The sequence below is a fragment of the Streptomyces sp. NPDC059255 genome (genome assembly GCF_042752355.1).
Taxonomy (GTDB): Bacteria; Actinomycetota; Actinomycetes; order Streptomycetales; family Streptomycetaceae; genus Streptomyces.
Window position 1 is genome coordinate 57672 of record NZ_JBHYZP010000035.1, and the last position, 49219, is coordinate 106890.

The 49219-nt window shown below is 72.1% G+C and carries 40 protein-coding genes and 1 pseudogene; 22 read left to right on the top strand and 19 right to left on the bottom strand.

The window, feature by feature from the left end:
• Positions 1 to 182 precede the first annotated feature (182 nt).
• Entirely contained in the window at positions 183 to 1082 is a 900-nt protein-coding gene (locus ACFXKG_RS31850; protein WP_384846414.1) for a S1 family peptidase, read from the top strand.
• A gap of 143 nt (positions 1083 to 1225) precedes the next feature.
• Positions 1226 to 1705, top strand: coding sequence for a hypothetical protein (locus ACFXKG_RS31855; protein WP_384846416.1), 480 nt, complete (start codon positions 1226 to 1228; stop codon positions 1703 to 1705).
• A gap of 61 nt (positions 1706 to 1766) precedes the next feature.
• Here ACFXKG_RS31855 and ACFXKG_RS31860 read toward each other — a convergent pair whose 3' ends face one another.
• A complete protein-coding gene (locus ACFXKG_RS31860) occupies positions 1767 to 2687 on the bottom strand; it encodes a DUF4231 domain-containing protein (RefSeq protein WP_384846494.1) in 921 nt (306 codons plus the stop codon).
• Positions 2688 to 2918: 231 nt separating this feature from the next.
• Between ACFXKG_RS31860 and fxsA the strand changes: the two genes are divergently transcribed.
• From fxsA to fxsT, 5 genes are read left to right on the top strand one after another with little or no spacing between them, the layout of a single operon-like run.
• Positions 2919 to 3083, top strand: a complete 165-nt coding sequence (gene fxsA / locus ACFXKG_RS31865) for an FxSxx-COOH cyclophane-containing RiPP peptide (protein ID WP_382887163.1) — start codon at positions 2919 to 2921, stop codon at positions 3081 to 3083.
• 53 nt (positions 3084 to 3136) lie between these two features.
• Positions 3137 to 5383, top strand: a complete 2247-nt coding sequence (fxsBH, locus tag ACFXKG_RS31870; protein ID WP_384846418.1) for a radical SAM/SPASM protein FxsBH, inactivated beta-hydroxylase extension form — start codon at positions 3137 to 3139, stop codon at positions 5381 to 5383.
• Positions 5367 to 6158, top strand: a complete 792-nt coding sequence (locus tag ACFXKG_RS31875) for an aminoglycoside N(3)-acetyltransferase (protein WP_384846420.1) — start codon at positions 5367 to 5369, stop codon at positions 6156 to 6158. The genes fxsBH and ACFXKG_RS31875 overlap by 17 nt, the downstream gene beginning before the upstream one ends.
• A 34-nt stretch (positions 6159 to 6192) precedes the next feature.
• The gene (gene fsxC / locus ACFXKG_RS31880; RefSeq protein ID WP_384846422.1) at positions 6193 to 7524 is read left to right on the top strand and encodes an FxsC protein; all 1332 of its coding nucleotides are present in this window, start codon (positions 6193 to 6195) and stop codon (positions 7522 to 7524) included.
• On the top strand, positions 7508 to 11464 hold the full coding sequence (gene fxsT / locus ACFXKG_RS31885) for an FxSxx-COOH system tetratricopeptide repeat protein (protein WP_384846424.1): 3957 nt from the start codon (positions 7508 to 7510) through the stop codon (positions 11462 to 11464). The genes fsxC and fxsT overlap by 17 nt, the downstream gene beginning before the upstream one ends.
• Positions 11465 to 11541: 77 nt before the next feature.
• Here the strand turns inward: fxsT and ACFXKG_RS31890 are convergent, their stop codons facing one another.
• Complete coding sequence (locus ACFXKG_RS31890; RefSeq protein ID WP_384846426.1) at positions 11542 to 12408, bottom strand: alpha/beta fold hydrolase; 867 nt, start codon at positions 12406 to 12408, stop codon at positions 11542 to 11544.
• Between the two features lie 359 nt (positions 12409 to 12767).
• Between ACFXKG_RS31890 and ACFXKG_RS31895 the strand changes: the two genes are divergently transcribed.
• Complete coding sequence (locus ACFXKG_RS31895; RefSeq protein ID WP_384846428.1) at positions 12768 to 13883, top strand: S1 family peptidase; 1116 nt, start codon at positions 12768 to 12770, stop codon at positions 13881 to 13883.
• Between the two features lie 115 nt (positions 13884 to 13998).
• Here ACFXKG_RS31895 and ACFXKG_RS31900 read toward each other — a convergent pair whose 3' ends face one another.
• Entirely contained in the window at positions 13999 to 15186 is a 1188-nt protein-coding gene (locus tag ACFXKG_RS31900; protein ID WP_384846430.1) for a DUF3533 domain-containing protein, read from the bottom strand.
• A gap of 224 nt (positions 15187 to 15410) precedes the next feature.
• Between ACFXKG_RS31900 and ACFXKG_RS31905 the strand changes: the two genes are divergently transcribed.
• Positions 15411 to 16289 (top strand): esterase/lipase family protein, encoded by an 879-nt coding sequence (locus ACFXKG_RS31905; protein ID WP_384846432.1) that lies wholly within the window; start codon positions 15411 to 15413, stop codon positions 16287 to 16289.
• 46 nt (positions 16290 to 16335) lie between these two features.
• Here ACFXKG_RS31905 and ACFXKG_RS31910 read toward each other — a convergent pair whose 3' ends face one another.
• Positions 16336 to 17415, bottom strand: a complete 1080-nt coding sequence (locus ACFXKG_RS31910) for a lytic polysaccharide monooxygenase (protein WP_384846435.1) — start codon at positions 17413 to 17415, stop codon at positions 16336 to 16338.
• Positions 17416 to 17801: 386 nt separating this feature from the next.
• Between ACFXKG_RS31910 and ACFXKG_RS31915 the strand changes: the two genes are divergently transcribed.
• A complete protein-coding gene (locus ACFXKG_RS31915; RefSeq protein WP_384846437.1) occupies positions 17802 to 18626 on the top strand; it encodes a putative protein N(5)-glutamine methyltransferase in 825 nt (274 codons plus the stop codon).
• A 61-nt stretch (positions 18627 to 18687) separates the two neighbouring features.
• Here the strand turns inward: ACFXKG_RS31915 and ACFXKG_RS31920 are convergent, their stop codons facing one another.
• The 11 genes from ACFXKG_RS31920 to ACFXKG_RS31970 form a co-directional block, all read right to left on the bottom strand.
• On the bottom strand, positions 18688 to 20043 hold the full coding sequence (locus tag ACFXKG_RS31920) for a polysaccharide lyase family 1 protein (protein WP_384846439.1): 1356 nt from the start codon (positions 20041 to 20043) through the stop codon (positions 18688 to 18690).
• Between the two features lie 25 nt (positions 20044 to 20068).
• Positions 20069 to 20977 (bottom strand): rhamnogalacturonan acetylesterase, encoded by a 909-nt coding sequence (locus tag ACFXKG_RS31925; RefSeq protein WP_384846441.1) that lies wholly within the window; start codon positions 20975 to 20977, stop codon positions 20069 to 20071.
• A 136-nt stretch (positions 20978 to 21113) separates the two neighbouring features.
• Positions 21114 to 22451, bottom strand: a complete 1338-nt coding sequence (locus tag ACFXKG_RS31930) for an ABC transporter substrate-binding protein (protein ID WP_384846443.1) — start codon at positions 22449 to 22451, stop codon at positions 21114 to 21116.
• On the bottom strand, positions 22448 to 24115 hold the full coding sequence (locus tag ACFXKG_RS31935; protein ID WP_384846445.1) for a family 43 glycosylhydrolase: 1668 nt from the start codon (positions 24113 to 24115) through the stop codon (positions 22448 to 22450). Before ACFXKG_RS31935 ends, ACFXKG_RS31930 begins: the two co-directional genes overlap by 4 nt.
• Complete coding sequence (locus tag ACFXKG_RS31940) at positions 24112 to 25002, bottom strand: PmoA family protein (RefSeq protein WP_384846447.1); 891 nt, start codon at positions 25000 to 25002, stop codon at positions 24112 to 24114. The genes ACFXKG_RS31935 and ACFXKG_RS31940 overlap by 4 nt, the downstream gene beginning before the upstream one ends.
• Positions 24999 to 26276 (bottom strand): Gfo/Idh/MocA family protein, encoded by a 1278-nt coding sequence (locus ACFXKG_RS31945; protein ID WP_384846449.1) that lies wholly within the window; start codon positions 26274 to 26276, stop codon positions 24999 to 25001. The genes ACFXKG_RS31940 and ACFXKG_RS31945 overlap by 4 nt, the downstream gene beginning before the upstream one ends.
• 14 nt (positions 26277 to 26290) lie before the next feature.
• Positions 26291 to 27196, bottom strand: a complete 906-nt coding sequence (locus ACFXKG_RS31950; protein ID WP_384846451.1) for a carbohydrate ABC transporter permease — start codon at positions 27194 to 27196, stop codon at positions 26291 to 26293.
• Positions 27193 to 28146 (bottom strand): carbohydrate ABC transporter permease, encoded by a 954-nt coding sequence (locus tag ACFXKG_RS31955; protein ID WP_384846452.1) that lies wholly within the window; start codon positions 28144 to 28146, stop codon positions 27193 to 27195. The genes ACFXKG_RS31950 and ACFXKG_RS31955 overlap by 4 nt, the downstream gene beginning before the upstream one ends.
• Before the next feature lie 250 nt (positions 28147 to 28396).
• Positions 28397 to 30184, bottom strand: a complete 1788-nt coding sequence (araD, locus tag ACFXKG_RS31960; RefSeq protein WP_384846454.1) for an L-arabinonate dehydratase — start codon at positions 30182 to 30184, stop codon at positions 28397 to 28399.
• Positions 30181 to 31092, bottom strand: coding sequence for a dihydrodipicolinate synthase family protein (locus ACFXKG_RS31965; protein ID WP_384846456.1), 912 nt, complete (start codon positions 31090 to 31092; stop codon positions 30181 to 30183). The genes araD and ACFXKG_RS31965 overlap by 4 nt, the downstream gene beginning before the upstream one ends.
• Positions 31079 to 31735 carry a GntR family transcriptional regulator gene (locus tag ACFXKG_RS31970; protein ID WP_382887128.1) on the bottom strand — a complete coding sequence of 219 codons (657 nt, stop codon included), beginning with the start codon at positions 31733 to 31735 and terminating at the stop codon, positions 31079 to 31081. The genes ACFXKG_RS31965 and ACFXKG_RS31970 overlap by 14 nt, the downstream gene beginning before the upstream one ends.
• A 214-nt stretch (positions 31736 to 31949) precedes the next feature.
• Between ACFXKG_RS31970 and ACFXKG_RS31975 the strand changes: the two genes are divergently transcribed.
• The 7 genes from ACFXKG_RS31975 to ACFXKG_RS32005 all read left to right on the top strand — a co-directional run bounded on the left by ACFXKG_RS31975 (position 31950) and on the right by ACFXKG_RS32005 (position 40919).
• A complete protein-coding gene (locus tag ACFXKG_RS31975; RefSeq protein WP_384846458.1) occupies positions 31950 to 33239 on the top strand; it encodes an ABC transporter substrate-binding protein in 1290 nt (429 codons plus the stop codon).
• Positions 33239 to 34237, top strand: coding sequence for a carbohydrate ABC transporter permease (locus tag ACFXKG_RS31980; RefSeq protein ID WP_384846460.1), 999 nt, complete (start codon positions 33239 to 33241; stop codon positions 34235 to 34237). The genes ACFXKG_RS31975 and ACFXKG_RS31980 overlap by 1 nt, the downstream gene beginning before the upstream one ends.
• A complete protein-coding gene (locus tag ACFXKG_RS31985) occupies positions 34234 to 35175 on the top strand; it encodes a carbohydrate ABC transporter permease (protein WP_384846462.1) in 942 nt (313 codons plus the stop codon). Before ACFXKG_RS31980 ends, ACFXKG_RS31985 begins: the two co-directional genes overlap by 4 nt.
• A 9-nt stretch (positions 35176 to 35184) precedes the next feature.
• On the top strand, positions 35185 to 35808 hold the full coding sequence (locus ACFXKG_RS31990) for a hypothetical protein (RefSeq protein WP_384846464.1): 624 nt from the start codon (positions 35185 to 35187) through the stop codon (positions 35806 to 35808).
• Positions 35809 to 35926: 118 nt separating this feature from the next.
• On the top strand, positions 35927 to 38683 hold the full coding sequence (locus ACFXKG_RS31995) for a Tat pathway signal sequence domain protein (protein WP_384846466.1): 2757 nt from the start codon (positions 35927 to 35929) through the stop codon (positions 38681 to 38683).
• A 71-nt stretch (positions 38684 to 38754) separates the two neighbouring features.
• Positions 38755 to 39849, top strand: a complete 1095-nt coding sequence (locus ACFXKG_RS32000; RefSeq protein ID WP_384846468.1) for a rhamnogalacturonan acetylesterase — start codon at positions 38755 to 38757, stop codon at positions 39847 to 39849.
• 155 nt (positions 39850 to 40004) lie between these two features.
• The gene (locus tag ACFXKG_RS32005; RefSeq protein ID WP_384846470.1) at positions 40005 to 40919 is read left to right on the top strand and encodes an SDR family oxidoreductase; all 915 of its coding nucleotides are present in this window, start codon (positions 40005 to 40007) and stop codon (positions 40917 to 40919) included.
• 111 nt (positions 40920 to 41030) lie between these two features.
• Here ACFXKG_RS32005 and ACFXKG_RS32010 read toward each other — a convergent pair whose 3' ends face one another.
• On the bottom strand, positions 41031 to 41714 hold the full coding sequence (locus ACFXKG_RS32010; protein WP_384846495.1) for a response regulator: 684 nt from the start codon (positions 41712 to 41714) through the stop codon (positions 41031 to 41033).
• Positions 41715 to 41839: 125 nt separating this feature from the next.
• Here ACFXKG_RS32010 and ACFXKG_RS32015 point away from each other — a divergent pair, with 125 nt between their 5' ends.
• The 4 genes and pseudogenes from ACFXKG_RS32015 to ACFXKG_RS32030 all read left to right on the top strand — a co-directional run.
• Positions 41840 to 42823: a Bug family tripartite tricarboxylate transporter substrate binding protein gene (locus ACFXKG_RS32015; RefSeq protein WP_384846472.1), complete on the top strand. Its 984-nt coding sequence runs from the start codon at positions 41840 to 41842 to the stop codon at positions 42821 to 42823.
• Positions 42820 to 43395, top strand: a complete 576-nt coding sequence (locus tag ACFXKG_RS32020) for a tripartite tricarboxylate transporter TctB family protein (protein WP_384846474.1) — start codon at positions 42820 to 42822, stop codon at positions 43393 to 43395. Before ACFXKG_RS32015 ends, ACFXKG_RS32020 begins: the two co-directional genes overlap by 4 nt.
• Before the next feature lie 3 nt (positions 43396 to 43398).
• A complete protein-coding gene (locus ACFXKG_RS32025; protein ID WP_384846476.1) occupies positions 43399 to 44895 on the top strand; it encodes a tripartite tricarboxylate transporter permease in 1497 nt (498 codons plus the stop codon).
• 96 nt (positions 44896 to 44991) lie between these two features.
• Positions 44992 to 45510 (top strand): annotated as a pseudogene (locus tag ACFXKG_RS32030) (NUDIX domain-containing protein); the annotation flags it as partial.
• Between the two features lie 15 nt (positions 45511 to 45525).
• Here ACFXKG_RS32030 and ACFXKG_RS32035 read toward each other — a convergent pair.
• Complete coding sequence (locus ACFXKG_RS32035) at positions 45526 to 46449, bottom strand: GNAT family N-acetyltransferase (protein WP_384846478.1); 924 nt, start codon at positions 46447 to 46449, stop codon at positions 45526 to 45528.
• 116 nt (positions 46450 to 46565) lie between these two features.
• On the opposite strand from ACFXKG_RS32035, the gene ACFXKG_RS32040 reads away from it, so the two are divergent.
• The gene (locus ACFXKG_RS32040) at positions 46566 to 46940 is read left to right on the top strand and encodes a GntR family transcriptional regulator (protein WP_365810329.1); all 375 of its coding nucleotides are present in this window, start codon (positions 46566 to 46568) and stop codon (positions 46938 to 46940) included.
• A 119-nt stretch (positions 46941 to 47059) separates the two neighbouring features.
• Here ACFXKG_RS32040 and ACFXKG_RS32045 read toward each other — a convergent pair whose 3' ends face one another.
• Together ACFXKG_RS32045 and ACFXKG_RS32050 are read right to left on the bottom strand one after the other, a co-directional pair.
• Entirely contained in the window at positions 47060 to 48172 is a 1113-nt protein-coding gene (locus tag ACFXKG_RS32045) for a DUF5925 domain-containing protein (protein WP_384846481.1), read from the bottom strand.
• Between the two features lie 161 nt (positions 48173 to 48333).
• A complete protein-coding gene (locus ACFXKG_RS32050) occupies positions 48334 to 49158 on the bottom strand; it encodes a polysaccharide deacetylase family protein (protein ID WP_384846497.1) in 825 nt (274 codons plus the stop codon).
• Between the last annotated feature and the right edge of the window lie 61 nt (positions 49159 to 49219).

Below are 49219 nucleotides of genomic sequence, written 5' to 3' on the forward strand. Positions count from 1 at the left end.
TGTCGCGGACGGCCAAAAGACGCCCTTGCGGGGGCAGTTGAGGCCGCCAATACTCCCGTGCAGCGCCGGTCGGGGCGCGCCGCGGTCCGGGAGACCCCCGCACCGTGCCGAGTCCCCGGCTGCGCCTCACGGGCCCAGGAACCCCACGAACGGGCCCCCGATCCCCCTCGGGAGGAACGACAGTGAGGACCAAGCGCACCAACCCCCTCAGCGGTGTCGCCAGACGCGTGCGTCTGATCGCCGTCACCACCGGTATAGCCGCCGCGGCGGCCCTCGCCATACCCACCGCGAGCGCCGCACCGGCCACCACGTTCAGCGCGAGCCAGCTCACCGCGGCGAGCGAAGCCGTCATGGAAGCCGATGTCGCGGGCACCGCCTGGGCCGTCGACCCGGCGACCGGGACGGTGGTCGTCCAGGCCGACTCCACGGTCACGCAGGACGGGATCGACTCGATCGAGCGGGCCGCGGGCGCCGGCGCGGGCGCGCTCCGCGTCGAGCGGACCGAGGGCAAGCTCTCCAAGCTCATCTCGGGCGGCGACGCCGTCTACGCCACGAGCTGGCGCTGCTCGGCCGGGTTCAACGTCCGCAGCGGCTCCACGTACTACTTCCTGACGGCGGGCCACTGCACCGAGGGCCTGCCGCCCTGGTACACCAGCTCCGCGCACACCACCAGCATCGGCCCCTCGGCCGGCACCAGCTTCCCCGGCAACGACTACGGCCTCGTGCGGTACTCGAACACCTCGCTGGCCCACCCGGGCACCGTCGGCAGCGTCACCATCACGGGCGCGGCCAACGCCACCAACGGGATGTCCGTCACGCGCCGCGGCTCCACGACCGGCATCCACAGCGGTTCGGTCACGGGCCTCAACTACACGGTGAACTACGGGAGCGGTGACGTCGTCAGCGGTCTGATCCGCACCAACGTCTGCGCCGAGCCGGGCGACAGCGGCGGGCCGCTCTACTCCGGCTCCACCGCCATCGGTCTGACCTCGGGCGGCAGCGGGAACTGCTCCTCGGGCGGTACGACGTACTTCCAGCCGGTGACGGAGGCCCTGAGCGCCTACGGGGTCACGCTCGTCTAGAAGGACGCGACGAACAGACGAAGAAGAGCGCTCCTGACCGGGCGCGGGGCGAGTCTCCGTCCGTACGACGGGCGGGGACTCGCCGCCGTTCTCTGAGAAGATGTCAGGGTGTGCGCCGCAGAGGGAACGGGGGCCGTGGAACAGTGAAACGCATCGGAGTGACCGGTCACCGGAACATCCCGGCAGAGGCGTACGCGCACATCAGAGCCGCCATCGCGGCCGTGCTCCACGGCCAGGGCGGGTCGATGGAGGCGCTCTCCAGCCTCGCCGTGGGCGCGGACCAGCTCTTCGCCGTCCTCGCCCTGGACCACGGCGCGGAGCTGACCGTGGTCATCCCCAGCGGCGACTACGAGGACGACTTCGAGGGCCAGGACGAACTCGACGGCTACCGGCGGCTCAAGGAGCGGGCCACCCTGGAGGTGCGGATGGCCTATCCGCACTCCACCGACGAGGCGTACTACGCCGCGGGCACCTACATCGCCGACAACTGCGACCGGCTGCTCGCGGTCTGGGACGGCCGGCCGGCCCGCGGTCTCGGCGGTACGGGCGACATCGTGCGCTACGCGCGCGAGCGCGGGAAGCCGGTCACGGTGATCTGGTGCGAGGGCGTCGAGCGCGCCTGAGGCGGCGCGCCCCACGCCCGCGCCCGGCCTCCGTTCCTGGGGCGGGACGGTGGCAGGCGGCTCAACTGCGGTGCCGTACCAGCCAGTCGGTGTGCTGCGGCGAGACGATGCGCTCGGTCTCGTACACCGCGTTCGCCCACTGCTGCTCGGTGACCATCGTCTCCATCGCCGTGTGCATCGCCGCCAGGTCCTCCTCCACCAACGAGTGGGCGGATATGAGGGGTTGGTGCCGTCGTATCTCGCTCCACGCCAGACAGGCCGCCGCCGACGCCGACAACAGCCCCAGCACCGCACCCGAGTCGGTGAACGAGAACGTCCGCAGCACGGCGAGGAGCAGCGCCAGGAGGGTGAGCAGCGCGATGGTGGCCGACCAGAGGGTGGTGGCCCGGCGGGAGACGACCGTCCTGCGGTGGTACCAGTTCCGCTGCTCGATCAGCCGGTCCCTGACATACGTCTCCTTCCGGGCGCTGAACGGCTTGTCCCGCAGCACCCGCATCGCGGGCGTGATCAGCTCACCGGCGTCGCCCTGCCCCGGATCCGCGCCCTCCTCGGGGTTCTCCCGGGGGTCCTCCCACCCCACCTTCCGCAACTCCGCGAGCCCCGCCTCCATCCGGGCGGTGAAGAGATCGGTGGCCCCGGCCACCCCGGAGTCGAAGGGCGCGCCGTGCACCGCGTAACGCCAGGAGAGCGATTTGATGAACTCCGCGGCGGAGCGGTTGAGTTGCCAGTGTGACTTCGCTCGCTGGCCCGCCGAGCGGAAGGTGACCAGAAGCACACCCGCGTACGCCAACGCCCCCAGGGCGCTGATGATTTGGAACGAATCGCCCACCGTCCCGTGCCAGGGCAGCGAGGTCAGCAGCGCGCCCAGCACCAGCAGCAGGAGCTGGCGGCGTGTGGCGTTGACCGCCTGGCGCTGCCGGCGGATGGCGACCCCGTCCGCGTGATGGAAGAGAACCGGCAGATCAGCGTTTCGGAAGACCATGCTGTGCAGTGGTCCGCGTAAGTCGGCCATGCGCGCCCCCGTCTGCTGTTTTGTTGTCACTCGATCAGCGGAACGATCAGTCCCGCACCCGGTCGTGTGGTCCCCGGCAACGCTTTCGTCTCGTCCCCACGTGCCGAGTTGCCGCACGGGTTCATGAGAGTAAAGTCGAGCCGCTGACACTGCAACGGTGCGGTGTCTCCTGTACGACCGACATGATCAAGGACGGCCGCCGTGACCTCTCAGACCTCTGCCGCCTTCGCCACCGCGAAGAAGAACCGTGTCCCCCTCGCGGAGATCGACGTACGCGACGCCGGTGTCGCCAGGAAGCTCGGTCGTGTACTGCCCATGCCCAGTGGCCGTGTCGCGCGGGTTTCGAGCTTCAACTCGGCGCTCTAGAAGGGCTAAACGTCGTTGCTCACCACTGGCGGAACGAGCTCTAGACTGTCGGAATGACAGGACCCCTGGTCCCCTTCCGCGAGATCGTTCTGAAGGTCCACAGCAGGTGCGATCTTGCGTGCGACCACTGCTACATCTATGAACACGCCGATCAGAGCTGGCGTACCCGCCCCAAAGCGATCTCTGACGAAGCGATTTCCCGGACAGCCCGGCGACTGGCCGAGCATGCCGCCACCCACGCCCTGCCCTCCGTGTCAGTGATCCTGCACGGAGGGGAGCCACTGCTCGCCGGCCCCGCCCGGCTCCGGCGCGTGTGCGAGGAACTGACCGTCGCCCTCGACGGCGTCGCCGATCTGGATTTACGCGTCCACACCAACGGGCTCCAGCTCTCCCCCCGCTACCTCGACCTCTTCGACGAGTTCGGCGTCCGGGTGGGCATCTCCCTCGACGGCGACCGCGCGGCCAACGACCGGCACCGCCGCTTCGCGGACGGCCGCAGCAGCCACCCCCTGGTCCTCAAGGCCGTCGAACTCCTCCGGCAGGACCGCTACCGCCATCTCGACCTCGGGCTGCTCTGCACGGTCGACGCCGCCAACGACCCGGTCGACGTCTACGACGCGCTCGACGCGCTCGACCCGCCGCGCATCGACTTCCTGCTGCCGCACGCCACCTGGGACGAGCCGCCGCCGCGCCCCGACGGCTCGCCCACCGCGTACGCCGACTGGCTGCTCGCCGTCTTCGACCGCTGGGACGCCCGGGGCAGGCCGATGCCCGTACGCCTCTTCGACTCGGTGCTCTCCACCCTCGCCGGCGGCCCGAGCCTCACCGAATCGCTCGGCCTCGCCCCCACCGATCTCGTCGTCGTGGAGACCGACGGCACCCTGGAGCAGGTCGACTCCCTCAAGAGCGCCTACGAGGGCGCCGCGGCCACCGGGTTCGACGTCTTCGCGCACGCCTTCGACGAGGTCGCCGCGCACCCCGGCGTACGGAGCCGGCAGCTCGGGCTCGCGGGAGTGAGCGAGGAGTGCCGGCGGTGCCCGGTCGTGCGCTCCTGCGGCGGCGGGCTCTACACCCACCGCTACCGGTCTGCGTCGGAGCCGTCGCCGGGCGCCCCCGGCGCTCCCGGCGGCTTCGACCACCCCTCGGTGTACTGCGCCGACCTGGCGGCCCTCATCCGCGGCATCGAGGACCGGACCCGCGCCGAGAGCGCCCCGTCCGCAGTCGGCCACCCCGGCGAACTCCTCGTCGCCCAGCACGAACTGACCCGCTCGATGCTGGCCGAGCTGCACGCCGCGCTCGACGGCCGGGGCGGCGAGCCCTGGCAGGAGGCGTGGGAGCTGGCGGCCGCCGTGGAAAGGGGCTCCGACGGGCTCGACACCGTCTTCGCCCACCCCTACACCCGTACCTGGCTCGCCGAGGCGATCGCCGCCGCCCGCGCGGACCGCCCGGACGCGCCGGACCTCGCGGAGCGGGTGGGGGCGTATCTCGCCGCCGCCGTCCTGCGCGGGGGGCTCGACACGCCCGTACGCGTCCGCCACCGGGGCGGGGTGCTGGTACTGCCCACACTCGGCGCGCTGCGGCTCGGCGAGCCCGGCGAGGCCGAGGTGCGCCTCGCCGAGAAGGGGTTCGTGGTGCGTACCGGCGCCACGGAGCTGCGGGTCGTCCGCGCCGACGAGGCCACCGGGGTATGGCGCCCCGTGCGCCGCCTCGGCCGCGACGGCGCCCCCGACTTCGCCCTGGACGACATCGACCCGTACCGCGACCGCTTCGACGCCCCGGCCCACCCCGGGCTCGGCCGGGACGAGGCCGCCGACTGGAGCGGCCGGCTCGCGGCGGCCTGGGCGCTGCTCCGCGAGGCCGTCCCCGAGCAGGCCGCCGAGGCCGCCGCCACACTCTCCACACTGACACCGCTGGACGAGCCGTTCCGGAGCCCCGTGGCGGCCCCGTACGGATACGGGGCGCTCGGCATCCCCGTACGCGGCACCCCCGAGGCCCTGGCGCCCGCGCTGCTGCGCGGCTACCGCCGGGCCACCCTGCGGGCGCTCACCGAGGTCACCGACCTCTACGCCCTGGACGGCGCGTGGCACCACCCCGCGCCCTGGCGGGAGAGACCGGTGCCGTTCTCCGAACTGCTGGCGGGGGCCCACGAGCGGGTGGGCCTCGCCGCGTACGACCGCCGCCACCTGGACCACGCCCTGCGGGCGCTGGACACCCTGGAGGACGCGGCCGAACTCACCGTCGGCGGGAAGAGCCTGCTGACCACCCTGCGCGCGGAGGCCGACCGTGTCCGACACCCCTGACCCCCCGGCTCCCACCACCGCGGAACTCGCCCGCGAGCTGACCGCACTGGGCGTCACCCCCGGGTCGGTCCTGCTCGTCCACGCCGCCCTGCGCGGCACCGGACTCGACGCCGACACCCTGCGCACCGCCCTGCTGACGGCGCTGGGGGAGGACGGCACCCTCGTCGTGCCGGCCTTCACCGAGGAGAACTCCGACACCTCCGCCGCCCACCGCGCCAGGATCTCCGGGCTGACCCGCCGCCAGGCCGCCGCGTACCGCTCCCACATGCCCGCCTTCGACGCGCGGACCACGCCCTGCCTCGCGATGGGCCGGCTGGCCGAGTCCGTACGCACCGCCGAGGGCGCCGTACGGAGCGGCCATCCGCAGACCTCGTTCGCCGCGCTCGGCGCGCGCGCCGCCGAACTGATGGCGGACCATCCGCTGCACAGCCATCTCGGCCCGGACTCCCCGCTCGGCGCGCTGGCCGAGGCCGACGCGCGGGTGCTGCTGGTCAATGTGGGACACGGCGTGTGCAGCGCGTTCCATCTCGCCGAGTACCGGCCCGGCGCGACCACACGTTCTTATCACTGTGTGGTCAAAGCGCCGGACGGATCACCGCGCTGGGTGGAATATGAGGATGTGAACCTCGACGACAGTGATTTCGCGGCGATTGGAGCCGCGTTTCCTTGGGGACTTGAGCAGAGGGGGCAACTGGGAGGGGCGGTCGGGCGGCTGTTCCCGATCAAGGACGCGGTGGCACACGCCACGGTGTGGATGGCCGAGAAACGGCGTTGAACAACGTGGATGTCCACCACAGGACGGGGGTCGTGTGCACGCGTCACCGCAGCAGCGAGCGGCCGACCATCGGCCGTACTTCTTCCTGAGCTACGCGCACACACCCCGGGACGGCGCCTCCGGGGCCGACCCGGACATGTGGGTGCAGAAGCTCTTCCGGGATCTGTCCGAGCACGTGATGGCGATGACGGATCTGCCGGCCGGCGCCCAGGCCGGCTTCATCGACCGGGAGATGCGCTCGGGCGAGGGCTGGTCGGAGCGGCTCGCCGACGTGCTCGCCACCTGCCGGGTGTTCGTACCGCTGTTCTCACCGCGCTACTTCGCCAGCGAGATGTGCGGCAAGGAGTGGTACGCCTTCGCCCAGCGGGTCATCTACGAGCAGGCCAAGAACAACACCACGGCCGAGGCGATCGTCCCGGCCCTGTGGGTGCCCGTACCGGCGCGGCAACTGCCGGGCCCCGCCGAGCGGTTGCAGTTCAACCACCGGGACTTCGGGGACCGCTACGTCACCGACGGCCTCTACGGGCTGATCAAACTCCGGATCTTCGAGGACGAGTACCAGCGGGCCGTCTACGAACTCGCCAAACGCATCGTCAGCGTCGCCGACACCGCCGCGATAGGCCCCGGGCGCCCCGTCGACTACCGCAGCGCGCCCAGCGCCTTCGGCACCAGCGGCGGACCCCGCCCCATGCAGGTCACCGTGGCCGCGCCCACCCGGCACGGGCTCCCGGAGGGCCGCCGGGCCGACTACTACGGGGGCATGGCCCAGGACTGGAACCCGTACCACCCGGACTCGGCCCGGCCGTTGGCGTACGTCGCCCGGGATCTGGTCCGCTCCCTCAACTACCAGGCGGACATCGTCTCCTTCGACGAGGTGTCCGTGCCCCACGAAGGCAAACAGGCCCCCGTCCGGCCGGAGATACTGCTGGTCGACCGGTGGGCCCTCAACGACGAGGAACAGCGCGAGCGGCTCGCCGCGTTCGACGCCGAACACCGCCCCTGGGTGAGTGTCGTCGTCCCGTGGAACCGCGAGGACGAGCAGAGCCGGGCGGCCCAGGCCGAGTTGAGCGAGAAACTCGAACAGACCATGCCCAAGAAGATGGGGCAGGGCCGCGCCGCCTGCCGGGCCGCCGCCAAGGGCGTGCCCAGCATGGAGGCGTTCGGCCAGATCCTGCCCCAGGTCGTCGAAGCGGCGGCCCAGCAGTACCTGAGACACGCGGAGGTCTATCCGCCGGCCGGCGGCAGCCACACCGAACGGCCGCGGCTGCGCGGCCCGATGGCCGCCGAGTACGCCACGACGCACTACGTTCCCCAGACGCACGACCTGGCGCCCGATGCGGAGGACACGGATGACAGCACGTCGTGACGGACGCATCGTCACCTTCTACTCGTACAAAGGCGGCACCGGCCGCACCATGGCCCTCGCCAACACGGCCTGGATACTGGCCGCCAACGGAAAACGCGTCCTCGCGGTCGACTGGGACCTGGAGGCGCCCGGCCTGCACCGCTTCTTCCACCCCTTCCTCGACCCCTCGACCCTCGGCGCGACCACCGGTGTGATCGACGTGATCACCGAGTACGCGTGGGCCGCGACCAGCCCCGTGGAGCGCCCCGACGACTGGCACCGCGACTACGCGCGGATCCAGCCGCACGCCGTCTCCCTCACCCCGGAACTCCTCGGCTGGGAGTTCCCCGACGGCGGCACCCTCGACTTCGTCTCCGCGGGACGGCAGAACCGCGAGTACTCCGCGACCGTCTCCACCTTCGACTGGGACAACTTCTACGACCGGCTCGGCGGCGGCCACTTCTTCGACGCGCTGCGCGAGGACATGAAGGCCCACTACGACTACGTCCTCATCGACAGCCGCACCGGACTCAGCGACATCGCCGACATCTGCACCGTCCACCTGCCCGACGTCCTCGTCGACTGCTTCACCCTCAGCGACCAGTCCATCGACGGCGCCGCCGCCGTGGCCCGCCAGATCGACGAGCGGTACGGCGGCCGGGGCATCAAGATCTTCCCCGTGCCGATGCGCATCGACGAGGGCGAGAAGGAGAAGGCCGACGCCGGACGGGCCCTCGCCCGGCTGAAGTTCGACCGGTTCCCCGCCGGGCTCACCGGGGAGCGCCTCACCGCCTACTGGGGCGCCGTGGAGATCCCGTACCGCCCCTACTACGCGTACGAGGAGACCCTGGCGACCTTCGGCGACGAGGCGGGGCTCTCCAACTCCCTGCTCTCCGCCTTCGAACGGCTCACCACCTACGTCACCGAGGGCGCCATCACCGCGATGCCGCCCGTCGGCGACGAGGCCAGGCTGCGGATCAGGGACGCCTTCACCCGGCGCAGGCCGGCGCTCCCCGCCGACCTCCACCTCAGCTACGTGGCGGAGAACCGGATGTGGGCCGACTGGATCGAATCCGTCCTCACCCGGGCCGGGTTCCGCGTCGTGCCGCGCGACGTCTCCGCCGAGCCGCCCGCAGGGCCCACCGGGGGCGACACCGGCTCGCTCACGATCCACCAGGACAGCGCCACCCGTACGGTCGTGCTGCTCTCCGCCGCCTACCTCAAGTCCGCGCGGGCCGTGGAGGTCTGGTCGCGCTCCGCCTCCGAGGACCCCGGCGGCACCCGGCGCCAGCTCCTGCCCGTACGCGTCGGCGACGTACGGCTCACCGCCCCGTACATCGACCGCAACCCGGTGGACCTCTTCCGGCTGGACGAGGCGCACGCCACCGGCGCGCTGCTGCGCGCCCTGGAACGGCCCGCCCAGCTCGCCGACGCCGTCGCGCCGGGACCGCGCTTCCCCGGCACCGTCCCCAAGATCTGGAACGCGCCGGCCCGCAACCCCGGCTTCACCGGGCGCTCCGCCGTGCTGGAGCGGATGCGCGACCAGCTCGGCGGCGGCATGGCCGTCGTCCTGCCGCAGCCGCAGACCCTGTACGGGCTCGGCGGCATCGGCAAGACCCAGGTGGCGCTGGAGTACGTGCACCGCTTCATGGCCGACTACGACCTGGTCTGGTGGATCTCCTCGGAGCAGACCGCCGACGTGGTCGCCTCCCTCGCGGAGCTGGCCGTACGGCTCGGCGCGCGCGGCGGCGACGACATGTCCGCCGCCTCGATGGAGGCCGTCGACCTGCTGCGGCGCGGGGTGCCGTCCACCCGCTGGCTGCTGGTCTTCGACAACGCGGACGACCCCGAACTGGTGCAGCGGTACTTCCCGCCCGGCGGGCCCGGCCACGTCCTGGTCACCTCCCGCAACCAGACCTGGTCGAGCTACGGCGACGCGCTGCCCGTCGACGTCTTCCTGCGGGAGGAGTCCGTCGAACACCTCCAGCGCCGCGCCCCCGGGCTGAGCCTCGTGGACGCCGACAAGGTGGCCACCGCCGTCGGTGACCTGCCGCTCGCCGTCGAACAGGCCGCCGCCTGGATCGCGGAGACCGCCACACCCGTCTCCGAGTACCTCGACCAGCTCGGCCAGCAGGCCGCCGGGGTGCTGGCGCTCAACCAGCCCGCCGGATACCCGGAACCGGTCGCCGCGACGTGGAACATCTCCATCGACCGGCTCAAGGAGCGCTCACCGGCCGCGGTGCGGCTGCTCCAGCTCTGCGCCTTCTTCGCCCCCGAGCCGATCTCCGCCAACCTCCTCTACAGCAAGGAGATGATCGAGGCCCTCAAGCCGTACGACGTCTCGCTCCAGGAGACGCTCGTACTGGGCCGGGTCATCCGGGAGATCGGCCGGTTCGCGCTGGCCAAGGTGGACCAGGTCGGCAACAGCATCCAGGTGCACCGGCTGGTCCAGGCGATCATCCGGGCCCAGCTCACCGAGGAGGAGCAGCGGGACGCCCGGCACGCCGTCCACCGGATCCTCTCGGGCGCCAGGCCCGACGGCGACGAGCCGATCGACAACCCCGGCACCTGGGACCGGTTCAACTCCATCTGGCCGCATCTCATCACCTCGGAGGCGAGCCTGTGCCGGCGCCCCGAGACCCGCCGGCTGCTGATCGACCGGGTCCGCTACCTGTGGAAGCGCGGCGACCTGCCCGCCGCCTTCGAACTCGCCGGGGAACTGCGCGACCTCTGGCGCGAGACCCTCGGCAACGACGACCCGCAGTATCTGTACCTGCGGTTCCACCTCTCCAACATCTTCCGCTCGCAGGGCCGTTACGTGGAGGCGCGGGAGCTGGACGAGGAGACCCTGATCCGGCAGCGCCGGGTGCTCGGGCCGACCCATCCGCACACGTACATGACCACCAGCGGGCTCGCGATGGACCTCGGCACGCTCGGCGAGTACGCCAAGGCGATGGAGCTGGCGACCGAGGCGTACGAGGGGTTCAGCGGGATCTTCCACGACTCCCACCCGAGGACGCTGGCCGCCGCCAACAACCGGGCGCTGAACCTGCGCATGGTCGGCCGGTACGCCCAGGCGCGCGAGATGGACCAGGAGGTCTTCGACCGGCGGACGGAGGTGCTCGGCCCCGAGCACCCGTACACGCTCTCGTCCGCCGCCAGCCTCGGGCGCGACCTGCGGGAGATCGGTCGGTACGAGGACTCGGTCGCCCTGCTCAGCCGGACGTACGCCCTCTACAAGGAGCGCATGGGGCGCGCGTTCCCCGGCACCCTCGCGGCGGGCAAGAACCTCGCCGTCTCGCTGCGCAGGGCGGGCCTGCTGGAGGACGCGCGGCGGCTCACCACCGCCACCAGGAACCGCTACCGGGCCAAGTACGGCGCGGACATCAACCCGGACACCCTCGCCTGCGATCTCAACCTGGCGGCCGACCACTTCGCCTCCGGGGAGCCGGTGGCGGCCAGGGACCTGGCCCAGGAGGTCGTCGACCAGTACCTGCGGGTGCCGGGCGCCCGCCACCCGTACACCCTCGCCGCCATCAACAACCTCGGGTTGTTCCACTGGGGTTGCGGGGCACCGGAGCTGGCGGAGCAGCTGCTCCAGGGTGCTCTGCGGACGATGCGGGAGGTGCTGGGCGACGAGCATCCGCACACGCTCTTCTGTACCGTCGGCCTCGCCAACGCCAAGGCGGATCTGGGGGAGCTGGACGAGGCGCTGGTGACCGAGCGGAGCGCCGTCGCGGGGCTGCGGGTCTCGCTGGGCGCGCGCCATCCGGAGACACTGGCCGTCACGTCCAACATGTGCGTGACGCTGGGGGCACTGGGCCGCAAGGGCGAGGCGGCGCAGCTCCGGGTGGAGACCGTGGAGGAACTGGTCGGGCTGCTCGGCGAGGAGCACGCGCTGACCCGGTTCGCCAGGGACGACCGGCGGGTCTACCGGGATCTGGAACCGCTGGCGGTGTGAGACACCCGAGGGGTACGGCGCCGGGTCCGCGCCCGGCACCGTACCTCTGGGGCTGTCACCTGGCGCTGTTCCGTCGGTCAGTCGTCCAGGAGCCAGGTGAGGCTTCTGGGCAGGGCGTGCAGGGAGGCGAAGTGTGCCGCGGCCGGCTCCAGGACGACCGTCGCGCCCGGGATGCGCTCCCCGAGCCAGCGGGCGTGACCGACCGGCGAGAAGACATCCTGCTCGCCGTGCCACAGCAGCACCGGGGTGCGGATGTCGGCGGGGTCGAACCCCCACGGGCTGGCGAAGGCCACCGCGTCGTCGATCCAGCCGTACGCCGAATCGCTCAGCCCCTCCTGGTAGTTGCGCAGCAGCATCATTCTGAGTCCGGCGTCCGAGACCACCATGCGGTCGGAGTCGGTCAGCTCCCTGCGCAGGTCGTCCAGCAGCCGCACCGGGTTCTTCCTGATGGCCTCCGCGCGCGGGATGAGCCGGGCCGCCACGCCCGCCGGATCCCGCGCCGCGGTGGAGTACTCGGCGACATTGGACGGGGCCATGCCCTCGAACCAGTCGAGGCCGTCCGCGTCCCACGGCGCGAGCGGGACCAGCGCCGCCGCGCGGGTCACCCGGTCCGGCATCAGCGCCGCGCACGCCAGGGCGTGCGGGGCGCCGCCGGAGCGGCCCGCCACGGCGAACCGGTCGAGGCCGAGGGCGTCGGCGATCGTCGCCACGTCCTGGGCCACATCGCCCACACTGCGCCCTTCGAGCCGGTCCGAACCGCCGTACCCCGGCCGGTCGAAGGCGATGAGCTGCATGCCCCGCTGGTACAGCACCATGCCGCGCGGCGCGGGTCCCAGCCTGCTGCCCGGCGTGCCGTGCAGCAGGAAGACCGGTCTGCCCCGCGGGTCCCCCAGACGCTCCACCATCAGATGCCGCCCGTCCGCCGCGCGCACCCGACGTCGCAACCCCCGCCCCTTTCATCCTGTGTGCTCCGGTTACGTGCCCCATGCAGGCACCGTGACCCTGCATTCCCCGCCGCCGTGGTCCTTATCCCTCGGTGCTCATGACCGGCTCGAATACCCCGTAGGAGAGCCCGGTTCAGGTCGATTGTCCCGGCTCGGGGCCGTCCGCGTAAGGGCGCCGCGGCGGGCTGCGGCCGCCGCGGATGTTCGCGAAACGGAACGGAAGGTGTCGTCCTTCGGCCGCAGCCGAATGTAGGGGCGCGCGATGTGTTGGTCGTGTGCGCGTCCTCAAGTCGACCTTGTGTGCGACTGGTGGCGCTCGGAATAGTGGGCGCCTCGTCCTCCGTGCCAGGACACCCCACATGAACCGGCACGGTCCCCACAGGAGGTTGACGTTGAACCATCGGCGCGTGTCGAAGAAGCGCACCACCATCGCGGGTGGCGCGGCGATCGCTCTGATCGCCGCCGGTTTCACCTTGCAGAATGCGAACGCCAGCGAGGAGACACCGCAGTTCACCGTGAAGGAACTGACGGCGAACGCGGCCGGAACCCTCGGTTCGGCCCTCGGCCGGGACCTCGGTGACGCCGCGGCCGGCTCGTACTACGACGCGAAGACCAAGGCGCTCGTGGTGAATGTCGTCGACGAGAAGGCCGCCGAGAGCGTCCGGGAGGCGGGCGGCAGGGCGAGACTGGTCCAGCACACCCTCACCGAGCTGACGAGCGCCCGGAAGACCCTCGCCGCCGACGCGTCCGTCCCGGGCACGTCGTGGGCGGTCGACCCGGTCACCAACAAGGTGGTCGTCACGGCCGACCGTACGGTCGAGGGCGCGTCCTGGGACACGATCAGCGGCGTGGTGAAGAAGCTCGGCTCCAAGGCCGAACTGCGGAAGACGGCGGGGGAGTTCAAGACCTTCGTCGCGGGCGGCGACGCCATCACGGGCAGTGGCTCGCGCTGCTCGCTCGGCTTCAACGTGGTCAAGGACGGCGAGCCGTACTTCCTGACCGCCGGGCACTGCACGGAGTCCGTCACGACCTGGTCCGACACCCAGGGCGAGCGGATAGGGACGACCGAGGGCTCCACGTTCCCGGGCAGCGACTTCGGTCTGGTCAAGTACACCGCCGACGTGGACCACCCGAGCGAGGTGAACCTGTACGACGGCGGCAGCCAGGAGATCACGCGGGCGGGCGAGGCGACGGTCGGCCAGCAGGTCGTCCGCAGCGGCTCCACCACCCAGGTGCACGACGGCGAGGTCACCGGGCTGGACGCCACCGTGAACTACGGCAACGGCGACATCGTCGACGGGCTCATCCAGACCACGGTCTGCGCCGAGCCGGGTGACAGCGGCGGCTCCCTCTTCGCCGGGGACACCGCGCTCGGACTGACCTCGGGCGGCAGCGGTGACTGCGACTCGGGCGGCGAGACGTTCTTCCAGCCGGTGACGGCGGCGCTCGACGAGTACGGCGCCGAGATCGGCTGACCGTACGCCACGGTCCGCAGGACCGGGGGAGGGCCCGGCACATGAGGGTGTGCCGGGCCCTCCCCTTGTGGACTTTCCCGGGCGGGCCTTCCGGGCGGGCCTTGCCGGGTGGTGGTCAGGCGGGCGGGGGCCCCGCGGAAGCCGCACCACCGGTGCCGGTGCCGGTGCCCGGACCCGTGCCGGTCCCTGGGCCCGTGCCGGTCCCTGGGCCCGTGCCGGTCCCTGGGCCCGTGCCGGTCCCTGGACCAGTGCCGGTGCCCGGGCCCGTCCCCGTCTCTGAGGGCGTGCCGGTTCCGGGCGGTACGGCCGGGCGGTCCCGGCGCAGCGCCGGCCTGACCAGGGTGACCGCCGTGCCGGCCACCGCCCACAGGGAGAGCACCAGCAGCGGCACGGTGACCGCGTTGCCCCGGAAGTACGCGATCGACCTGGCCACCCAGGTGGCCGCCCCCGGCGGCAGCGCGGGGCCGATCGCCCGCCAGAAGTCCGGCAGCAGGGGCCACGGATAGCCGCCCCCCGAGCTCGGGTTCCCGGCGATCACGACGATCAGCAGGGCCAGCCCGATCCCGACGACGCCGAAGAGCGCCTGGAGCGCCAGGGTGAGCGCGCCGACCGCGAAGACGGTGAGCGCGCCGAGCCCCCACAGCCCCGCCACGCTGCCCGGCAGCGCCCCCAGCACCGGACCGACGATCACCGCGCCGAGCAGGCCGCCGACGATCGCGTACACCGCCAGCACGGCCAGCCGGATCACGGACCCGCCGAGGCCGGGCGGCCGGGTCCCGGCGCTGACCGCGAGCGCGGTGGCGCACAGATAGCCGCCGACGCACCAGCCGATCACCAGGTAGAAGGAGGTGAGGCTGCCGGCGTCCCGCGCGGAGGCGGGCGCGATGTCCTCCAGCGCGAGGGTGCGCTGCTGCTGCGACTCCAGCCCCTCGAAGATGTCCGCCAGGACCCTGGTCTCGTTGGTCCCCTGGCCGGTGGCGATCAGCAGGGTGTCGTTGAGCGACCGCGGCCGGACGACGAGGGCGGCGTCGATGTCACGGTTCATGATCTGCCGCCGCGCGGTGTTCTCGTCGGGCAGCGTCCGCGGGTCCAGCGGCCGGCCCGGCAGCCGCTTCAGCGCGGCGGTGAGCTGCGCGGCGCTGTGGCCGGGGGCGACGACGGCGACCTTCACCCCCGAGGGCCTCGGGCTGTGCAGCGCGCCCACGTAGGACGCGATGAACAGGAGCTGCAGCGCGAGCACGCCGAGGACGAGCAGCGCGGACCGTACGGTGACGGCGTTCTTCACCTCGTCGACGAACGTCATGCCCCCACGCTCCGGGCCCACCGGTGCCCGCGCAGGTGGGAGGGGGCTGAATGGCCGAGGGCCGTCCCGTGGGGTGCCGCGGTACCGCCCCACTTTTTACCGACGCGTAACTTCCTTCTTCACCTTACTCCTGCGTAACTTGACGGTAGTTCACCCTTCAATGTGGTCCGGGCCGCAGGGCTGACAGTCATCGCCATTCCCTTGAGCCGCAAGGAGATCGCACGATGCTGCCCTGGAAACGCGTACTCGGACCGCTGGCCACACTGCTGCTGGCCGCGACCGTCACGGTCACCCCCGCCGCGGCCGTCCCCACCGCCGCTCCCTCCACCGCCGCCGCTGCCCCGAGCCGTGGCTGGAACGACTTCTCCTGCAAGCCCTCCGCCGCCCATCCCCGCCCCGTCGTGCTCGTCCACGGCACCCTCGCGAACTCCGTCGACAACTGGCTCGGGCTCGCCCCGTACCTGGTGAACCGCGGATACTGCGTCTTCTCGCTCGACTACGGTCAACTCCCGGGCGTACCCCTGTTCAACGGGCTCGGCCCCATCGACGCCTCGGCCGCGCAACTCGCCACGTACGTCGACCGGGTGCTCGCCGCCACCGGCGCCCCCAAGGCCGATCTCGTGGGCCACTCCCAGGGCGGCATGATGCCGCGCTACTACCTGAAGTTCCTCGGCGGGGCGGCGAAGGTCAACGCCCTGGTCGGGATAGCACCCTCCAACCGCGGCACCACCCTGCTCGGGCTGACCGGGCTGCTGGAGTACTTCCCCGGCGCGAAGGACCTGCTGACGGAGAAGACCCCGGCGCTCGCCGACCAGATCGCCGGATCGCCCTTCCTCACCAAACTCAACGCGGGCGGCGACACGGTGCCCGGAGTCCGGTACACCGTCATCGCCACCCGCTACGACGAGATCGTCACGCCGTACCGGTCACAGTTCCTGACCGGTCCCGACGTACGCAACGTGCTGATCCAGGACCTGTGCGCGGCCGATGTGTCCGAGCACGCGACGATCGGGCTGCTCGACCGGATCGCCTTCCACGAGGTGACCAACGCACTGGACCCGGCCCGCGCGACCCCGACCACCTGCGCCTCGGTCATCGGCTGACCCGGTAGCTCCCCTACCCCGTGGGCGGTACGGGGCCGGCTCGGCCTCAGCGGCTGTGGCGTCCGGTCGTGGCCGTCCGGCGCCGCACCGTGCCGAACGTCACCGCCGCGCCGAGGGCGAGGGCCGCCGCCCCGGCGACCGCGAGATACGGGGTGGCGGTGCTGCCCCCGGTCTCGGCGAGGTTCTCCTGGCCGCCCGCGGGCTGCGCGGCCGGCTGTGTGGCGGGGGCGCCGGCGGCCTTCACCTCGGGCCCGTCGGTGGCGTCGGCGTCGTCGCCGGTGGCCTCCTGGCCGGCCGCGGCGGGCGGCTCGGCGGCATCCTCGGCGGGCGTCCGCTCGGGGGCGGTGGTGTGGCCCGCGTCCCCGCCGTGGCCGTTGTGGTCGACGGAGGACTTGTCCGTGCCCTCCTCGATGGTCCGGTCCGTCGGCGCGGACGCGGCGGGCGCGGCGGTGGGCGCGCTGCCCGCCCCGCCGCCCGCCGTACCCCCGTTGTCCTGGCCGAAGACCACGTCCGAGCAGGTGTAGAACGCCTCCGGGCTGTCCGAGCGCTGCCAGATCGAGTAGAGGAGGTGCCGGCCCGAGCGGTTCGGCACCACCCCGTCGAAGACGTACGCGCCGTCCTCCAGCTTCGGGTCGACGACCTTCAGGAAGGGCTTCTCCTCCAGGTCGGACCACTTCAGCGGCTGCGACGGGTCGTAACCGTCCTTGGTGAGGTACAGCTCGAAGGAGCCCCGGTGCGGCGCGGTGGCCTTGTAACGGAAGGTCCGGTTGCCCGCGTTCATCGGCGACGACGGCCAGTCGGCGCGGGGCAGGTCGAGCCCCTTGTACTTGTCCCGGCCCGCGCCGCACAGCTTCCCGTCCGGGATGATCTGCCGGTGGTTCCCGGCGGCGTCGGGGATGTTGACCTCGTTCCAGTCGTAGAACGCCTGCGTCCCGCTGGCCGCGATCGCCGCCTTGCACGCCGCCGACTTCGGACTCTCGGGCCCCTCGGCGAAGCACGCGGCGACCCGGCTGACCGGGTCCGTCATCGAACCGTGGGCGGCGGCGGGCGCGGCGGTCAGACCGGCCAGCGCGAGCGGGGCGAGGCCGAGGGTGACGATCCCGGTGGCCGTGCGTCGAGCGGTCATTGAATGGATCTCCTTCGGAGGGGAACGTGCGCGAGACCGCCGGAGCGGCAGGCGGCCTCCCCGCCCCCGTGCCGCCCCAGCGATCAGCAAGCTAGCCGTTCGAAACCCCGGAATCGCCTGTTGAGAGGGGTCGGAGCCAATCCTTATGCCGCAGTTAAGGCGCGGCTAAGAGGGGCCTGAGAAAGAGCCGTCGCGTAGGCCCGCGCGCCCCGGGGGCTCCCTCGGGTAGGGTGACCGACGCACACAGTGACCTACCCACCGGCCACCGAAGGAGGCGAGACCCATCACCGCTGTACCAGGTCGGGCGCTCCTCTCCCACGGCCGTGCGGTCCATCAGGCATAGGTGACCGCCCGGGAGTGCCCCTCGGCATCCCGAAAGGCTCCCCGTGTCCTCTGCTTCCTCCCCTTCTTCCTCCTCTCCCTCCTCGTCCGCCGCCGCGCCGCCGTCCGATGTCGTGGCCAGGCTCCGGGCCGCCGGCTGTGTCTTCGCCGAGGACGAGGCGCGCCTGCTCGTCTCCGCCGCCCGCACCCCGGACGAGCTCGCCGCGATGGTCGGCCGCCGGGCCGGCGGGCTGCCGCTGGAACACGTTCTCGGCTGGGCGGAGTTCCACGGGCTGCGGGTCGCCGTCGACCCCGGGGTCTTCGTGCCCCGCCGCCGTACCGAGTTCCTGGTCGACCGGGCCGCCGCGCTCGCCCCGCCCCGCGCGGTCGTCGTGGACCTGTGCTGCGGCACCGGCGCGCTCGGCGCGGCGCTGGCCGCCGCGCTCGACGGGGCCGAGCTGTACGCCGCCGACATCGACCCCGCCGCCGTACGGTGCGCCCGGCGCAACGTCCCCGCCGGGGCCCGGGTCTACGAGGGCGATCTCTACGCGCCGCTGCCCGCCGCGCTGCGCGGCCGGGTCGACATCCTGCTCGCCAATGTGCCGTACGTCCCCACCGAGGAGGTCGGGCTGCTGCCCCCCGAGGCCCGGATCCACGAGGCGCGCGGCGCCCTCGACGGCGGCGCCGACGGGCTCGACGTACTGCGCCGGGTCACGGCGGAGGCGCCCGGCTGGCTGGCCCCGGGCGGCTCCCTGCTCGTCGAGACGAGTGAGCGGCAGGCGGCGGGGGCGGCCGAGACATTCGCCGCGAACGGGCTGGTCCCGCGCGTGTGCTCCTCGGACGAGCTGTACGCCACCGTCGTCATCGGGACGGTGGCGTACAGCGGCTGAGCGGCGGGTCCGGGGGAGGCCGCCCTCCCCGGACCCGCCGCTCACCGGGTGCGCGCCGCGCTCAGCGCAGCTTTCCGGCGCCCGCCCCCGCGTCGACCACGCGCGGCACCGCGCGCGGCGGGTCCACGGCGGTACGCAGGGTGGGCGTCCACCCCGCGTCGGGGCGCAGGGTCTCCTCGGGGATCTCCGCGTTGTGAACGGCGAGCAGGTCCACGGGACGTCCGTTGACGTAGTTGTCCGCGGTGGTGACCGGCGCGTCCTTCCACTTCTTCAGGATCGTCGCCGGACGCACGTCCGCCCCCAGCGTGAACGCGTTCTTCTCGGCGACCAGTTGGGACTCGATACCGATGCCGAAGGAGTACCCGAAGTTCTCCGGCCGCTCGGCCACGTAGTGGTTGTTGTACGTGTCCACCTGGCCGAAACGGACGCGGGGCGCCCGCTCCTTGACGTTCCGGAACCGGTTGTGGTGCAGGGTGACCTTGAGCTTGCCCCGGTCGTCGGCCGCCGCGCTGTCGCTGTTGCCGATCAGCATGGTCTTGTCGTGGTCGGCGAAGACGTTCCACGAGACGGTGACCAGATCGGCGCCCCGGACGATGTCCAGCAGCCCGTCGTGCTGCTGGTACAGCCGGCCGAAGTGGCGCGGCTGCGCGCTGTCCGGGCGGCGGCCGTCGGTGAACGTGTTGTGATCCACCCAGACATGGGTCGTGCCGTACACCACCAGGTTGTCGTACTCGGAGTTCCACTCGCCGACGTCGCCGTCGGTCGGGTCCCACTGCGGGAAGCAGTCGTAGGCGTCCTCGAAGGTGAGGTTGCGGACGATGACGTTGTCGACGTTCCTGACCTGGAGGCTGCCGCCGAGGATCCGGGCGTCCCGGCCGACGCCGACGACAGTTGTGTTCGCCGGGACGTACGCCATGATCTGCGCGGCCTGCTGCTTGGCGGAGGCCGCCCGCAGGTCCTCCTGCTCGCCGCTCACCGGGTTCTCGTACCCCCACACCGCCGGGTCGTAGTCGGCGAGGTACTGCTCGAAGGAGTAGCCGGGGACCGCGTAGTCGGCGCAGGTACGGGAGTTGCCCTGCTCGTCCGAGAGCGCGTCGAGGGTGCCCTTGACCCGGATGATCGACGGGGCGCCGCCGGCCTTCGCCAGCGCCGCTCTGAACTCGGCCCAGGTGGTGACGGTGTAGACGTGCCCGGCGTCGGCGGCCCGGCCACCGGTGGTGCCGGTGCCGGCGGAGCCCCAGCCGTCGCCCGGGGTGAGGGCCGCGCGCTCGGCGGAGCGGCCCGCCGTGCCCGTACTCGCGCCGCTGCCCGTACCCGTGCCGGCCTGCGCCGGTGCGGCGAGCGTGGCCAGGGCCAGGGTGGTGCCGCACACCACCGCTGTGGCGGTGAGCCGTGCGTGACGTCCAAAGGTGCGCATGACTGCTTCTCCTCGGTCGGTCGGGTCATCTCATGTCGGTGGTGGTGCGTGCCGGTGGTGCGGCGGGTGCTCGGTCGTCGAGCCAGGTGAGCCAGGACCCGGGGATCTCCGCGTCGAGGCGGCGCACCTCGCGGGGGGCCAGCACCCGCTCGGCACGCAGCGCGCGGGCCACCAGACGGGCCACCGCGACGGCGCCGCGGGGCCGGAAGTGCGTGTTGTCCGAGACCCCGTCGGGGTAGTTCGGGGACTCGCCCGGGGCGAGCCAGTTGAAGTACGCCTTGCTCTCCGTCACACCGAGGCGCTGCCACAGGGCCAGCGTCATGGCCTGGAGATCCAGCAGCGGCACCCGCTCCGCCGCCGCCAGCGCGCGCATCGCCGCCGGGTAATCTCCGTGTGTGGGAAGGGAGTTGCCCGCCGTGTCGAACCTGCGGCGCTCCACGGAGGTGAGCAGCACGGCGCGCGCCCCGGCCGCCGCCGCGCCCGCCACGTACACCCGCAGGCACTCCTGGTAGGTGGTCCAGGGCTCGGTGTAGCGGGTGGGGTCGTCGGCCTTCTCGTCGTTGTGTCCGAACTGGACGAGCAGCAGATCGCCGGGGCGCAGGGCCTCCAGGACCGGGGCGAGCCGCCCCTCGTCCAGGAAGCTCTTCGAACTGCGGCCGTTCACGGCGTGGTTGGCGACGGTGAGGTGCTTCCCGAGGAAGAACGGAAGGGCCGTGCCCCAGCCGGACTCGGGGGCGGCGCTCCGGTACTTGTCCGCGGCGGTGGAGTCGCCCGCGATGTGGACGGTACGGGGGCCCGCCGGCCCGGGGCCGCGGGGCGCCCCGGCCGCCGACGGCGCCGCGGCGGCGGCCTGGGCGAGTGCGGCCTGGGGTAACGCGGCCGACGGGAGTGCGGAGAGGGCGGCCGCGGCGGCCTGTCTCCTGGAGATCGGCACGACGGTGTGCCTCGCTTTCCTGACACGGGCGGAGGAGGGGGAGGCGGTCGGCGGCGGGGCCGGTGGGTGCCGGTGGGTCCCGCCGCCGGACCGGTCGTCGGTTCTCGGCTCTCGGTTCTCGGCCGGGCCACCCGGCTCAGCTCTTGTTCTGTTCCTTCCACTCCGCCTGCGCGTCGTTCAGCTCCTTGGCGAGCTTGTCCGCGAACGCCTTCGGGGTCATGTCACCGAGCAGCACCTTCTGGAAGTTCGGCTCGTTGCCGCTCTTGCTGATGGTGTTCCAGTCGGGCAGGTAGTACGGCAGGTTGACGAGCTTGGTCGAGCCGTCGCTGAGGGCCTTCATCGCGGTGGCCGTCGGCACGGCGTCCTTGATCCAGGCGTCACCGGCGGCGTCGGTGTTGGCCGGGATGGAGCCTGCCGACGCGTTCCACGCGCTGTTGGACTTGTGGGAGGCGGCGAACTCGATGAACTTCCAGCCCGCCGCCTTGTTCTTGCTGTTCTTGAACAGCCCGAGCCCGTCGACCGGGTTGGAGACCTGCACGCGGGTGCCGTCCTCCTGCGCCGGGTAGGGCAGGCCCTTGAACTTCTCGTTGCCGAGCGCCTTCACATGGTCCTGGTACGAGGCCAGGTTGTGGGTCAGCATCCCGATCGAGCCGTTGTCCCACTGCGCGACCATCTTGATGAAGTCGTTGTTGACGTCGGCCGACGGCGTCACCTTCTTGTACAGGGCGACGTACTTCTCCAGCGCGGCCACGTTCCTGGGGTCGTTGACCGTGGTCTTGTCACCGTCCCAGAAGGACGTGATGCCGGACTGCCCGTACATCGCGTCCATCGCCGGCGCGATGGACCCCGCGCCGCCCCGGATCGTGTAGCCGAACTCGTTCTTCCCCGCGTCGGTCAGCTTCTCCGCCGCCGCGTAGAACTTCGACCAGGTGGTGGGCGGTTCGAGACCGGCGGCCGAGAACAGATCCGTGCGGTACCAGAGCGTGCCGTTGTTGGTGGACGTCGGCACGGAGTACATGCCGTCCCGGCCGCCCGCCGCCTTGACGCTGTCCACCATCGCGGGGACGAGCTTGCCCTTGAGCGGACCGGCGTCGATACGCTGGTCGACCCGGTCCAGGACGTCCCGTACCACCAGGTTGGAGAGGTACGCGGTACCCACCCCGCCGACGTCCGGAAGCCCGCCGCCGTCGATCGCCGTGTCGTACTTCGCCTGGACCTGATCGATCGGGAGCCCGACGTACTTGACCTTGATGTCCGGGTTCTGCGCCTCGAAGTCCTTGATGATCTGCGCCCAGATCTCCCGGCGCTCACCGGTGTTGTTGTCCCAGAGGGTGATCTCGCCCTTGCCGGAGCCCTCGTCGCCGCTGCCGCTGCCGTCGTCACCGCACGCGGTCGCGGTCAGGGCGAGTACGGCGGTCAGGGCGACGGCTGCGGAGCCGCGTCCTCTGCCGCCGGATGCCGTGGGGATTCTCATGTCAGGCTCTTCTCTCTCGTCGTTGAGTGGAGGGGTCGGGTGAGTGGGGAGTGGCAGCGGAACGAGGAGAAGGCGGCTGTCCCGGCCGCCCCCTCCCCGTCGGCCGGCGCCGTGGCGAACAGCCCCAGCAGCGCGCCGACCCAGCGCCAGGGCGTGGCCGCGAAGACCTGGCCCGAGGGGCGGAAGCCGTCCCCCGTGTCGGCGGAGAACCGGCAGCGCGCGCCGGGGCCCACCTCGATCCGGAGCACGGCGCGTCCACCGGGCGCCGGGCGCGGGGCCGCGGCGTGCCGTTCGCGGGGCGCGCCGGTCTCCGCGAAGCGGTGCACGAGCGCGACCGCGCCGTCCACGCCGCGTTCGAGACCGATCCAGGAGAAGGCGTCCCCGAGGACGGCGAGCCCCGCCTTCGTGCCGGGCTCGCCACCGCCCGCCTTCTCCGCGCTCCCGGTGCTCTCCGCCCCCTGCGCGCCCTCGGTGCTTTCGGTGCTCTCCAGGGAGAGCGCGACGGTGACGGTGAACGTCTCGGCGGGCAGCCGCTGCACCAGCACACTGGACAGCAGGCGCAGATCGTGCGCGTCCGGCGTCCGCCGGGGGACCAGCCGCAGCCCGTCGCCGGGGTGCGGGAGCGTCCAGCCGGGCTGCGGGTTCGCGGTCCACTGCCACTGCGGTCCGAAGCGGCCGCCGGGGAAGTCGTCGTCGGTGGCGGGCGCGGTGACCGGCGGCGCGGGGAGCCGCGCGGGGACGGCGGGCTTCGGGTGGGTGAGGACGGGCTCGCCGTCGGCGCCGATGACCGGCCAGCCGTCGTTGTCGCCGGTGGTCCAGTGCATCGGCTGGAGGTGCACGACCCGGCCGTACGCGCCGCGCTCCTGGAAGTGCAGGAACCAGTCGCCGGCGGCCCCCGCCCCCGTCACCCAGGCGCCCTGGTGCGGCCCGTTGATCTCCGTGCGCCCCTGGGCGAGCACCACCCGCTCCTCGTACGGCCCGAAGAACTCCCGTGCGCGGAAGACCCCTTGCCAGCCGGTGGTGACACTCCCGGCGGGCGCGAAGATCCAGAACCAGCCGTCGCGCCGGTGGAGCTTGGGCCCTTCCAGGGTGAACCAGCCGGGCAGCCGGTCCCCGTCCACCACGGTCCTGCCGCCGTCGAGCAGCTCGCGCCCGTCCGGGCTCATCCGGTGTCCGGTCAGCCGGTTCTTCACCCCCGACCGGGACTTGGCCCAGGCGTGCACGAGATACGCCTCGCCGGTCTCCTCGTCCCACAGCGGGCAGGCGTCGATCAGTCCCTTGCCCACCTTGAGGAGGTGCGGTCTGCTCCAAGGCCCCGTGATGTCGGCCGAGTTGATCTGGTAGATGCCGTGGTCGGGGTCGCCCCAGAAGATCCAGAACCGGCCGCCGTGATACCGGAGCGCGGGCGCCCACACCCCGCAGTCGTGCCGGGGCGAGGCGAACGCGTCGGCGGGCTCCAGCCGCTCCAGGGCGTGGCCGATCAGCGTCCAGTTGACGAGATCGCGGGAGTGCAGCAGCGGCAGCCCCGGCACCCGGCCGAAGCTGGAGGCGGTGAGGTAGTAGTCGTCGCCGACCCGGATCGCGTCCGGGTCCGACCAGTCGGCGGCCAGCACCGGGTTGCGGTACGTACCGTCGCCGAGGTCGGCGGTCCACGGCAGGCTCACGCCGTCACCGCCTTACGGGCCAGGGCCGACGCGGCCGGGCGGTCGAGGCGGCCGTCCGCGACGACCGTGACGATCCGCCGCGACAGGCTGCCGCCCGCGGCCAGCGGCAGCCGCCGTCCCCAGGCCAGCGCGGAGCCCACCCCTGGGTACTGGCCGGTGCGGACGAACCAGGGGTCCTGCCGGGTCTCCTCGTTGGCCCCGGCGAAGACCAGCGTCCACTCCCGTCCCGCGAGCGCCAGCCACTCGGCGGTGGTGCCGTGCACCGCGTCCTCGCCGCTCGCCGTCCCGGTGAACACGTCGGGCGCCGGGTCCGCCGCGTCCTCCTTCGGGGCCCGCCAGAAGAAGCCGCCGTACCCCGCGCCCGGCCGCCCGTTGGTGGCCGGGCTGCCGAAGGAGAGGTCCCCGCCGGACACATTGGTCAGCGCCGAGGTGAAGTCGAGGGCCCACGCGTCGGCGGAGAGCGCGAGCACACTGATCGTGCGCCGCTCCTTGAGGAGTTCGCGGCCCTCCCGGGTCCAGGACAGCTCCTGCACACAGCCGTCCGGGTCCCGCAGCAGCCAGCCGGTGTGTTCCTGCGCGCCGTGGTTGTCGAGCGCCACCGGGCCCTGGTCGCGCACGTACGTACGCCCGCCCCAGAAGTTGACCGCCGGGAGCCCGGTGCCCGACACGTCCGGTACGGCCATCGACACCCCGAGGTGGTGCGCGTGGTCCGCGGGGCGCAGCTCGGTGACGGTGACGCCGCCGAGGGTCCGTACGGGGTGCAGGTACGGGCGCGGCGCGGCGGTCGAGGGGAGCCGCGGCGGCCGGTGGTGGTAGCCGGCCACCGGGCGGGCGTCACAGCGCAGCATCGTGACCGCCGGGGCTCGGGATACCTGTGGCTCGCTCATCGGGGGTGCACCTCCGTCGGTGGCGCGGCCCAGCCCGCGCCCAGTTCGGAAAAGGTGGAGAGGGTGTCCGCGCTCGCCGCGACCAGTGCGTCGATGCCGTGGACGACCCGGCGCGGCGCCTTCTCGCCCGGCACGGTGTGCCAGGCCCCGGCGGGCAGCGGGGTGGGCGGCGGGCCGGTCCTGATGGCCTCGACGATCCGCATGAACGCGCCGGTGCGCGGGGCCGGTACGAGCAGTTCCGTGCCGTCGCGCAGATGCGCGACCAGGTTCTCCAGCAGGTCCGTGCGCCCGTGGACGGTGCCGGCCGGATCCGTACCGGACGGACTCGTACCGGCAGGATCCGTGCCGGACGCCCCGTACCCGGACCCGTCCGCCGCGCCGTCGTCGTGCGCACCGTCCTCCGCGCGCTCCACGAGCACCCGGTCCTGCTTGTACCAGAAGGTGATCCGGCCCCGGCTGCCGTGGACCACGACGTACGGCTCCCCGGCCCGCTCCGCGCAGAGCGTGACGGCGACCGTGATCCGGGTCCCCCTGGCCGTGCGTACCCGCAGACAGCTGGTGTCGTCGGCCTCGATGTCGTTGGCCCGGAACTGCTCCAGCTCGATCCCGGCGATGTCCTCGGCCCGTTCGCTGCCGTCGAGGCGGAGCGCGGTCGCGACGGCGTGCGCCAGCGGGTTGGTGAGCACCCCGTCCACGACGTCCCGCCCGTTCAGGGAGCGCCGCCCGGCCCACGGCACCCGGTGGTAGTACGCGTCGTCGCGCACCCAGGCCCCGGCCGCGCCGATCCCGCGTACGGATCCGATCGCACCGTCCGCGACCAGCCGCCCGATGGCGTCGACGGCGTCCGAGCCGAGCGACTGGAAGCCGACCTGGCAGGCGGTGCCCCGCTCGGCCAGCCCGGCGAGCAGCCGCTCGAACTCCCCGTACGACGGTGTGGTCGGCTTCTCCAGCAGGGTGTGCACCCCGTGGTCGGCGGCGACGAGCGCGAGTTCGGTGTGCGTGTGGATGGGGGTGCACACCACGGCGACCCGCGCCCCCGTGCGCTTCAGTAGACCGGCGAAGTCGTCGGACTGCTCGGGGGCACCGAAGCCGGCCAGCTCCTCCGCGCTCAGCGGGGTCAGCTCGCAGATGCCCACGAGCCGTACCAGACCCGCCTGTTCGAGCCGGTGGATGTTGACCAGATGTGTACGGCCGTGGCCGCGCGCACCGGCCAGCACCACGGGCAGCGGACCCGGGGGCAGCGCGGCGGGGGACGGGGGGACCGGCCGGCTCATCGGGACCCGGTGGCTCATCCCTTCACCGCCCCCGCGCTGAAGCCGCTGATCAGCCACTTCTGGATGAAGGCGAAGACGATGACCACCGGCACCGCGGAGATCACACCGCCCGCCGCCAGCGCGCCGAAGTCCACACTGTCCGAGCCGATGAGGGTGGAGAGCCCGACCGGGATCGTCTGCTTGTCCTGTTCCATCAGGAACATCAGCGCGAACAGGAAGTGGTTCCAGCTGTGCACGAAGGCGAAGGAGCCCACGGCGATCAGCCCCGGCCGCAGCATCGGCAGCACCACGATCCGGAACGCCTGGAGCCGTGAGCAGCCGTCCACCCAGGCCGCCTCCTCCAGGGAGTACGGGACGTTCTTGATGAAGCCGCTGATCAGAATGATCGACAGCGGGAGCTGGAAGACGGTCTCCGCGATGACCACGCTCACCGGGGAGTTGATGAGCTGGAGGTTCTTGAAGATCTGGAAGAGCGGCACCAGCATCAGCGCGCCCGGGATGAACTGCGAGCAGAGCAGCGCCAGCATGAAGGTCTGCTTGATCCGGAAGTCGAAGCGGGCCAGGGCGTAGCCGCCGGCCAGCGCGACCCCCGTCGTGAAGATCAGGGTGAAGACGCCGATCAGCGCGCTGTTCTGGAAGAAGACGGAGAAGCTGCGCTCGTTCCACACCTTCTCGAAGTGGTCGAAGGTGATCGGCCACGGCACCAGCGAGGTGGATCCGGCGGGCCGCAGCGAGAACAGCACCATCCAGTAGAACGGGATGAGGGTGAAGAGGAGATAGAGACCGAGCGGCACATAGATCTGCCAGCGGGGGACCTCGTCGAACCGGCGCCCGCGGCGCCGGCGGCGGGTGGGCGGAGGTACCGGGCCGCCGGTCGCGGACACGTCGCTCAGGCCCTTCTCGGCGATGGCGGTGGTCACTTGTGATCGCCTCCGAACTTGCTCAGGCGCAGATAGAGAATCGAGCAGAAGAGGAGGATCATGAAGGCGACGGTGGTCAGCGCGGTGGCATAGCCGAAGTCGTGTGCCTCGAACCCGGTGACCGCGACATACAGCGGCAGTGTGGTGGTGACACCGGCGGGCCCGCCCTTGGTGAGGGTGAGCAGCAGGTCGACGTTGTTGAACTCCCACACCGCCCTGAGCAGGGTGGAGAGGATGATCGCGTCCCTGAGGTGGGGCAGGGTGATGTGGAAGAACTGCTGGAACCGGTTGGCGCCGTCGACCGAGGCGGCCTCGTACAGATCCCCCGGGATGGACTGGAGGTCCGCCAGGATGAGAATGGCGAAGAACGGTACGCCGCGCCAGAGTTCGGCGAGGACCGCCGCCCAGAAGACGGTGCCGGTGTCGGAGAGCACGGACGAGCCGTACTCGCCGATGCCCGCGTCCGCGAGGTAACGCCCCACGCCCGTCGAGGGGTTGTAGAGCAGCAGCCAGATCGTGGTGGTCAGGACGCCCGAGACCGCCCACGGTGAGAAGACCAGCGAGCGGGCCAGGGCCCGGCCCAGGAACGTCTGGTTGACCAGCAGGGCCAGGATCAGGCCGAAGGCCAGCTGGAGGCTGACCTCGGTGACCACCCACTTGGCGCTGAAGATCAGGCTGTCCCAGAACAGCGGGTCGTCGGTGAAGATCCGCCGGAAGTTGTCCAGGCCCGCGAAACCGTTCCGCCAGGGCTTGGTGGCGTTGTAGTTCTGGAGGCTGTAGTAGAAGACGCTGAGCATCGGATAGGCGATGAAGCCCAGCATCAGCAGTCCGGCGGGGGCGATCAGCAGATACGGGAGGCGGCGCGGTGCCACTCCGTTACGGCGCCCCGGTTTCCTGGGCCGGGGGGCCTGGGGCGGAGCCCCTGAGTCCTGCGCCACAGCAGAGGCCATGACTTGCTTCTCCGTTCGGTGGGTGAAGCCTTTCGCAGACCGGGTCCGACGGATCGGACCCGGTGGTGTGCGGGGCGTCGGGTGCGGGGGCGGTCCCCTGAGGGGGCGGGGACACGCGGTGACCGGCTGTCGGCCGGTGTACGGGTCGGGCTCGGCGGGTGTACGGGTCCGGCTGTCGGCCGGTGTACGGATCCGGCTCGACCGGCGTACGGGTCCGGCTCGGCCGGTGGTCGGCTCGGCGGCGTACCGCTCAGCCGACGTACGGGTCCGGCACCTCGCCGGGGCGGGCGAGGAAGGCGAAGTCGCAGCCGGTGTCGGCCTGCGTGATCTGCTCGTCGTAGAGGGCGCCGTACCCGCGCTGGAACCGGGGCTCCGGCGCGGTCCACCCGGCCCGCCGGCTCGCCAGCTCCTCGTCCGTCACGTGCAGGTGAAGGCTGCGGGCCTCGACGTCCAGGGTGATGGAGTCGCCGGTGCGGACCAGCGCGAGCGGCCCGCCGACGTACGACTCGGGCGCGATGTGCAGGACGCACGCGCCGTAACTCGTGCCGCTCATCCGGGCGTCGGAGAGCCGCACCATGTCCCGTACACCCTGCTTGAGCAGGTAGTCGGGGATCGGCAGCATCCCGTACTCCGGCATCCCCGGGCCGCCCTTGGGCCCGGAGTTCCGCAGCACCAGCACATGGTCGGGGGTGATCGCGAGCGCCGGGTCGTTGATGGTCCGCTGCATGGTCCGGTAGTCGTCGAAGACCACCGCGGGACCGGTGTGCCGCAGGAGCGCGGGGGTCGCGGCGATGTGTTTGATGACCGCGCCGTCCGGGCAGAGATTGCCCCGCAGCACCGCCACCCCGCCCTCGTCCGCGAGCGGCTTCTCCCGCGGGCGGATCACCTCCGGATTGTGCACGAGCGCGCCGGCGAGCTGCTCCCGCAGGGTGGCGTGGGCGACGGTCGGCCGGTCCAGGTGCAGGACGTCGGTGAGCCGGCTCAGGAAGCCGGGCAGCCCGCCCGCGAAGTAGAAGTCCTCCATCAGGTACTGGCCGCCGGGCCGGAGGTTGGCGAGCACCGGTACGGTCCTGGCGATCCGGTCGAAGTCGTCGAGGGTGAGCCGCAGTCCGGACCGGCCCGCCATCGCGATGAGATGGATCACCGCGTTGGTGGAGCCGCCCAGCGCGAGCACGGTGGCGACGGCGTCCTCGTACGCCTCCCTGGTCAGCAGTTGCGACAGGCGCAGATCGCTGCGGATCAGCTCGACGATCCGCCGTCCGGAGGCGGCGGCCATCCGGTCGTGCGCGGCGTCGACCGCCGGGATCGAGGACGCCCCCGGCAGTGTCACCCCGAGCGCCTCGGCGGCGGCGGTGAGCGTGGAGGCGGTGCCCATCGTCATACAGGTGCCGGGGGAGCGGGCGAGGCCGTTCTCCAGCTCGGCCATCTCGGTGTCACCGATCAGCCCGGCCCGCTTGTCGTCCCAGTACTTCCACATGTCGGTGCCCGAGCCGAGGACCTCGTTGCGCCAGTGCCCCGGCAGCATCGGCCCCGCCGGGACGAAGACGGCGGGCAGGTCCACGCTCGCCGCGCCCATCAGCAGCGCGGGCGTCGACTTGTCGCAGCCGCCGAGGAGCACCGCGCCGTCGACGGGGTACGAGCGCAGCAGCTCCTCCGTCTCCATCGCCAGCATGTTGCGGTAGAGCATCGGCGTCGGCTTCTGGAACGTCTCGGAGAGCGTCGAGACGGGGAACTCCAGCGGGAAGCCGCCGGCCTGCCACACCCCGCGCTTCACCGCCTGGGCGCGGTCCCGCAGATGGACATGGCACGGGTTGATGTCGGACCAGGTGTTGAGGATCGCGACGACCGGCTTGCCGAGGTGCTCCTCGGGGAGGTAGCCGAGCTGGCGGGTGCGGGCCCGGTGGCTGAACGAGCGCAGCCCGTCCGTCCCCCACCACTGGTGGCTGCGCAGCTCCTCGGGGCGTACGAGGGCCCCCTCGGCGGCCCCGTCTGCCGGGGCGTGTCCGGAGTTCGGCGTGTGTCCGGGGTCCGGTGTCATATCGCCCACCCCGCCGCCAGCGCCGCGACCGCCGCGCGCCGCTCCTCGGGCAGCGCCCGGCTCGGCGGGCGGATGTCGCGCCGGCAGAGCCCGAGCGCGGCCAGCGCCTCCTTGACGACCGTGACGTTGTCGGCGGACTGGTGCGCGGCCCGCAGCTCCTCGAAGGGCCTGATCTGCTCCCAGACCTTCATGGCGCCCGCGTAGTCCCCGGCGCGCAGCGCCTCCAGCATCCCCAGCGAGACCGCGGGGGCGACATTGACGAGCCCCGAGGTGAAGCCGGTCGCGCCGCCCGCGAAGTACGAGGGGGCGTACAGCTCGGCGAGGCCCGCGACCCACACGAAGCGTTCGAGACCCGCGTCGCGGGCGAAGGCGGCGAACCGCGCGGCGTCCGGCACGGCGTACTTCGCGCCGATGACATTGGGGCACAGCTCCCCGAGCCGGGCGAGGGTCTCACCGGCGAGCTGCGGGTTGCGGATGTACGGTACGACGCCCAGCTCCGGTACGGCCTCGGCGATCGCGCGGTGGTAGTCGACCCAGCCGTCCTGCGAGACGTAGGGGTGCACGGGCTGGTGGACCATCACCATCCCGGCGCCCGCGGCGCGCGCGTGCTCGGCGGCGGCCACCGCGGTCGGCACGTCGAGGCCGATCCCGACGAGGATCGCGGCCTCGCCCGCGGCCTCCTCGATCGTCAGCTCCGTGACCGCGCGCCGCTCGTCGGGGCCGAGCGCGTAGTACTCGCCGGTGTTGCCGTTCGGGGTGAGGGTGCGGACGCCGCCGTCGAGCAGCCGGCGGAGCAGCGCCCGGTGGGCCGCGGTGTCGACGGTGTCGTCGGCGGTGAACGGTGTCACGGGGATCGCCACGACATCGGCGAGCGCGTCCCGCGACGATGTGAGATCAGGGCTCTTCATGCGTGGTCTCTCCTTCGGGGAACGCCCGGTGCAGAAACGAGGCGATGTGATCGTGGAGGGCGCCGGCCGCGCCGTCGGTGTCACCGGCCAGGGCGAGGCGCAGGATCTCCCGGTGCTCGCCCGCCTCCCGCTCCCAGGACGGGACGGCGGCCCAGGCCACGGTCGAGACGAGGGCCGCCTGGTCGCGTACCTCGTCGAGCATCCTGGCCAGCAGCGGATTGCCGCAGGGCAGGTAGAGCGAGCGGTGGAAGTCCCGGTTGGCCAGCGAGCGTTCGGCCCGGTCGGCCGCCTCGTCGGCGCGCAGCAGGGCTTCCCTGGCGGGTTCCAGGGAGGCGCCGCGGCTCAGCGAGCGGCGCAGCGCCGCCGGTTCCAGCAGCAGCCGTACGTCGTAGACCTCGTGGGCCATCGCGGCGTCGACCGTGCGGACGGTGGCGCCCTTGTACTGGCTCATGACGACCAGGCCGGTGCCGGCCAGGGTCTTGAGCGCTTCCCGCACCGGTGTCTTCGACACCCCGAACTGCGCGGCGAGTTCCGTCTCGACCAGGGCCTGGCCAGGACTGAGCCCGCCGGTCAGGATGGCGTGCTTGACCGCCTCCTGGACGTACTGGGTTCGGGAGGGGATCGGACTCGGTGCGAAGGCCATGGGCGCTCTCAGATCTCGCGTCTCATATATGACGTACGAAGTACGACGCGATGAAGCTAGGTCCGCGTTCATGGTTCGTCAATGCTTCTGACGGAAGTAGTAAGCGCTTCGACGGATGTCGTCCGAACCATTGACGTACGGCCTACAGATCCTTAATTTCTAGCGGCAAGCGCTTACCTAAAACGATTCAATTTTTGGGAGTGAGGGGCGAGCTATGCCTACGTCGGGGAGCGTCGACAGACGCGGCCTGCTCAAGATCGCGGGTGGCTCACTGGCCGCACTCGGCCTGACCGCGGCGGGTTGCGGTTCCGGTTCCGGAAGTGGATCGGGCGGCGGCGACGTCACTCTCCGGTACGCCTGGTGGGGCTCCGAGGACCGCGCGAAGCGGATCAACCGGACGATCGCCCTCTTCGAGGAACAGCACCCGAAGATCAAGATCAAGACCGACTTCCAGCCCTACCTGGACTTCTGGAAGAAGTTCAACACGCAGGCCTCCGGGGGCAATCCGCCGGACGTGTTCCAGAACGCCGTCGGCTTCCTGCGCAAGTACGATCAGAAGAACGTGCTGCTCGACCTGAAGCAGCAGGTGAGCGCGGGCAACCTCAGCATGGACGGCTTCCGGGCCGGCCTCGCCACGTTCGGTGAGGTGGACGGCAAGCTGCTCGGGGTCCCGGTCGGCAGCAACTCGATGGCGATGGTCATCGACGAGAAGGTGTACGAGAAGGCCGGCATCGCCCCGAAGCCGGGGTGGACCTGGGACGAGTTCGACGCCGCGATGCGCACGATCCGCGACACCCAGGGGGTGGCGGGGGACAGCGGGATGTACGGCGTCATGTACCTCTACGACCTCTACCTCCGCCAGAACGGCAAGGCGTTCTTCACCGCGGACGGGCTCGGCTTCACCGAGGCCGACCTCACCCAGTGGTGGACCAAGGCGCACGCCGGGGTGAAGTCGGGTGTCTACACGGACCCGAAGAAGATCGCGCAGATCAAGCCCAAGTCCGCGGTCGCCGCCGAACTCGCCGCCGGGGAGTTCACCTGGGACAACTTCACCGTCCGCTACACCGCCGAGGGCAAGAGCAGCTACGGCCTCGCCCCGATCCCCACGACCGACGGCAAGAAGACGGGACAGTACCTCGGCTCGCTGATGCTGAGCGGCTCCCGGCGGACCGAACACCCCAAGGAAGTCGCCCAGTTCATCAACTTCATGGTGCACGACCCCGAGGTCGCCAAGATCATGGGCTACGACCGGGGCGTCCCCACCACCACCGCCCAGTACGAGGCGTTCAAGCCCACCGACGACGTCAACAAGCAGATCGCCGCCTACGAGCAGCAGCTCGTCGACACCGGGGTGCTGGAGCCGATCACCCCGCACCCGGCGGGCGCCGACGTCGCCGAGTCCGCCTTCCTGCGGATAGCCGAGGAACTCGCCCTGGACAAGCGGTCGGTGGACAGCGCGGTGAAGCAGTTCTTCACCGAGTCGAAGACTGCGCTCGGCTCCTGATGGGACCCACGGTGGTGAGCGCAGCGGCCGCCGCGTCGGAGCCCCGCGCCGGGGGCGCGGCCCCACGGGCCGGCCAGGACCGCCCCGGACCCCCCGCCGCCGGACGGCGGGGGCGCCGGGAGAACCTGGCCGGCCTGCTCTTCATGTCGCCCTGGATCGCGGGCTTCCTGGTCCTCACGGCGGGGCCGATGGTCGCCTCGCTCTACTTCGCCTTCACCGACTACAACCTCTTCGACGCCCCGCGGTGGATCGGCTTCGACAACTTCACCGAGATGTTCGGGGACGCCCGCTGGCGCCACTCGGTCTCCCTGACGCTCTGGTACGTGGTCGTCGGCACCCCGCTCAAGCTGGCGGCGGCGCTCGGGGTGGCCCTGCTGCTCAGCCAGAAGCGCCGCGGACAGGCCTTCTACCGGGCCGCGTTCTACGCCCCGTCGCTGATCGGGGCGAGCGTCTCCATCGCCATCGTCTGGAAGGCGATCTTCTCCGACGACGCCGTGGTCGACCGTACGCAGCGGCTGTTCGGCCTCCCCGCGGGCGGCTGGGTCGGCGACCCGGACCTGATCGTCTACAGCCTGGTGGCGCTCACCGTCTGGCAGTTCGGCGCGCCCATGGTGATCTTCCTCGCCGGGCTGAAGCAGGTGCCGGTCTCCCTGTACGAGGCGGCGGAGGTCGACGGCGCGGGTCCCCTGCGCCGGTTCTGGAACATCACGCTCCCGATGATCTCCCCGGTGCTCTTCTTCAACGTCCTGCTGGAGACCATCCATTCGTTCCAGATCTTCGGCTCGGCCTACATCCTGGGCGGCGCGGGCGGCACCTGCGGCCCGGCCGACGGCACACTCGTCTACACCTGTTACCTCTACGTCCAGGGCTTCGAGAACAGCCGGATGGGGATGGCCTCGGCCATGGCCTGGATGCTGCTGCTCGCGGTCGGGCTGGTGACCGCTGTGCTGTTCCGGTCCCAGAAACGCTGGGTGCACTACGAGGAGGCGACCCGATGAGCACGGAGCGTACGCGGTGGTCTCCGCGCCCGGCGGCCGGGCCGCCCGTACCGGCGCCGGTACGTCGTCCGGACCCCGCCGAGGCGGTACGGGCAGCCTTCCGCCGCCGCGGTGCCGGCTCGCTGGCCTGGCACCTCGGCTCGCTCGCCGTCCTCGCGGTCGTCCTCTACCCGGTGGTCTGGGTGATCGGGGGATCGTTCAAGCCGAACGACCAGATCGTGGGCAGCCTGGACCTCTTCCCTGTCTCGCCCATCACTGAGAACTACACCCGGCTCGCCGACGGCATCGCGGACATCCCGATCGCCACGTTCTTCGTCAACTCCACCGTCCTGGCACTGGGTTCGGTCGCCGGAGTGCTGATCTCGTGCTCGCTCGCGGCCTACGCCTTCGCCCGGATCCGGTTCGCCGGGCGCAATCTGCTCTTCACCCTCATGATCGGGACGCTGCTGCTCCCGTACCACGTCCTGCTGATCCCGCAGTACGTGCTCTTCCAGAAGCTCGAACTCATCAACACCTACACGCCGTTGCTGCTGGGCAAGTATCTGGCCACGGACGCCTTCTTCGTCTTCCTGATGATGCAGTTCATGCGGAACCTGCCGAAGGAGCTGGACGAGGCGGCGCGGCTCGACGGCTGCGGACACGCGCGGATCTACTGGTCGATCGTGCTGCCGCTGTGCCGGCCCGCCCTGATCACCAGCGCGATCTTCACCTTCATCAACGCGTGGAACGACTTCATGGGCCCGCTGATCTATCTCAACGAGCCCGAGAAGTACACCGTCTCCCTCGGTCTGAAGATGTTCGTCGACCAGGACGGGGTCGCCAACTACGGCGGCATGATCGCGATGTCGCTCATCGCCCTGCTGCCCGTGCTGCTCTTCTTCCTCGCGTTCCAGCGCTATCTGATCGACGGCATGGCGACCTCCGGACTGAAGGGCTGAGCCGTTCCGATGAGCCGGACCGTCAACCCAGCCGAGCGGGACCGGGCCGAGCGGCGGCGCGTGGCCCGGCAGGACTCGCTGTTCCTGCGGGCGTTCGCCGTCTTCGCCGAGGCGCTGCTCACCGGCGTGTGGATCGCGCTCGCCTCGCTGCCCCTGCTCACCTTCCCCGCCGCGTTCGCCGCCGGGGCCGGACACCTGCGCCGGGTGCTGGCCCACGAGGTGGCCACCCGGCGGGAGTTCCTGGCGGACCTGCGCTCCGCCGCCCGGCGCGGCTGGCTCGTCGGGGCGGGCGGCTGGGTGGCGCTCTGGCTGCTCTGGGCGGACCTGACCGTCGTACGGGCCGGGCTGCCCGGCGGTGCCTTCGTGGGCACCGTCGGCGTGCTCGCCTTCCTCGGCCTGTGCGTCGCCGGGCTGCGCGCCGCCGCGTGCTGGCGGCCCGGGGCCTCCTGGCGGGTCCTGCTGCGCGCGGCGGCCCGCCGGACGCTCCGGGACCCCGCCGGGTCGCTGCTGCTGATCTGCGGCCTCGCCCTCGTACCGGCCTCGGCGTGGTTCGCCACCCCGCTGGCGGCGCCCGCGCTCGGTGTGGTCACGGCCGCGGCGCTGGCGGTGGAGCGACGCCGGCACAGCGCCTGACCGGCCGTCGCGCGCCACACCCGTACCCGTACCCACACCCGTACCCCCCCGCGCCCCACCCACCTGCTGCATGTCATGCGCATGTAAATCACATGTCACTGCCGAGGAAGGATTGCCGATGTCACCGATCCCCCGCAGGTCCCTGCTCAAGGCCGCCGCCGTCGCCGGCGCCGCCGGCCAGTTCAGCTGGGCGCTCGGCCGCGACCGGGCCCACGCGGCGGACGCCCCCGCTGCCGCGGCCGACGCCCCCGTCACGGTCCGCTGGCTGGAGGACGAGGGGCCCGGAGCGGCCGCCGGCTCCACCTTCGGGGTGCCATGGCCGCGCGGCGCCCACCCCGCCGGCACGGCGTTCGCCCTGGCCACCGCGGGCGGCGAGGCCGTCCCCGTACAGAGCTGGCCGACCGCCTACTGGCCCGACGGCTCGCTCAAATGGACGGCCCACGCCGTCGGCACCGAGGGTGACCGTGCCGTCGCCGCGGCCGAGCGCCTCACCCTCGCCGCCGGAACGCCCGCCGCCCCGGCGAAGAAGGTCACCGTCACCGGGACCCGGCGGAAGATCACCGTCGACACCGGTGTCGTCCGGGCCGTCATCCGCAGGGACGGCGACCAGCTCGTCGAGTCCCTGACCCGCGGCACCACCCGGATCGCCACCGACGGCCGCCTCGTCCTGCTCCGTCAGGGCGAACTTGATGAGGACGACGCGGGCAGCGCCAAGTGGGAGCGTTTCGACGGCGAGATCTCCGGTGCCGAGGTCGAACAGGACGGCCCCGTCCGGGCGGTGGTCCGCATCGACGGCAAACACCGGCGCGGCAGCCGCAGTTGGCTGCCGTTCAGCGTCCGGCTCTACTTCTACGCCGGCGCGGACTCCTTCCGCATGGTCCACACCATCACCTACGACGGCGAACAGACCGCGGGCCGCACGAAGGGCGACTTCATCCGCGGGCTCGGCGTCCGCTTCTCCGTACCGATGCGCGACGCCGCGTACGACCGGCACATCCGGATCGCCGGCGAGGGCAAGGGCTTCCTCACCGAGGCCGTCCAGGGCATCACCGGACTGCGCCGCGACCCGGGCGCCGCCGTCCGGGCCGCGCAGGTCAAGGGCGAGAAACTGGCCGACCCCGCCACCTGGGACCAGCGGGTCACCACCCGCCTCCAGTACATCCCCACGTGGGGCGACTACACCCTCTCGCAGCTCTCCGCCGACGGCTTCACCCTGCGCAAGCGCACCAAGCCGGGCCACGGCTGGATCACGGCGGGCGGCGGCGGCCGGGCCTCCGGCTTCGGCTACGTCGGCGGGGCGAGCGGCGGACTCTCCTTCGGGCTGCGCGACTTCTGGCAGAAACACCCCGCGCAGCTCGACATCCGGGGCGCGGCGGGCGACGAGGCCGAGGTCACCCTCTGGCTCTGGTCACCCGAGGCCCGCCCCATGGACCTGCGCTTCTACCACGACGGCATGGGCCAGGACACCTACCCCGAACAGATCGAGGGCCTCAACATCACGTACGAGGACTACGAGCCCGGGTTCGGCACCCCGTACGGCATCGCCCGCACCAGCGAGCTGATGTTCTGGGCCAACGCGGCCACCCCCACCGCCGCCGAACTCGTCGCCCAGTCCCAGGCCGTCCGCACCCCGCCACAGCTCGCCGCGAGCGCCGAGGACCTGAGCAGGGCGGGCGTGTTCGGCGGTCTGTTCGCCCCCGTCGACCGCTCGGCACCCGCCAAGGCGAAGATCGAGGACCAGCTCGACTTCCTCTTCACCTACTACCAGGAGCAGGTCGAGCAGCGCCGCTGGTACGGCTTCTGGGACTACGGCGACTTCATGCACAGCTACGACGAGAACCGGCACCAGTGGCGGTACGACGTCGGCGGCTACGCCTGGGACAACTCCGAACTCTCGCCCGACCTCTGGCTCTGGTACGCCTATCTGCGCTCCGGCCGCTCCGACATCTTCCGCTTCGCCGAGGCGCTCACCCGGCACACCGGCGAGGTCGACGTCTACCACCTCGGCCAGTGGGCCGGACTCGGCACCCGCCACGGCGTGCAGCACTACGCGGACAGCGCCAAGCAGCAGCGCATCTCCACCGCCGTCTACCGCCGCCCGTACTACTACCTCACGGCGGACGAACGGGTCGGCGACCTGATGCGCGCCCAGGTCGACTCCGACGAGACCTTCCTCGTCCTCGACCCCATCCGCAAGATCCGCACCGAGCCGTACGAGCCCGACCGCAACGCCCTGTCGATCGGCTTCGGCACCGACTGGAGCGGCCTCGCCGCGGGCTGGCTCACGGAGTGGGAGCGCCGGGGCCCGCAGGCGGCCAAGGCGGAGGCGCGGCTGCGCTCCACCATGGAGACGATCGCCGCGCAGCCCAACGGCTTCGTCCAGGGCTCGGGGCTGTACGACCTGGACACCGGGAAGTTCGCGGTCGCCGACAAGCCCCTGGTCAGCGTCTCCCATCTCTCCGCGATGTTCGGCCTGGTCGAGATGTGCGCGGAGCTGATCGACCTCATCGACCTGCCCGCGTTCGAGGCGGCCTGGCTGGACTACTGCCGCTACTTCAACGCGACCAAGGCCGAGCAGCGCGAACGGTACGGCTCCGACTTCGGCAGCCTGCTCCTCTTCCAGGGCCACTCACGCCAGGACGCCTACGCGGCCGCCCGGTCGGGCGACGAGAAGCTGGCGGAGCGCGCCTGGCAGAAGTTCTACGACAGCGACGCGTACACCTCGGCGATGGTCTGGGACCGGAAGCGCATCGAGGGCCCCGACGTGCTCGAACCGGGCTGGGAGAACCTGCGGATCAACACCAACGAGACGGCGCTCTTCGGGCTGGCGGCGATCCAGAACCTGGCGCTGGTGGGCGACCGGATCCCGAAGTAGGGGAGGGGAGGACCGTGCGACACACCAGGGAAGTCATGAGGGAACACACCGGGGAACAAGCCAGGGAAGTCATGAGGGAGCACACCACGGAACGCGTACGAGCCGGGAGAGGGTTGCCGCTCCGGCACGCCGGGGCGGTGCTGCTGGCCGCCCTCACCGCGGCGACGGTCCTGTCGTCCCCCGCGCGGGCCGGGGCACCCGGGCGCGCACCGGGCCTGCCCGCCGGGTGCGCGGGGACCTCCCCGGTGGTCTGCCACTTCGCCGTGGCGCCGGGGACGTACGAGGTGACGGCCCTGCTCGGCGGGGCCACCGCGGGCTCCACCGGCGTCTCGGCCGAGACCCGCCGTACGATGCTCGCCGAGACGGCGACCGCGGCCGGCCGGACGGTACGGCGCGGCTTCACCGTGAACGTACGCGAGCCCGAGGGGGAACCCACGGGTCCGGCCGGCAGTCCCGGCCTCGACCTGCGCTTCGACGGCGCGGCGCCGCTGCTGGCGGGGCTCCGGGTCACCCCCGCGCCCCGGGCGCCCCAGCTCTTCCTGGCCGGTGACTCGACGGTCTGCGACCAGGCGGGCGAACCGTACACGGGGTGGGGCCAGCAGCTCCCGCAGTACCTCCGCGCCGGGATCTCGGTCGCCAACTACGCCGATTCGGGGGAGGGTTCGCAGTCCTTCCTGGACACGCCCGCGCTCTTCCCCGCCGTCGAGTCCCGGGTGGGCCGGGGCGATCTCGTCCTCGTGCAGCTCGCGCACAACGACAAACAGACCCCCGCCGACGTCTACCGCGCCAACCTCACGGAGATGACCGACCGGGTACGGGCCAGGGGCAGCCGGCCCGTCCTGGTCACGCCGATCGTCCGCCGCTGGTTCAACGCCGACGGGACGCTCGACAACGGCACGGCCCTGAACGTGAACGGCCTGGGCGTCGACCTCCCGGCCGAGATGCGCGCGCTCGCCAGGGACCGTGACATCCCCGTCGTCGACCTCACGGCGCTCACCAAGCGCCGGGTGGAGGAGCTGGGACCGGAGGCGTCCAAAGCGCTCTTCCTCCACGACGAGAAACGCGACAACACGCACACCTCGGTCCGGGGCGCGACGGAGTTCGCCGCCCTGGTCCTCGGGGAACTGCGCGCACAGCGGCTGATTCCGGGCCGGGTGGTGCGCTGACCAGCGGCGTCCCGGCCCGCTGGTCCGTGCGGATACCCGACAGAAGATGTCGGGTATCCGCGCCATCATCGTGCTGACGCCGATCGCTCAGGCGCGTTCAGGCGCGTTCGGGCGTCGGCACGACGATGACACGGGGACAGGGAAGTAGGACACACATGTCAGCAACGCTGGACGGCAAGGTCGCGCTCGTCGCGGGAGCGACAAGGGGAGCGGGCCGGGGCATCGCGGTGGAACTCGGCGCGGCCGGCGCCACGGTCTACGTGACCGGCCGCAGCACCCGGGAGCGGCGCTCGGAGTACGACCGCCCCGAGACCATCGAGGACACCGCCGACCTGGTGACCGAGGCGGGCGGCCGCGGCATCGCCGTCCCGACCGACCACCTGGACCCCGCCCAGGTCCGCGCCCTGGTGGACCGTATCGCCGCCGAACAGGGCCGTCTCGACGTGCTCGTCAACGACATCTGGGGCGGCGAGAACCTCTTCGAGTGGGAGGCTCCCGTATGGGAGCACGACCTCGACAAGGGGCTCCGGCTGCTCCGGCTCGCGGTGGAGACCCACGCGATCACCAGCCACCACGCCCTGCCCCTCCTCCTGCGCAACGAGGGCGGACTCGTCGTCGAGATGACGGACGGCACCGCCGAGTACAACCGGGACACCTACCGGAACTCGTTCTTCTACGATCTCGCCAAGTCCGCGGTCCTCCGGATGGCCTTCTCGCTCGGCCACGAGCTGGGATCGCGCGGCGGTACGGCGGTGGCCCTGACGCCCGGGTGGATGCGTTCGGAGATCATGCTGGACCACTTCGGCGTGACCGAGGAGTCGTGGCGCGACGCCCTGGAGAGCGAACCGCACTTCGGCATCTCGGAGTCCCCGCGCTACGTCGGGCGGGCCGTGACCGCCCTGGCCGCCGACCCCCGGGTGAACCGGTGGAACGGACAGTCGCTGTCGGGCGGCCGACTGGCCCAGGTCTACGGCTTCACCGACCTCGACGGCAGCCGCCCGGACGCCTGGCGCTACATCGTCGAGGTGCAGGACGCCGGCAAGCCCGCCGACACGGCCGGCTACCGCTAGGTGTATTGACCCGCGTCAACAACCCCGCGGGTCAATACAGCCAGGCCCTTGCGTACGCGGGCCCGGAAGCGGCCGGGGCGCCGCCCCGGGCGCTTCCGGGCGCTTCCCGCCTCACCCCGTCCAGCGGTAGCGGCGCTCCGGGCGCCCCGTTCCGCCGTACCGGAGCGAGATCTCCGCGCGGCCCGTGGTCGCGAAGTACTCCAGGTAGCGCCGGGCGCTCACCCGGGAGAGGGTCCCCGCCGCGGCGCACTCCGTGGCGGAGAGACCCCCGGCGTTCTCCCGCAGGATGCGCTCCACCAGCTCCGCCGTGTGCGGGGCGAGCCCCTTCGGGAGCCCGCGGCTGCCCGGCGGCCGGGTGCCGAAGATCCGGTCGACGTCCTCCTGGCGCGCCTCGCCCAGACCGGCCAGCCGGCTCCGCAGCGATGCCACGTGCTGGAGCTGCTCCTGGAGCGCCGTCCGGTGGAACGGCTTGATCAGATAGTGCAGCGCGCCCGCCCGCAGCGCCGCCCGGATCAGCTCCGCGTCCCGCGCCGCCGTGATGAACAGCGCGTCGACGCTGGTGGTCCGGCCGTCCCGCTCCTCCGCCGCCCGCAGCTCGCGCAGCACCGCGATGCCGTCCATGTCGGGCAGGTAGATGTCGAGCAGCACCAGGTCCGGCCGGAGCCGTTCGGCCGCGCGCAACGCCTCGGCGCCGCTGTGTGCCACACCGACGACCGTGAAGCCGTTCATCGCGGACACATAGCGGCTGTGCAGCTTGGCGACCATGAAGTCGTCGTCCACGACCAGCACTCTCATCACGGCGACACGCTAAGCCGCGACCACAACGACCACAACGTCCGTTGATTCCGGAAGAGAGACAGCTTGTTAACGCACAGGCAACATGTGGCCCACTTCACACCACTTCCCGAAGGGCGGCACACGTGCGATTGCGCACCCCTCTGGCCCTGCTCGGGTCGGCACTCCTGGTGCTGGTGGGGCCGCCGCTGCTCTCCTCGGGCAGTGGCACCGACACCGGTACGCAGATACCCGGCCTGCGCTTCATGGTCCCCAACACCCCCGGCGGCGGCTACGACATCACGGCCCGCACCCTGGCCAAGAACGCCGAGGACGCCGAACTCACCCACAACATCGAGGTGTTCAACCTCCCCGGCGCGGGCGGCACCGTAGGACTGACCCGGCTCGTCGGGGAACACGGCAACGGCAAGCTCGCCATGTCCATGGGCCTCGGGGTCGTCGGCGCCGTACACACCAACAAGTCGCCCAAGACCCTCGCCGACACCACGCCGATCGCCCGGATCACCGAGGAGTCGGACATCGTCGTCGTCGCCAAGGACTCCCCGTACCGGACCATCGACGACCTGGTCACGGCCTGGAAGGCCAACCCCGCCAAGGTCCCGGTCGGCGGCGGTTCCTCGCCCGGCGGGCCCGACCACCTCGCCCCCATGCTGATGGCGAAGGCCGCCGGCATCCCGCCGAAGACCGTCAACTACGTGCCGTTCGACGGCGGCGGCGAACTCCTCGCCTCCATCCTCGGCAACAAGGTCGCCTTCGGGGTCTCCGGCGTCGGCGAGTACCTCGACCAGATCGAGTCCGGGGAACTGCGGCTCCTCGCCGTCACCGGACCCGAGCGGCTGCCCGGACTGGACGCCCCCACCCTGCGCGAGTCCGGCCTCGACACCGACTTCACCAACTGGCGGGGCATCGTCGCACCGCCCGGCATCTCCGACGCCGAACGCGCCAAGCTGCTGGCCTTCATCGAGAAGCTGCACGACTCGCCGCAGTGGCGGGAGTCGCTCAAGAAGAACGGCTGGGCCGACGCCTTCCTCACCGGCGAGGAGTTCGGTGACTTCCTCGCGGAGGAAGACCGGCGCGTCGACTCCGTTCTCAAGGAGCTGGGACTGTGACACCGCCGACCGACACCCCAGACTCTTCCGGCGCCTCTGCCACCGCCGGCACCGCGGCCCCGGCAGGGCCCCGCGACGCCCGCGGCTGGCTCCGCGAACACTCCGAGATCGGCGTCGGCCTGCTGCTGCTCGCCCTCGGCGTCCTCGTCCTGACCGACGCCCTCACCATGTCCGTCGACCTCACCCAGCGCGGCCCCGTCGGCCCGAGGACCGTCCCCGTCGTCGTCGGCACCGGACTGCTCGTCGTCGCCGTACTCCTCACCCTCGACGTGCTGCGCGGCGGCCGGGGCGAGGCCGAGGGCGGCGAGGACATCGACCTCGCCGAGCCCAGCGACTGGCGGACCGTCCTCCTGCTCGCCGGGGTCTTCCTCGCCAACGCCGTCCTCATCGGCCCGCTCGGCTTCCCGATCTCGGGCGCCCTGCTCTTCTGGGGCTCGGCGTACGCGCTCGGCAGCCGGCACCACGACCGGGACCCGCTGATCGCCGCCGGACTCTCGCTCCTCACCTACTTCGTCTTCAACAACCTGCTCGGTGTCCCCCTCCCCGGTGGCCCGCTGATGGGGGTGCTGTAACCGATGGACTCCCTCAACTCCCTCATTGACGGCTTCGGTACGGCGCTCACGCCGATGAACCTGCTCTGGGCCGCGATCGGCGTGCTGCTCGGCACCGCCATCGGCGTCCTGCCCGGCATCGGCCCGGCCATGGCGGTCGCGCTGCTGCTCCCCGTGACGTACGGACTCGACCCGACCGGCGCGTTCATCATGTTCGCCGGGATCTACTACGGCGCCATGTTCGGCGGCTCCACCACCTCCATCCTGCTCAACACCCCGGGGGAGAGCGCCGCCGTCGTGGCGGCGATCGAGGGCAACCCGATGGCCAAGGCGGGCCGTGGCGCCCAGGCGCTCGCGGCGGCGGCCGGCGGACACTTCGCCGGCGGCATGATCGGCACGATCCTGCTGGTCGTCCTCGCCCCGACCGTCGCCGCGCTCGCCGTCGACATCGGCGCGCCCGACTACTTCGCGATCATGGTGCTCGCCTTCATCGCCGTGACCTCCGTCCTCGGCTCGTCCCGGATCCGCGGCCTCGCCTCCCTGCTCATCGGCCTCACCATCGGTCTCGTCGGACTCGACCAGATGACCGGCCAGCAGCGGCTCACCTTCGGCACGCTCCAACTCGCCGACGGCATCGACGTGGTGATCGTCGCGGTCGGCCTCTTCGCGATCGGCGAGGCCCTGTGGGTCGCCGCCCATCTGCGCCGCACCACCGGCGAGGCGATCCCGGTCGGCCGCCCCTGGCTCGCGAAGAAGGACCTCCGCCGCACCTGGCGGCCGTGGCTGCGCGGCCCGCTCATCGGCTTCCCGTTCGGGGCGATCCCGGCCGGCGGCGCGGAGATTCCGACCTTCCTCTCCTACGTCACCGAGAAGCGGCTCTCCCGGCACAAGGACGAGTTCGGCAAGGGCGCCATCGAAGGCGTGGCGGGCCCCGAGTCGGCCGCCTCCGCCTCGGCGGCCGGCACGCTGGTCTCGATGCTCACCCTCGGACTGCCGACGACGGCCGTCGCCGCCGTGATGCTCGCCGCCTTCCAGCAGTACGGTATCCAGCCGGGCCCGCTGCTCTTCGAACGCGAACCCGAGCTGGTCTGGGGGCTGATCGCCTCCCTCTTCGTCGGCATGGTGCTGCTGCTCGCCCTCAACCTGCCGCTGGCGCCGGTCTGGGCCAAGCTGCTGCGCGTCCCGCGCCCCTACCTCTACGCGGGGATCCTCTTCTTCGCGGCGGTCGGCGCCTACGCGGTCGGCGGCGAGGCGCTCGACCTGGTCATTCTCCTGATCATCGGGCTGATCGGGTTCGGGATGCGACGGTACGGGCTGCCCGTGCTGCCCGCGGTCATCGGCGTCATCCTCGGCCCGGCCGCCGAGCAGCAGTTGCGGCGCGCGCTCCAGATCAGCGACGGCAGCGTGACCGGGCTGGTCAACACCCCGTTCTCGGTGACGGTGTACGCGGTGATCGTGCTGCTGCTGGCCTGGCCGGGGATACGGAAGCTGATCGCGACGCGCCGGGGGCCCGCGTCGTAACGTAGCGGTGTGACTCCCCGCGACGACCGACTCCGCCCCGCGACCGCCGCCGATGTGCCCCGGCCCGATCACGGGGCGGAGGCGGTCGCGGGGCCGCCGCCCCGGCGCCACCGGGAAGTGGTCGACGTCCATCTCGTCCTGCGCCGGGGCGACGAGGTGCTGCTCGCCCGCAGAGCCGGGACGGGATACGGCGACGGGCTGCTCAACTGCCCCTCGGGGCACGTGGAATCCGGCGAGGACGTCCGTACGGCCGTGATCCGGGAGGCGGCCGAGGAGATCGGCGTCGCGCTGACCCCCGGCGATCTGCGCGTCGCGCTGGTCATGCAGCACCGCGGTCCGGGCGGCCGGCCCCGGATCGGCTGGTTCTTCGAGGCGGCGTACGGCGCGGGCGGCGAGCCGTACAACCGGGAGCCGGACAAGTGCTCGGGCCTCGCCTGGCACCCCCTGTCCGGCCTCCCGGACGACCTGGTCGCGTACTGCCGCGCGGGCCTCGACGCCTACCGCGCGGGCGAGCGCTTCGTCCTGCACTGGCACGAGGACGACGACCCGGTCGCCCACTCCCCGGGCACCGACCGGTCCACGGTCCTGCCCGCCACGCGCGGCGGCTCGCGCTGAGAGAGACGCCGCGGGTCAGCTCAGCTCGCGGACATGGCGTACCTCGGTCGCGCAGATCTCGTACCCGAACCACCGGTTGACGGCCAGCATCGGGCCGTTGTCCGCGTCGTTCGACGTGAACGCCTCCTGGTACCCCGCCGCCCTGGCCCGGCGCAGGGAGTCCGTTTTGGCGAGCTTCGCCAGACCGCGGCCCCGGAAGGCGCGGCGGGTCCCCGTCATGCCGGTCGCGTAGCGGGTGGCGCCGTCGGTGTGGGCCGAGGTGAAGGCCGCCACCTGGCCGTCCACCTCCACCACCGTCGTCAGCTCGCGGTCCAGACACGGGTGGTTCCAGGTGTGGTTCAGCCAGTCCTCGTAGTCGTCCAGGGCCGTCGCGATATCGCCCGGCTCGTCCGAGGACACCTCCGCGTCCGCCTCGAACAGCGGGCGCGGGTCGGCCGCGTACGCGTCGCCCGTACGGAGCACCACCCCCGCCGGGAGCACCGCGGGGAGCTCCGGCAGCGCGTCGCCGGTCAGGTCGAGGCTCTGGAAGCGGGCGGGGCGCGTGGGGCGGTAGCCGTGGCGGGCGGCGAAGGCGAGGCTGCCCGGCTCGTCCAGCGCCCAGGCGTAGACGCTCGTCGCCCCGTGCGCCGCCAGATGCTCCTCGGCGGTCCTCAGGATCAGCGACCCGGCGCCCCGCCCGCGCCGCCCGGGCAGGACATGCGGGGTGACCGAGGACTGGCCGGGATCCTCGCTGTCGTATGCGATGCCCACATGCGCCGTACCGATCACCTCACCCGCCTCCTCGGCCACCAGGAGGCGGTACTTCTTGGCCGGATTCGCGTTCGCCACCTCGAACAGGAGGTCCTTCTCCGTCACGACGACGAACGGCAGGCAGGCACGGCGCAGCGCGACGACGGCAGGAGCGTCCTCGGTGCGGAAATCACGCACAGTCACAGTCATGGAGCGTGACCCTACGTGCGCCCGCCCCCGGCGCGCCTCTTCTTTTTCCCGTCGCGTTCCGGCCAGCTCTGGCGCCTGTCACTCGGCGCCGGGGGCCCGTGGGGGAGAATCGCACCGTGACGTTGAAGATCGTGATCGACCCGGCCGCCGTGACCGCTCCGTACGAGCAACTGCGTACCCAGATCTCCGCGAAGGCCCGCTCCGGTGCGCTGCCGGTCGGGTACAAACTCCCCACCGTACGGGGGCTCGCCGAGGAGCTGGGACTGGCCGCCAACACCGTCGCCAAGGCGTACCGCGCGCTGGAGACGGACGGGGTCATCGAGACCAGGGGCAGGAACGGTACGTTCGTCGCCGCCGCCGGCGAGGCCGCCGACCGCGAGGCCGCCTCGGCCGCCCGCGCCTACGCGGAGCGTGCGCGACGCCTCGGGCTCGGCAGGGCCGCCGCGCTCGCCGCGGCGGAGGAAGCGGTACGGGCCGTGTACGCGAAGTGACCGCGCCCCGGGCCCCGGAGCCGCCGGCGGCCCCCGACACCGACCCGGAGTCCGGCCCCGACCCGCTCCGGAGTCTGGCCCCGACCCGACCCGGAGTCCGGCCCCGACCCGCCCTCCGCTCAGAGGTACAGGCCCGCCTCCGGGCCCGTGTGCTGTGCCGGGACCGACGCCGGTCCCGTTCCCCGGCGCAGCGCGTACAGCTCCGCCAGCGTCGCGCCCTCCCGGCCCACCGCGGCCGCCTCCGCGTCGCCGTCCTCCCGGCCCAGCCAGGAGACCGCCTCCGCGCGGGTCAGTGAGCCGACCTCGATCCTGGCCAGGCAGCGGCCGGGGCGGACCACCGCCGGATGCAGCCGCTCCAGATCCTCGTTGGTCGTCACCCCCACCAGGACGTTCCTGCCCTGCCCGAGCAGACCGTCCGTCAGGTTGAGCAGCCGCGACAGCGCCTGGCCCGCCGTGTGCTTGGCCTCGCCGCGGATCAGCTCGTCGCAGTCCTCCAGGAGCAGCAGCCGCCACCGGCCCTTGGCCGAGCCGTCGTCCTCGCCGATCGCGATGTCCATCAGATAGCCGACGTCGTTGAAGAGCCGTTCCGGGTCCAGCACACAGTCCACCTGGCACCAGTCGCGCCACGAACGGGCCAGCGTGCGCAGCGCGGAGGTCTTGCCGGTACCCGGCGGCCCGTGCAACAGCAGCAGCCGGCCCGCGATGTCGTCCGGGGTCACCTTCATCAGCCGGTCCATCGCCTCGGCCACCGGCGCGGTGTAGTTGGGCCTGACCTCGTCCCACGTGCCGGCGGTGATCTGCCGCGTCGTACGGTGCGGGCCGCGCCGCGGCGAGACGTACCAGAACCCCATCGTCACGTTCTCGGGCTGCGGCTCCGGATCGTCCCGGACGCCGTCCGTGGCCTGCCGGTGGATCTTCTCCGCCAGTTCGGTGCTGACGGCCGTCACCGTCACATCGGCGCCGCGGTTCCAGCGGGACACCAGCAGCGTCCAGCCGTCGCCCTCGGCCAGGGTCGCGCTCCGGTCGTCGTCGCGGGCGGAGCGCAGCACGGTGGCGCCGGGTGGCAGCAGGCCCGCGCCCGGCTTGACCCGGTCGATCGTGGAGCTGTGGGAATAGGGCTGCTCGCCCGTCGTGAAGCGGCCGAGGAAGAGTGCGTCGACCACATCCGAGGGCGAGTCGCTGTCGTCGACGGTGAGCCGGATCGGCAGGGCGTCCTGAGGGTTGGGGGACATGTCGCCCATGATCCGGCACAGGGACCGCCGATGCACGGTCTTTTGGCCCCTGGCGGGGGAGCGTGCCGCGGGCGCCCCGCGGCTCCGGCGCGCCGCGCCGCCGCCGTCACCGCCGTCAGCGCTCCCGGCCCGCCCCCTGTCTCCCGGCCCCCGTCACTCCGTCAGGCCGCGTCGCGGTCCCCGCCGCCGCTCCGCCGGCGCGCGCCGGGCGCGGCCGCGCGGGCCACGGCCGCGGCCCGGCGGGCCCGCCGTACCAGCGCGTACCCCTTGGTCAGCGCCCGGTCCCCGGCGAAGGCGCGGCCGAGCGCCCGGCCCTCGACGAGCCGGTCGAACTCCTCGATCCCGGTGGTGCGCCGTACGGTCACCCGCTCCAGCGCGTACGGGCCCTGGCCCCGGCGCGCCAGCGCGTTGCCCACGGCCAGCGACTGGGTGAACCCGGCCGCGCGGACGGCGTGGCGCACCCGCCGGCTGGAGTAGCCGTACGGGTAGGCGAAGGAGACGGGCTCCGCGCCCAGCTCCTCGGCGAGGATCTCCCGGCAGCGCCCGGTCTCGAAGCGCAGCCGCCGGTCATCGGTCTGGTCGAGCTGCGGATGGGTGTGGCTGTGGCCGCCGATCTCCGTGCCGGCGGCGGCCAGTTCCCGTACCTGGTCCCAGTCGAGCATGGTGTCCGGGGCGCCGCCGGCCCGGCGATCGGAGGGCCCGCCGCGCAGCCACGCCGTCGACACGAAGAGCGTCGCGGCGAAGGAGTGCTCCGCGAGTACGGGGAGCGCGTGCCGGTGCACCCCCTCGTAACCGTCGTCGAACGTGATCAGCACCGGGCGCTCCGGCAGCGGCTGCCCGGTGCGCCAGGCGTCGGCGAGCCGCGCCGTGGTGACCGGGGTGAAGCCGCGCGCGCCGAGCAGCGCCATCTGCGCGGCGAACGCCCCGGGCGGGACGGAGAGCGCGCGGGTGGCGGGCGCGGGCCGCTCCGCGACGGCGTGGTACATGAGGATCGGTACGCCGCCGCCGCCGCCGCCGCCGCCGGCCCCGGCGGCGGCGGCGGGAGGC

Excerpts from the sequence above, each read along its gene's own strand:
- ACFXKG_RS31990 (WP_384846464.1), top strand. The coding sequence starts at position 35,185 with ATGAGCCGGACCGTCAACCCAGCCGAGCGGGACCGGGCCGAGCGGCGG.
- ACFXKG_RS31930 (WP_384846443.1), bottom strand. The coding sequence starts at position 22,451 with ATGAGAATCCCCACGGCATCCGGCGGCAGAGGACGCGGCTCCGCAGCC.
- ACFXKG_RS31910 (WP_384846435.1), bottom strand. The coding sequence starts at position 17,415 with ATGACCGCTCGACGCACGGCCACCGGGATCGTCACCCTCGGCCTCGCC.
- ACFXKG_RS31940 (WP_384846447.1), bottom strand. The coding sequence starts at position 25,002 with ATGAGCGAGCCACAGGTATCCCGAGCCCCGGCGGTCACGATGCTGCGC.
- ACFXKG_RS31975 (WP_384846458.1), top strand. The coding sequence starts at position 31,950 with ATGCCTACGTCGGGGAGCGTCGACAGACGCGGCCTGCTCAAGATCGCG.
- ACFXKG_RS31970 (WP_382887128.1), bottom strand. The coding sequence starts at position 31,735 with ATGGCCTTCGCACCGAGTCCGATCCCCTCCCGAACCCAGTACGTCCAG.
- ACFXKG_RS32025 (WP_384846476.1), top strand. The coding sequence starts at position 43,399 with ATGGACTCCCTCAACTCCCTCATTGACGGCTTCGGTACGGCGCTCACG.
- araD (WP_384846454.1), bottom strand. The coding sequence starts at position 30,184 with ATGACACCGGACCCCGGACACACGCCGAACTCCGGACACGCCCCGGCA.
- ACFXKG_RS31945 (WP_384846449.1), bottom strand. The coding sequence starts at position 26,276 with ATGAGCCGGCCGGTCCCCCCGTCCCCCGCCGCGCTGCCCCCGGGTCCG.
- ACFXKG_RS31920 (WP_384846439.1), bottom strand. The coding sequence starts at position 20,043 with ATGCGCACCTTTGGACGTCACGCACGGCTCACCGCCACAGCGGTGGTG.
- ACFXKG_RS31985 (WP_384846462.1), top strand. The coding sequence starts at position 34,234 with ATGAGCACGGAGCGTACGCGGTGGTCTCCGCGCCCGGCGGCCGGGCCG.
- ACFXKG_RS32035 (WP_384846478.1), bottom strand. The coding sequence starts at position 46,449 with ATGACTGTGACTGTGCGTGATTTCCGCACCGAGGACGCTCCTGCCGTC.
- ACFXKG_RS31900 (WP_384846430.1), bottom strand. The coding sequence starts at position 15,186 with ATGACGTTCGTCGACGAGGTGAAGAACGCCGTCACCGTACGGTCCGCG.
- ACFXKG_RS31905 (WP_384846432.1), top strand. The coding sequence starts at position 15,411 with ATGCTGCCCTGGAAACGCGTACTCGGACCGCTGGCCACACTGCTGCTG.
- ACFXKG_RS32010 (WP_384846495.1), bottom strand. The coding sequence starts at position 41,714 with ATGAGAGTGCTGGTCGTGGACGACGACTTCATGGTCGCCAAGCTGCAC.
- ACFXKG_RS32005 (WP_384846470.1), top strand. The coding sequence starts at position 40,005 with ATGTCAGCAACGCTGGACGGCAAGGTCGCGCTCGTCGCGGGAGCGACA.
- ACFXKG_RS32050 (WP_384846497.1), bottom strand. The coding sequence starts at position 49,158 with ATGTACCACGCCGTCGCGGAGCGGCCCGCGCCCGCCACCCGCGCGCTC.
- ACFXKG_RS32045 (WP_384846481.1), bottom strand. The coding sequence starts at position 48,172 with ATGTCCCCCAACCCTCAGGACGCCCTGCCGATCCGGCTCACCGTCGAC.
- fxsBH (WP_384846418.1), top strand. The coding sequence starts at position 3,137 with ATGACAGGACCCCTGGTCCCCTTCCGCGAGATCGTTCTGAAGGTCCAC.
- ACFXKG_RS31895 (WP_384846428.1), top strand. The coding sequence starts at position 12,768 with ATGAACCGGCACGGTCCCCACAGGAGGTTGACGTTGAACCATCGGCGC.
- ACFXKG_RS31860 (WP_384846494.1), bottom strand. The coding sequence starts at position 2,687 with ATGGTCTTCCGAAACGCTGATCTGCCGGTTCTCTTCCATCACGCGGAC.
- ACFXKG_RS31980 (WP_384846460.1), top strand. The coding sequence starts at position 33,239 with ATGGGACCCACGGTGGTGAGCGCAGCGGCCGCCGCGTCGGAGCCCCGC.
- fxsT (WP_384846424.1), top strand. The coding sequence starts at position 7,508 with ATGACAGCACGTCGTGACGGACGCATCGTCACCTTCTACTCGTACAAA.
- ACFXKG_RS31965 (WP_384846456.1), bottom strand. The coding sequence starts at position 31,092 with ATGAAGAGCCCTGATCTCACATCGTCGCGGGACGCGCTCGCCGATGTC.
- ACFXKG_RS31995 (WP_384846466.1), top strand. The coding sequence starts at position 35,927 with ATGTCACCGATCCCCCGCAGGTCCCTGCTCAAGGCCGCCGCCGTCGCC.
- ACFXKG_RS32000 (WP_384846468.1), top strand. The coding sequence starts at position 38,755 with ATGAGGGAGCACACCACGGAACGCGTACGAGCCGGGAGAGGGTTGCCG.
- ACFXKG_RS31955 (WP_384846452.1), bottom strand. The coding sequence starts at position 28,146 with ATGGCCTCTGCTGTGGCGCAGGACTCAGGGGCTCCGCCCCAGGCCCCC.